The sequence below is a fragment of the Mesorhizobium sp. M0227 genome, from assembly GCF_040321855.1.
Lineage (GTDB): Bacteria > Pseudomonadota > Alphaproteobacteria > Rhizobiales > Rhizobiaceae > Mesorhizobium.
This window is the reverse complement of sequence record NZ_JAMYSJ010000015.1, coordinates 1-55,552: the sequence shown is the minus strand read 5'-3', so window position 1 is coordinate 55,552 and position 55,552 is coordinate 1. Positions and strand designations below refer to the sequence as shown.

The window sequence follows — 55,552 nt, the reverse complement described above, 5'->3', positions numbered from 1 at the left end:
CGAAGGGCGCGTCCTGGGATGCGGCACTCGAATACTGGAAGACGCTGCAGTCCGACGAGGGCGCGCATTTCGACAAGGTGATCGTGCTCGACGCGGCCAAGCTGCCGCCGATCGTCTCCTGGGGCTCCTCGCCCGAGGATGTGGTGTCGGTGCAAGGCATCGTGCCGAACCCGGACGACATCGCCGATGAAAACAAGCGCACCTCCAAGCAGCGCGCGCTCGACTATATGGGTCTGACGCCGGGCACCAAGATCACCGACATCACGCTCGATCGCGTCTTCATCGGTTCCTGCACCAATGGCCGCATCGAAGATCTGCGCGCCGTCGCCAAGGTGGTCGAAGGCAAGACGGTCAGCCCGCATGTCGACGCGATGATCGTGCCGGGCTCCGGACTGGTCAAGGAACAGGCGGAAGCCGAAGGCCTCGACAAGATCTTTGTCGCCGCCGGTTTCGACTGGCGCGAGCCGGGCTGTTCGATGTGCCTGGCCATGAACGACGACCGGCTGAAGCCGCATGAACGCTGCGCCTCGACCTCGAACCGCAATTTCGAGGGCCGGCAAGGGTTCAAGGGCCGCACCCATCTGGTGTCGCCGGCGATGGCGGCCGCGGCGGCGATCGCCGGCCACTTCGTCGACATCCGGGAGTGGAAGTAACCCGGATTTGAACAGAACCCGAGCCGCGCCCGGCTCGGGTCAGCTCTTTCCGTCGCGGCGGACGAGTTCGTGGAACTCCTCGCGGCGTCCCGGCTGTTCGGCGGCGACCACAAGCGCAAGCTGTTGTTCCTCGAAGAGCTTGAACCATTCGTCCCATTCGACGAGTTCATAGCCTCCCGCATTGAGCGGCCGTTCAGGCTGGTCCTGATCCTGATAGGCGTGCTGGCCGAAGACCAGCCTCAACATGGGCTGCGTCCCCGCCTCCGGCGATATGTCGACGATTGCGGGAAAGCCGGCGCGCCCGGCAGCCCATGAGCGGATCGCGTCGTGGTCGGTCAGTGTGATTGTGTCGGCCATGGGTCGCTCCAGATTGTGAACGGAGGAACGCTGGCTGGGGTCTGCGGTTCCCTGACATTATTTTGAGGCGGCGGTCCTGCTTGCCGCATGGCTTAACCGCTTGTTTGGGCTTGCCCTCTAAGCTCTTCCCTGACGTAAGCTAGGGGAAGTCACAGTCGGTTGGACACGGGTCTGCTCATTGCGCTGCTCAACCCGACGATCGCGCTGGCGCTCGGCGCGGCGTTCCTTGTGCTATGGTCCTATCAGCGCCACCGCCCCTATCTGGCCGTTCTGGCGATCAGCTACAGTCTCTCGGCGGCTGGCTTCCTGCTCCAGTATTTCACCTTGCCCATCGGGATGCCGCTGACCAAGCTTACGTCGAACATCTGCTTCACCATCGCTGCCTGCTGCCTGTCCAGCGCCGTCATCCACCGTTATGGCCGCAAGGTGCCCTCTGTGGGGATCGCCGTGTTGGCGGGCGGCGGCCTGGCGTCGTTATGCTGGTTCCTGTTCGTCGCGCCGGATCTCACCTGGCGCATCCTGGCGATGAATTTCGCATTCGGCGGTATCAGCCTTCTGGTTGCCGCCGAACTGCGCCCGGTACGCAACAACGGCCCGACCGAAAAAATCCTGTTCGTGCTGTCGCTGCTGTCGGGCGTCAATTTCTTCGTGCGCACCCTTGCCGTCGTCATCGCGCATGGGCCCTTCGCCAGCTATGACGGGTTCTATGGCTCGTCCTACTGGACGACGGCGCTGCTGTCGCACGCGCTGCTCTCGCTGCTCATCGCGCTGTGCCTGTTTTCCGCCGCGGCACTCGACGTGCTGAAGGCATTGAAGACCGAGACCTATACCGACCCCCTGTCGGGCCTGCTCAACCGGCGTGGCTTCGAGGAGCGAGGCATGCGGCTCTTGCAGCACTGCGCCTCGGCCCGGTTCCCGGTCGCGCTGGTGCTGGCCGACCTCGATCACTTCAAGGCGCTCAACGATGTGCATGGGCATGGGGCGGGCGATCGGGTGATCGCCGACTTCGCCGCCAAGCTTCGGTCGGCGGCCGGCGCGCGCGGTGTTGCCGGGCGTATCGGCGGCGAGGAATTCGCGGTGCTGCTGCCCCTCAGCGATCTTGCGGCGGCGCGGCTGTTCGCCGAAGCGGTGCGCACCGTCTATTCGGCCGGCCATGTCGACGGGCTTCCCCAGGGAACGAAGGTGACGGCAAGCTTCGGCGTGGCGGCCCGCAGCGGTGGCGAGGCGCTGGAGCCGCTGATGCGCCGTGCCGACGATGCGCTCTACAAAGCCAAGAAGAACGGCCGTGACAGTGTACGCCTGTCCTATGAGCGGCCGGAAACGGCGTTCCTGCCGGAGCCGCTCAAGACCGGCTGAATCTGTCCGGCCGGGACGGCGTTAACGTCTTCTTCGCCCGTCGATGATTAGCTGTCGGCGCGGGTGCGGGAGAACATGAGCGGCGCCAACTTCATCCTGTTGATCAATCTGTCGGTTGCCGGCCTGCTGGCGGCATCCTTCATGGCGGTCGCCTTCCACGATGTCGGCCGGGCGCCGGCGCGCTGGCTGGCATTTGGCTATCTGCTGGGCATGGCCTATTCGGCCATCGAATTCTCCATTCCCGCTTTTGCCGACGCGCGGCTCCCGGTCGTTGCCGCCTTCGCGGTCTTCCTTGGCGCCACCATTGCGTTCAATGGCGGGCTTGCCCGCAAATACGGCGTGGCGCCGCCCTGGAAGCCGATGCTGTTTTTCCTGTTGGCCACCACCATAGCCGTGTATTTCGTGCAGGACCTGCCTCGCCAGTCGCTCATCCGCATCATGGCTTACCAGCTTCCCTATGCGGTCATGCAGTTCGTCGGGCTGGCCATCGTCTGGTCATCGAGGCAAAAGCTTGACCGTCTCGATCGCATATTGATGGCCGTGCTGGCGGCGAGCGGCCTGCAGTTTGCCTCCAAGCCGTTCATCGCGCATGCGCTCGGCGGCTGGGGCGCCAATCCGCAGGCCTATCTGCAAAGCAACTACGCGCTGGTGTCGCAATCGCTCGGCACTGTCTTTGCGCTGGCGCTGGCGCTGCTGATGCTGGCCATCCTGGTTCGCGACGTGCTTGCCGAAGTGACGTCGAAGTCGGAGACGGACACGCTTTCGCGCCTGCTCAACCGCGGCGGCTTCACCCGCCATGCCGAGCTGGCGGTGCTTGGCGCGATGCGGCAAGGCGTGCCGGTCGCGCTGGTCATTGCCGACCTCGATCATTTCAAGAGCGTCAACGACAGTTTCGGCCATGCGTCAGGCGACCGGGTGATCGAGATTTTTGCAGGCTTCCTGCGCGAAGCCGCCGCCGCGCATCACGTTGCCGGCCGCATCGGCGGCGAGGAGTTCGCCATCATCCTGCCGGGAACCAACCTTGCCGCGGCGCGGCTGTTCGCCGAGGGCACGCGCAGCGCCTTTGGCGGGCTGCCCATCGACGGGCTGCCGGCTGACAACCGCTGCACCGCGAGCTTCGGCGTCGCCGAACTTCATCCGAGCGAAGACTTTGCCGATCTGATGCGGCGCGCCGACCAGGCGCTCTATCAGGCGAAGAATGCCGGGCGCGATTGCGTGCGCGTCTCCGCCGGGCCTGCCGGCAATTGGTCGTCAGCCGGAATGGAAGCCAGAGCAATTTCAGGAAAAGTGTGAAACGGTTTTCCCGGGAAAAGCGCATAGCGCTTTCCCTTGGAAATTGCGTCCAGACAAAGAGGCTAGCGGCAGGGGCTGAGCTCGGGCATCTCGCCGTCGGAGAGACCGTACATATAGGAGCGGCCCTTCACCAGCACCGGCGGCCGGTAGCAATCGCTGTATCCGCTGATCTCGTCGGCTTCGTTCTCGTAGATCACCTTGGGCTGGCCGGCGCTGGTGTAGTCGGATAGCTGCTTGGCCAGCCTGCCTTCGCCGACGATAATGCGCTTGTAGCCGGCGGCGCTGTCGACGACGAGGTTGCCGAAGGAATCAGCGTAGACACGATCCTGATGCCGGGCGCCGGCGAGCGCTGGCGCTGCAAGGCCAACGACCGAGGCCGCCACGATGAGCGCCGCAAAGCGCGATCTGCCCGAATTCGAACGCATGGCGTCCTCCGTGTCTTGAGGGAAAGCCTCCTCGAATCAGAAATTAACGTTTTCTTAACCTTTGTTAAGAGGCCGGTGCGTTTGGCGGCGATGTCTCGGTAAACATGGTTAATATCCGTTAATATCCGACTGGATGGAAAACCCGGTGGCCATCATTCGGCCATGCTCGGCCGCACCATCGCGGCGGCGTCCGCCCCGGCGTCGCGACGACGTTGATCTGGACAAAGCATCGCGGCTGGTTTGCCGCGCGGGAGGACAGCATATGGCGCTACGCCGGCCGATTTGGGTGTCCGTTTTCCCGTTGCTCGGTGTCGTCGCTGCCTGTGTGCCGCAGGACAGCGCGCCGAAGCCGGCCAATACCGTCGTCGTCTCACCTGCACCGGCTCAGCAGTCCGTCGAAGCCGCGGCGCCTCCGGCAGCTGCAATCAAGATCATCACCGACCTTACCGCGCCGCGATCCGGCATAGGCGCGGCCACCTACAGATGCGGCAACAACGGTATCATTTCCATCCAAAATCTTGGCACGTCGTTGCGTGTGGTCGGGTCCGACGGCGCGACCGAGGAGTTTGCGGCGTCGCCCGCCAACCAGACCAGCCGCTACCAGACGGCCACGCATGACGCAATCGTGATCGACGGACGCGAGGCGCTGGTGATGAAGAAGGGGTCGACGCCGCAGACCTGCAAACGCTAGCGCCAATCTCAACATCGCTGGGCCCTTGGGCCAGACATGTTGCACTGCAGCGATATCGAGCCGGCTTCAGGCCTCCCGGCCTAATCGATTGAAGCTCAAGCAGGCCTTTTAGTCAGACTAAATTACGTTTTCGAAACGGTTTTCTGGCTTTGACGCGGTGCAAAAAGAGCATTAGAAACCGGCTGTCCGAAGTCGCAACCGGAAGCGGCAATGCCGCATTTCCACCTGAGGCTCCAGAGAGACGCCGAACTGGGGGAGCCATGAGCAAATCACCAGCCACCCGCGAATTTGTCAGACGTGAACGGCCGATTTCGCCGCACCTCACCGTGTACCGGCCACCGATCACCATGACGATGTCGATCATTCACCGCATCACCGGTGGCGCGCTGTATTTCGGCACGCTGCTGGTCGCCCTGTGGCTGATGGCGGCGGCAAGCTCGCAGGCGACGTTCGATTGGGCCAATTGGGCCTTCGGCACCTGGCTCGGCCGGCTCATCCTGTTCGGCTACACCTGGGCGCTGATGCACCATATGCTGGGTGGCGTGCGCCATCTGGTCTGGGACACCGGCGCGGGTCTGGAGAAGCATACCGCCTCGAAGATCGCCTGGGCGACGCTGGCCGGCTCGATCCTGCTCACCCTGCTGATCTGGATCGCCGGCACTATGGCGCGGGGAGCCTGATCATGAGCGGCAAAAACACCGACATGCGCACGCCGCTGGCGAGGGTCCGCGGCCTCGGCTCCGCCCGCGAAGGCACCGGGCATTTCTGGCGCCAACGCCTCACCGCGATCGCCAACATCCCGCTGATCCTGTTCTTCGTCGGCTTCCTGATCGCGCTCAACGGCGCCGACTACGCACATGTGCGGGCAGCTCTTGCCAACCCGTTCGTGGCGCTGGTGATGGCCCTGGTGCTCATCTCCGGGCTCATCCATATGCGGATCGGCATGCAGGTGATCATCGAGGATTACGTGCATGGCGAAGGCATGAAGCTGGCGCTGATCGCGCTCAATACATTTTTTCCCATAGCGGTCGGCGTCGCCTCGATCTTCGCCCTGCTCAAGCTGACATTCGGAGGCTGAGTTGGCCAAGGACGCGACACAAGCCAACAGCGCTGGCTACACTTATGTCGACCACAAGTTTGACGTGGTGGTCGTTGGCGCCGGCGGCGCCGGCCTGCGCGCCACGCTCGGCATGGCCGAACAGGGCCTGCGCACCGCCTGCATCAGCAAGGTGTTCCCGACCCGCTCGCACACGGTGGCGGCGCAAGGCGGCATTGCCGCCTCGCTGTCCAACATGGGTCCCGATTCCTGGCAGTGGCACATGTACGACACCGTCAAGGGCTCGGACTGGTTGGGCGATGTCGACGCCATGGAATATCTGGTGCGCGAAGCGCCGGCCGCGGTCTACGAGCTCGAACATTACGGCGTGCCGTTTTCGCGCACCGAAGAGGGCAAGATCTACCAGCGGCCCTTCGGCGGCCACATGATGAATTACGGCGAAGGTCCCCCGGTGCAGCGCACCTGTGCCGCCGCCGACCGCACCGGCCATGCCATCCTGCACACGCTTTACGGCCAGTCGCTGAAGAACAATGCGCAGTTCTTCATCGAGTATTTCGCGCTCGACCTGATCATGGAGCCGGACGGCACCTGCACCGGCGTTCTTGCCTGGAACCTCGATGACGGCACCATCCACCGTTTCTCCGCCAAGATGGTGGTGCTGGCGACCGGCGGCTATGGCCGCACCTATTTCTCGGCCACCTCGGCACACACCTGCACCGGCGACGGCGGCGGCATGGCAGCGCGTGCCGGCTTTCCGCTGCAGGACATGGAGTTCGTGCAATTCCACCCGACCGGCATCTATGGCGCCGGCTGCCTGATCACCGAGGGTGCGCGCGGCGAGGGCGGCTATCTCGTCAATTCCGAGGGCGAGCGCTTCATGGAGCGCTATGCGCCGTCGGCCAAGGACCTTGCCTCGCGCGACGTCGTCTCGCGCTGCATGACGCTGGAAATCCGCGAGGGCCGCGGCGTCGGCAAGAACAAGGACCACATCTTCCTACATCTCGACCATCTCGATCCCGCCGTCCTGCATGAGCGGCTGCCGGGCATTTCGGAATCGGCCAAGATCTTTGCCGGTGTCGACCTGACCAAGGAGCCGATCCCGGTGCTGCCGACGGTGCATTACAATATGGGCGGCGTGCCGACCAATTACTGGGGCGAGGTGCTCAATCCGACGGCGCTCAATCCCGACCAGGTGTCGCCCGGGTTGATGGCTGTCGGCGAAGCCGGCTGTGCCTCCGTGCATGGCGCCAATCGGCTCGGTTCGAATTCGCTGATCGATCTTGTGGTGTTCGGCCGCGCGGCGGCTATCCGGGCCGGCCAGGTCATCGACCGCAAATCGGCCATCCCTTCGCCCAACGAAGCCTCGGTCGAAAAGATCATGGACCGCTTCGACCGGCTCCGCCACGCCAATGGCTCGACGCCGACGGCGGTGCTGCGCGAGAAGATGCAGAAGGCGATGCAGGAAGACGCGGCCGTATTCCGCACGCAGGAGTCCCTCGAAAGCGGCTGCAAGCGGGTTTCGCAGATCTGGGGCGAGTTGAAGGACATCAAAGTGTCCGACCGCTCGATGATCTGGAACTCCGATCTGGTCGAGACGCTGGAGCTGGAAAACCTGATGGCCAATGCCATCACCACGGTCTACAGCGCCGAGGCGCGCAAGGAGAGCCGTGGCGCGCACGCACGCGAGGACTTTTCGGCGCGCGACGACGCGGTCTGGCGCAAGCATACGCTGGCCAGGCTGAGCGAAGACGGCAAGGTGACGCTCTCCTACCGGCCGGTGCACACCGAGCCGCAGCTGGCTGAAAAGGACGGCGGCATCAGCCTCGCCAAGATCGCGCCCAAGGCCAGAGTGTATTGAGGATCGAACATGGTTGAACTCACGCTCCCGAAGAATTCGCAGATCAAGCCGGGGAAGACCTGGCCGAAGCCGGAGGGCGCCACCAATCTGCGGGAATACCGCATCTACCGCTGGTCGCCGGACGATGACGAGAACCCGCGCATCGACACCTATTTCGTCGACATGGACGATTGCGGGCCGATGGTGCTCGACGCGCTGCTGTGGATCAAGAACAAGATCGACCCGACACTGACCTTGCGGCGTTCCTGCCGCGAAGGCATTTGCGGCTCCTGCGCCATGAACATCGACGGCTCCAACACGCTCGCCTGCACCAAGGGCTGCGACGACATTTCCGGCGCGGTAAAAGTCTACCCGCTGCCGCATATGCAGGTGGTCAAGGATCTTGTGCCGGACCTCACCAATTTCTACGCCCAGCATGCCTCGATCCAGCCCTGGCTGAAGACGGTGTCGCCGGAGCCGGCCAAGGAGTGGCTGCAGAGCCACGAGGACCGCGAGAAGCTCGACGGGCTATACGAATGCATATTGTGCGCCTGCTGCTCGACCTCGTGCCCGAGCTATTGGTGGAACGGCGACCGCTATCTCGGCCCGGCAACGCTCTTGCAGGCCTATCGCTGGCTGATCGATAGCCGCGACGAGGCCACCGGCGAGCGGCTCGACAACCTCGAAGATCCGTTCCGGCTCTATCGCTGCCACACCATCATGAACTGCGCGCAGACCTGCCCCAAGGGCCTCAACCCGGCCAAGGCGATCGCCGAGATCAAGAAGATGATGGTTGAGAGAAGGGTTTAGGCTGGCGGTCGGTTGCTGGCGAAAGCAAATCCAATGAGCGATGATCTTCCCATCCTTTCCCTGGTAGAAGCCCGTGTGCTCGGCTGCCTGATCGAGAAGAAGGAGCTGACGCCGGATGTCTATCCGCTCACGCTGAATTCAGCACTGGCCGCCGCCAACCAGAAGACGGCGCGTGAGCCGGTAATGGCGCTGGAGCAGACCGAGGTGCACCGGGGCCTGAAGCTGCTCGAACAAAAGGGGCTGGTGAGGCAGATGTTCGGTTCGCGTGTCGAGCGCTACGAGCACCAGATGGCGCAGCGCTTCTCGCTGACCACGCCGCAGACCGCTTTGATCGGCTTGCTGTTGCTGCGTGGGCCGCAGACCGCCCATGAATTGTCGGCGCGGGGCGAGCGCATGGCGCGGTTCTCATCGATCGAAGATCTGCGCGCCGAACTCGACATGCTGATCGGACGTCGGCCGCCACTCATCCAGGAAATCCCGCGAGGACCGGGCCAGCGCGAGGACCGCTACGTGCATCTGCTGAGCGGCCCGATGGACGTTGCAGCCCTTTCGGCGCAGCGGAGTGCATCGGCCCTGCCTGCTTCCGACCTGGAAGCCCGGCTAGACGCACTGGAGCAGGAAGTCGCCGCACTTCGCGCCCGGCTGGACGCGCTGGGAGCATAGGTCCCGGCGCGCGCCTGGGCGTTCGCGCCGGGTCTTCACACTGGATGCAGCGTTTTCAGCCGAGCCTGGCGTCGAGCGATACGTTTATGGCGCCGAGCGCCTTCGAGACCGGGCATCCGGCCTTGGCCTTCTCGGCCAACTCCCCAAATTTCGCCGCATCGACGCCCGGCACCTTGCCGACCACGGTGAGGGCGCTGCCGGTGATCCCCGTGCCGGGAACCAGCGTCACCACGGCTTTGGCGTCGAGTTCGGCGGCGGGGGTGCCGTTCTCGGCCAGGAAATGCGAAAACTGCATGGCAAAGCAGCCGGCGTGCGCGGCGGCGATAAGTTCTTCCGGATTGGTGCCGGATTTGCCGCTTTCGTCCTCGAAGCGTGCCTTGAACGAATAGGGCGTGCCTTTCAGGGTCCCGCTCTGGGTGTCGAGCGTGCCTGTGCCCCCTTTCAGATCGCCTTTCCAGATGGCGTTTGCGGTGCGGTCCATGAATTCCTCCTTGTTACAGCGGTGGCGCCGGCCAGGCGGCGTTCCTCCCAACTATAGCGCGGGCGCGAGGGAAGGCCACCGCGCTGTTTGCGCGCGCATGCAGCGCCGGCGGACCGCGCCGAATCTTTTTTTGAAAAAATGTGCGTGCAAAAATGTCGACTTGCATCGGCCCCGACCGTCCTGCGGGGACCACGGATTCTCGTGGCGGATGGAGGTTCGGATGAACAATCTGTTTTCTGCCCATTGGACAAGCACCGGCCGAAGGGCTGATCTAGGGGAAAGCGACCCGCTGCATGTGCCGCCCTCCGGCTTCGGCCGGCTGCTTGCGGCAGTTGCCATTATCGGCATTGCGGTCAGCCTTCTCGATCATGTTGCTGCCGGCAAGGACTCAACCGATATCGTGATCGCCTATGGTTCGTCACAGCAAAGGAGCTGGAAATGAGATATGTCTGTCTGGTCTATGGCGAGGAAAACGACCTCCATGCCATGACGCCGGAGCGTCTGGCCAAGCTCGATGCCGATTCCATGGCTCATGACCGGTCATTGGATCAGCGTGGGATGCTGATCGTCGCACAGGCGCTCCAATCGGTGAAGACGTCGAAGACGCTACGGCGACGCCAGGGCAAGCGGCTGATCACCGACGGCCCGTTCGCCGAAACCAAGGAGCAGTTGCTCGGCTTCGTCATGATCGAGGCCGACAATCTCGACCAGGCGCTGGAGATCGCCGGCGAGATCCCGCTGGCCGAAATAGGCACCATCGAGGTGCGGGCGATCTACGATGTGCCGGGGTCATAGCCCGCCATGTGCTACAGCCACGCGGAAACCAAGACATTCGACTGAACGATCGTCCTGGTTCATTTCGTGCGCAACTTTTGCGTGTTGAAGCAAGGCGAGAGTTCTCCTATCGTCGCCGGGGTTCTTGGGGATTTCGACATGCCTTTCCTGATTGCTCTCCTTGGCGTGATGGGCGCGGCGGCGTTCTGGTGGTATCGGATGAAGGCAATGAACGACGCGGCTCGTGAGGTTGCGGACGTTGTCGGGCGCGTACAGGGCAACATCCGCCGCAAGAAGCTGCGCAAGCAGGCGGCGCTGTCGCCGCTGACGGCGATCGATGATCCGGTCGTAGCGGCGGCTACGCTGATCACGTCAATCGTCTCCGAGGATGGGCCCATCCTGCCGCAGCGCGAGGCCGTCATCCGCGCGGTGATTTCCGAGATCGCCGACAAGAAGAAAACGGACGAAGCGGTGGTCTACGCCAAATGGGCGGCGTCACAGATCGACGACACCACAATCGTCATCGACAAGCTGGCGCCGTTCCTGCGCGAGCGTCTGGATGTCGCCGAGCGAAACGATCTGCTGCAGATGGTCAACCGCGCCGCCCAGGGCGGCGAGAAACGCCTCGAAATATCCGACCAGAGGATATTGCGGCTGCGGCAAAAGCTGGGTTTTGAGGTCAATTGATCGCATACCTTGGCGATTGGCGGAAACGCCCATCGCTTTCGTCATCCTGGGGCGGAGCAAGGAGCGAAGCGACGCGGCGCAGACCCCGGGATCCATGCCGCGACTCAAACGCGTCACCACGGTGCAGAATTCTGCTCCGCTGCATTCTTCAGCCAAGGTCGCGGGATGGATCCTTGGGTCTTCGCTCCGCTTCGCGTCGCTACGCTCAAGGATGACGACGTTGGGGATGCTGGCGGCGGGTCAAATCGCCTCGCCCTTCAACAGTCTTGGCGTGCCGGCGGACAGTCCCGACGCCTGGCGGATGAAGAATTCCTTCAGGCGCGGCATGCGTTCGACGAGGCCGAGGCCGATGTCGCGGACGGTGCGCAGCGGGCCGATATCGTTGGAAAACAGCCGGTTCAGCGCGTCGGTGGTGACACCCATCTGCACCGTGTCGAAGCGGCGCCACTGCTGGTAGCGCTCGAGCACGTCGAGCGCTCCGATATCCTGGCCGAGCCGGTCGGCCTCGACGATCACCTCGGCAAGGGCTGCGACATCCTTGAAGCCGAGATTGAGGCCCTGGCCGGCGATCGGGTGGATGCCGTGGGCGGCATCGCCGGCGAGCGCGATGCGGGGTGCGACGAAGGCACGCGCAATGGTCAAGCCGAGCGGCCAGGCGCGCGGCTTGTCGGCGGCGCGGATCTCGCCAAGCTTCAGGCCAAAGCGCTGTTCGAGTTCGTGTTCGAAGAGGAGATCGTCACCGGCCACCAGCTTCTCGGCGTCGGGCGTACGTTCGACCCAGACGATCGACGAGCGGTTGGTGCCGTCCTCGCCGGGCTTGAGCGGCAATGTGGCGAAGGGGCCAGCCGGCAGGAAATGCTCTTCGGCGCGACCATTGTGCGGGCGTTCATGCGCCACCGTGCAGACGATGCCGGACTGGCCATATTCCCACTTCACCGTCTTGATGCCGGCCATGTCGCGCAGCTTCGAGTTGACGCCGTCGGCGGCGACCAGCAGCCGGGCCTTCAGCGTCGCGCCGTCGGCGAGATGCACGGTGATACCGGCGCCGTTGGTCTCGAACCCCTGCACGGCGACGCCTTCGATGATGTCGATGCCGAGTTTTTCGGCACGGGCCCGCAAGGCGCCGTTCAGCACCCTGTTGGCGACCATATGCGCAAAAGGCTCGCCCGGCGCCACTTCGCCGTCGAAGGTCAGGAAGGCCGGACGCACCGGATCGGCGGTGCGCGAATCGGTGATGATCATCTCGGTGATCGCCTGCGCCTGGGGCACGATCTCGGCCCACACGCCGAGCTGGTCGAGCATGCGGCAGGCGGCGGCGGCAATGGCCGAGGCGCGGCCATCCCTTTGCCAGGCGCCAGCAGGTGCGGCATCGACGAGAGCGATGGCGAGACCCGGTCGCGCCTGCTTCAGCGATACGGCGGCGGCCAGGCCGACATAGCCGGCGCCGGCGACCAGGACATCGAGCCCAGATCTTGTTTTCGCGTTTGCCCCGGTTTTCGTGTCCGCCTTGCGTTCCATCATCTTCGCTCCTGCGCGCCGCCGGGTCCTGCACCCTTGACTGCCTGTCCGTCCTGTCGGAAACCGCCATAACACTTCTGCGGTGAGGGCGCGAAATATGACGGCAGCTATGGACGAGCTTCTCGGCATTCTCGACCTCGAGAAGCTGGAACACAATCTGTATCGTGGTCGCAGCCCGCTGCTCGACTGGCAGCGCGTGTTCGGCGGCCAGACCATCGCCCAGGCGCTCGTGGCGGCGCAGCGGACAGTGGATCCCGATCGGTACGTGCATTCGCTGCACGGCTATTTCATGCGGCCCGGCGACACCAAGGTGCCGATCGTCTACGAGGTCGACCGTATTCGCGACGGCGGCTCCTTCACCACGCGGCGCGTGGTGGCGGTCCAGCACGGCCAGGCGATCTTTTCGCTCGAAGCCTCGTTCCAGCAGGACGAGGTCGGTCTCGAGCACCAGGTGCCGATGCCGCAGGACGTTCCGGGGCCGGACACATTGCTGTCGCAACGCGAATTGCTGGGCAAATTCGGCGAGGCGGTGCCCGATGGCATCAAACGCTACTGGGAGCGCGACCGGCCGATCGAGATGAAACCGGTGATGCTGAAGCATTACACCAGCCGCGAAAAGCTGGAGCCGAAGCAGAATATCTGGATCCGCACCACCGGTCCGGTGCCGGCGGACCGCGCCATCCAGGCGGCGGTGCTCGCCTATCTCTCCGACATGACGCTGCTCGACACATCGACCTTCGCGCATGGCCGCGCCATTTTCGATCGCGATATCCAGGCGGCGAGCCTCGACCACGCCATGTGGTTTCATCGCAGCCATGCGCTCGACGACTGGATGCTCTATACGCAGGACAGCCCGTCGACACAGGGGTCGCGCGGCTTTACACGCGGGTCGCTATTTGCCCGCGACGGCACGCTGATCGCCTCGGTTGCGCAGGAAGGGCTGATCCGGCTTAAGCGACCGCCTGCAGAGTAGGCATTTTCCAAAAATTGCCTAACTTTTAAGCAGATGCACCGCCGCAGCTGTGGGCAGGTTGCGTCGGTGCGCTCCCGAAACTGTTTGCTTACAATGGGTTAACACCCTGCTTCGGCACTTGGCACGGAGCTTGAATCCTTGTGGGCACTCTCCGGCTCTTTGGGATCGGTGAAGGTGTGCAAACGCGGGGGACCGCAACAGCAAAGGGTGAAACCTTATGAAAATCGTGATGGCAATCATCAAGCCGTTCAAGCTCGACGAGGTACGCGAAGCGCTTACCGCCGTCGGCATCCAGGGCCTGACCGTCACCGAAGTCAAAGGCTACGGGCGTCAGAAAGGGCATACGGAGATCTATCGCGGGGCGGAATACGCGGTCAGCTTCCTGCCGAAGATCAAGATCGAAGTCGCGGTCAGCGCCGACATGGTCGACAAGGCCGTCGAAGCCATCACCGCCGCCGCCAAGACCGGCCAGATCGGCGACGGCAAGATCTTCGTTTTCGGCATCGATCAGGCGGTGCGCATCCGCACCGGCGAAACAGACACCGACGCGCTCTGAGCGGCGATCACGTATTCCAATGGAGAGTTCAATGAATATTCCTTCCACCTTGAAGTCAGTGGCGCGCTCCGCGCTGCTGGGCTCGTTCGCACTCGGAGCATTGGGCACGGTCGCCGCATTCGCGCAGGAAGCGGCTCCCGCCGCGGCTGCAGCAGCGCCAGCTTTCACCGTCGACAAGGGCGACACCACGTGGATGATGATTTCCACCGTTCTGGTGCTGTTGATGACGGTTCCCGGCCTTGCGCTTTTCTACGGCGGCCTGGTTCGCAGCAAGAACATGCTGTCGGTGCTGATGCAGGTCTTCACCATCACCAGCGTGGTCATGATCATCTGGGTTTTCTACGGCTACAGCCTCGCCTTCACCCCGGGCAACGCCTTCGTCGGCGGCCTTTCCAAGATGTTTCTCTCCGGCGTCGATGTGACGACCCTGTCGGAAACCTTTACCAAGGGTGTCGCCATTCCTGAACTGGTGTTCGTCGTCTTCCAGATGACCTTCGCCTGCATCACGCCGGCCCTGATCGTCGGCGCCTTCGCCGAACGCGTCAAATTCTCCGCTTTGATCCTTTTCGTGATCCTGTGGGTCACTTTCATCTACTTCCCGATCGCTCATATGGTCTGGTTCTGGGGCGGCCCGAGCGCTTATAGCGATCCGACCGGCCTCATCTTCAGCTTCGGCGCCATCGACTTCGCCGGCGGCACGGTCGTTCACATCAATGCGGGCATTGCCGGCCTCGTCGGCGCGCTCATGATCGGCAAGCGCAGCGGCTACAAGAAGGATCTCATGGCGCCGCACTCGATGACGCTGACCATGGTCGGTGCTTCGCTGCTGTGGGTCGGCTGGTTTGGCTTCAACGCCGGTTCGAACCTTGAAGCGAACGCCTATGCGGTGCTGGCCATGATCAATACCTTCGTCGCCACGGCGGCGGCGGCGGTGACCTGGATCGTGCTTGAATCGCTGCTGCGCGGCAAAGCCTCCATGCTTGGTGCTGTTTCGGGTGCGGTGACCGGCCTCGTCGCCGTCACGCCTGCTGCCGGCTTTGCCGGCCCGATGGGCGCCATCGTGCTCGGCATCGTCGCCACCTTCGTCTGCTACTTCTTCGTCTCGGTGGTGAAGAACGCGTTCGACTACGACGACAGCCTTGATGTCTTCGGCGTCCACTGCATCGGCGGCATCATCGGCGCGCTCGGCACAGGCATCCTGGTCAATCCTGCCCTCGGTGGCGCCGGCATTGTCGACTATTCGACGGCCAACTTTGCTGCCGGCTATGCCGGCACGGCCACACAACTCCTGGCGCAGGCCAAGGGTGTCCTGGTGACCTTGCTGTGGTCGGGTATCGGCAGCGCCATCCTCTACAAGATCGTCGACCTGATCATCGGCCTGCGTCCGACAGCCGACGCAGAGCGCGAAGGCCTCGACCTCACCTCGCATGGCGAAGCGGCCTATCACTCGTAAGCCCTGTGCGAGGCGGCCTCGGCCGCCCCGCATTCTCCCATCCCGTCGTGACGCTCCCGAAAGGAGTTCACGCATTGAGGCCCGGATCATGTCCGGGCCTCTTTTTTTGGCAAGCCGTTCCGGCAATGCCCGGCTTCACGCAATCACGTTCGGGTGATCAGGTTTTTTGAGGAAACAACGACCGCTCTGGTTCCGAACAGTGGAGGCGATCGTCGTTCTGACGCTCGTGCCAACAACAGGGAAGGAAACCATCTCATGAACCTCAAGAACATCTGCCTCGGAGCGCTTGCTCTTTCCATGATCGGCGGCGTGGCTTTTGCCGGTGCTCTGGATGAGCCCGACAACATGGCGCCGTTCTTCACGGACTCCGGCATGAAAACCATGAAGCCGATGGCGGATTTCAAGACAGCCTTCATGGCCATGCCGATGGAAAAGCAGGAAGCGATGAAGAAGGAATGCCAGGATGCGGCGATGAGCAAGCCGCATGCGGAATTCTGCGCCAATGTGCAGGCGCTCGGCGGCGCCAACTGATTTGCCGCGATCGGGCCGAGACCCGATCTTTGTTCCAGACGACCAATGGCGGGCTGCCAGCCCGCCATTGTGTCGTTCGATGGAAGCTCCATCGGCCCGTCGTCCATCATTGCCTCATACGGCTCAACCGGCGGTAACGAGGTTTGATCATCTCAACCTCTTATAGTTAATGCGCTCTTAACCTTCCCACCGATAGTCTGAGACCCGAATCTGCCGGAATGCGCCACGCACCCGGCGAGTCCACGACAGACGGGGAAGAGCATGCGTTCAGGGGCTTCAGCACCGCTCGCGCTGGCCGATACGGGGCACGGCATCCAGGCGTTCGCACGGCGTCAGGTCGGGCGGCTGGTCGGCGTCGGCCTGTTCGCGCTGGCCGCCTTTGGCGTTGCCAGCCTTGCCACCTGGAATGTCGCCGATCCGAGTTTTTCCCACGCGACGAACAACACCGTCACCAATGCCATGGGCTATGCGGGTGCCGTGTTCTCCGACCTGGCCATGCAGTTCTTCGGCCTCGCCGCCGTCGCCGCCTTGGTTCCGACGGTCATCTGGGGATTCCTGCTGTTTTCCGCACGCGGCGTCGACAGGCTGCCCAAGCGCGGGTTGTCCTGGTTCGGCTTCGCGCTGCTGGCCGCTGCGATGGTCGGCTGCGTCGTGCCGCCCAAGACCTGGCCGCTGCCCACCGGCCTCGGCGGCGTGTTCGGCGACATGGTGCTGAAGATCCCCGGCGTCGTCATCGGCGGCTATCCGACCGGGCTGATCGCCAGCATCATCGCCATCCTGCTGTCGGCGCCCGCACTGTGGCTCTTCGCCCATGGCTCGGCGCTGATCGGACGCAAGAACGGCTTCGCCGTGATGGAGGACGAGCCCGCCGTTGATCCGCGCGAGGACGACCTTTTGTTCGACAATGACGAGGACGAAGGCGACGAGGGCATCCTGGCGCTCGGCGCCATCACCCATTGGTGGCTGTCGCTGCGCGCGTGGATGCACCGCCGTGCCTTGCGCCGCAGGCAGGAGCGGGACGAGTACGAGCCGGAGATGGAGCAGCGCTCCACAGCCTGGCGGCGCGCCGCCGAACGGGTCGAATCGGCGGAGTTTGCCGAGCAGCGGATGAGCCAGGATGGCCGCGCCCGCGTCGAACCCGAATTCTTCGCCGCCATGGTCAATGACCGCAGCGCCTCGCTCGACCCCGACGATGCCGATATCTTCGAGGACCGCTTCGACAATGCGGACGAGGATGCCGATTTCGACGATGAACCTGTCGTGCAACGCCGCGGCGCGTCGACCGCCAAGGTGCAGCCGTTCCGCTCCGACGCAGCCACCCGCGTCGAGGCGCCGGCGGCGCGCCCCGTGCCCGGCGCCCGTGTGCAGCGCGAGGCGCAGACATCGCTGATCGGCTCGGAAAAGTTCGAAATGCCGTCGCTGCACTTCCTCTCCGAACCGAAGAACGTGGTGCGCGACGCCAGCCTGTCCAAGGACGCGTTGGAGCAGAACGCCCGCTTGCTCGAAGGCGTGCTGGAGGATTTCGGCGTCAAGGGCGAGATCATCGCCGTGCGTCCGGGTCCGGTGGTCACGCTCTATGAACTCGAACCGGCGCCCGGCATCAAATCGTCGCGGGTCATCGGCCTGTCCGACGACATCGCCCGCTCGATGAGCGCCATCGCCTGCCGCGTCGCGGTGGTGCCAGGCCGCAACGCCATCGGCATCGAACTGCCGAACGCCAAGCGCGAAACCGTCTATCTCAGAGAGATCCTGGCCAGCCGTGACTTCGAGACGACGAAGGCCAAGCTGGCGCTGGCGCTGGGCAAGACCATCAATGGCGAGGCGGTCATCGTCGACATTGCCAAGATGCCGCACGTGCTTGTCGCCGGCACCACCGGCTCGGGCAAGTCGGTCGCCATCAACACCATGATCCTGTCGCTGCTCTACCGGCTGACGCCGCAGGACTGCCGGCTGATCATGATCGATCCGAAAATGCTGGAACTCTCGGTCTATGACGGCATCCCGCATCTGCTCACGCCCGTCGTCACCGATCCGAAAAAGGCCGTGGTGGCGCTGAAATGGACCGTGCGCGAGATGGAGGACCGCTACCGCAAGATGTCCAAGGTCGGCGTGCGCAACATCGACGGCTTCAACGCCCGCGTCAGCCAGGCGGACAAGAAGGGCGAGAAGATCTCACGCACCGTGCAGACCGGCTTCGACCGCCAGACCGGCGAGGCGATCTACGAGACCGAGAACCTCGATCTCGAGCCGATGCCGTATATCGTCGTCATCATCGATGAGATGGCCGACCTGATGATGGTCGCCGGCAAGGACATCGAAGGTGCCGTGCAGCGCCTGGCGCAGATGGCGCGCGCCGCCGGCATCCATGTCATCATGGCGACGCAGCGGCCGTCGGTCGACGTCATCACCGGCACCATCAAGGCCAATTTCCCGACCCGCATCTCCTTCCAGGTGACGTCCAAGATCGACAGCCGCACCATTCTGGGTGAGCAGGGCGCCGAGCAGCTGCTCGGCATGGGCGACATGCTCTACATGGCCGGCGGCGGTCGTATCCAGCGCGTGCACGGCCCGTTCGTCGCCGATGAAGAGGTCGAGAAGATCGTCGCGCACCTGAAGCTGCAGGGCGTGCCGGAATATCTCGACGCCATCACCGAGGATGATGGCGAGGACGACGACGAGCCGTCGGGCAAGGGTGGGTCCGGTGGCGGCAACAGCAATTTCGAGGATTCCGACGATCCTTACGATCAGGCGGTCTCCGTGGTGCTGCGCGACGGCAAGGCCTCGACCAGCTATATCCAGCGCCGGCTGGGCATCGGCTACAACCGCGCCGCCTCGATCATCGAGAAGATGGAGAAGGAAGGTATCGTCGGCCCGGCCAACCATGCCGGCAAGCGAGAGATCCTGGTGCCGACCGAAGACGACAAGTTCTGACTGGAAAGCCTGACCCTTGTGACATCCCGGTCCGGCAACCTTGAACCTTTCAAGGCGTTGAAGCGACCAAGGGACGCCCGACCCGCCAAATTTCAGCCTAACTGGGGGTCCAAGCACAGAACAACTCAGGAATCAGATGAGAGTGACCGACATGAAAAACGATCTTTCAGCGCTCAGCACATTTGCTCCCTCCCGGCGTCAGTTGCTGGGCCTCGGCCTGGCGTTTGCGGGGGCGGCAGCCTTCAACGCGGTGCCCGGCTTCCAGGTGCTGGCTTCGGCGCAGGCGGCTGTGCCGGCCGCTGCGCAGAAGATCGCCGACCACTTTTCCTCGGTCAAATCGATGAGCGGCGAATTCGTGCAGTTCGGCCCCAAGGGCGAGCAGACCGGCGGCAAGTTCTTCCTTGAACGGCCAGGCAAGATCCGCTTCAACTATGACGGCTCTTCGAATTTCCGGGTGATTTCAGACGGCAAGTCGGTGGTCATCCTGAACAAGAAGCTCAACACGTCCGATCTCTATCCGTTGTCGAAGACGCCTCTGAAGCTGCTGCTCGACACCAGGATCGATCTCTCCGGCGACCGCGTCAAAAGCGTCAAGCAGGAGGATGACCTCACCACCATCCAGCTCGCCGACAAATCGGTGTTCGGCAATTCGAAGATCACCATGATGTTCGATCCGAAAACCTTCGACTTGCGGCAGTGGACGATCACCGACGCGCAGGGCAAGGATACGACGGTGATGATCTTCAACACCAAGGAAGGCGTCAGCTTCGCGCCTGATACTTTCGCCATCGACTACACGGCGAACCGCGAGCTCAACACCAACAAGGCGCGCTAACCCAGTTGTTATAGCTGTGGAAAGCACCGGGCCGCGCCTCGTCGGGCGTTGGCCGGCTTGTCTTTGCGGCCCGCGGCTGGCAATTTCCCGGACTGACTCCGTCAAAAGGCGTCTTCCCCGCCGGAACCCATCGGTTCTGGCCGGTCGCACGCTGTCCTGGATTGCCAATGCCCTTCTCCATCGCCACCTGGAACATCAACTCCGTTCGCCTGCGCATGCCGATCGTCGAGCGCCTGCTCGTCGAGCATGCGCCCGACGTGCTGTGCCTGCAGGAAACCAAGGTTCCCGACGAACTCTTTCCCGAAAAGGCTTTCCGCAAGCTCGGCTACGAGCACATCGCCTTCCATGGCCAGAAGGGCTACCACGGCGTAGCAACCGTGGCGCGGCGGCCGATCGAATTGGTCGAAAAGCGGCGCTTTTGCGAGATCGAGGATAGCCGGCACCTCTCGGTGACGTTGCGGGCCGGCGGCAAGGCGATCCTGCTGCACAATTTCTACGTCCCGGCGGGTGGCGATGAACCGGATCCCGTCATCAACAGGAAGTTCAAGCACAAGCTCGATTTCGTTGCCGAGATGAATGCCATTCGGGCAGAACATGACGAGGTGTCCGGCTCGGTGCTGGTCGGCGACCTCAACATCGCCCCGCTCGAACATGATGTCTGGTCGCACAAGCAATTGCTCAACGTGGTCAGCCACACGCCGATCGAGACGGAAAATTTCGAGGCGATGCGCCGCGCCGGCGACTGGGTCGACCTGATGCGGCTCAACGTGCCGCATGAGCAGAAGCTCTACACCTGGTGGAGCTATCGCGCGCAGGATTGGGAGCTGTCCAACCGCGGCCGCCGTCTCGACCACGTCTGGTCGTCGCCGAACCTGGTGCCCAGCTTTTCCGGCTACGAAATCCTGCGTCCGGCGCGCGGCTGGGAGCGCCCGTCGGACCATGTGCCTGTGATCGCGCGGTTCGATCTGGACTAGCCTGCTTGAAGATGCGGGGCCTGCGGCAGTCAGTCGGTAGAAGTGGAGTCGGCTGGATCCACCCACGGACGGCCCAATCGTGTCACCATCGCCGCGTACCCAACGGCACCTGCCGCCCAAAGGAAGATGCCAAGCTCTTTGACGACGTCTTCGGCGATGGCGGCCGCAGAACCAGGGGTAGGAAACAGCTCTCCGAGCTGGTCGATGGATGCTGACATCGCGAGCAGGAAGCCTGCGGCCACAAAGACGATCGTGCCGTCGAATGTCTTTCGTCGCAGCCGAAAGAACCAGAACAACCCGGCGGCGGCGTAGACAATCATCGGAACGATCTCCGGTATCCCTACAATGGGCAGCACGTCCTCATGGATCAACAACAGGTCGTCGAGGCCCAAGAACAGGGTAAGGCCGCCGAGAAACGTGCAATCCCATCGATGCGTGAGCAGGCCAGCAAACAGGGTCGCAGCGCCGGTGCCGATCCATAGCGAAGCACCCAGGGACGAAATCCACCCCGTATAGAAGCCGACTTCGGCGGCTGCAGATGGATCTCGATAAAAGATCCAGGCGTCCAGGCCACGAATTTGCGCGATGAACAGCGCGGCTAAGAGCATCGCAACATTAATCGCCGTCGCCGCCAGTACGACCAAGCGCCAGGCTATCGTCCATTCGCCGCCATGCTTGGTGCGCGACGCGTTGTTCTCTGGCATTTGTCTATTCTCATTGAGGCCTGAGAGGAACTCCATTCGAAAAGATTACGAGTGCTGACCTATGCCGAAGCCAGTGACCCGAGTACGATGGCCATTGTACCATGGCGTCGGTGTTCAGGTGAGGCCGGCCTGCAAGTGGCCGACCTGAATCCCAGTACACTTCGAAGCGCGATGAACTCAAATTCAAACGGCGCGCTTCAAGTCGTCATGCATGTCGTTGTCGCGAAATTGCTGCGCTGACAGGCCTGCGAGATACGGCAGATGGGGATGGTCGCGGTGGCGCGTCGCCAGCATCCGTTGCGCCGCTTCGATGATTGTCGACGCAGGCACATTGGCGACCAGGCCGGTCGGGCTTGCAAGACGGGATTCGATCACGTCCACGCAGTTCGAAAGCGGCCTCCAACGGGCCATGTTGGCGCCGCCACTGAGGATAACCATCGGCGTCATCACGGTTGCCATGAGATGTGCGGTACCGCCTTCGGCGCCGATGTAAAGATCGGCAAACTCGCCGAGCGCCAGCAAGATGTCGCCGATATCGACACCCTCGATCGCGGCGGAATCAACAAGCCGCAGCTTCGGTACGCGCTGAGCCAGTTCAGCCATATCGGGACCATCGCCGGGGGTTTTCACATAGAGAAGGTCCGCCCCGTCGGCGATCAGGCCGTCGGCGATCGCGGCAACCTGATCCGCCGACATGCGCTTGCTGGCGCTGCCGTGCGCCGCGATAATGATCAACGGAGCATGCTTGCCATGCGCAAGGCCCCTGGCCGCCGCTCGTGCGGCCGGGCCAGGCTCCAGCCGATGATCGAAAGGCAGCCGCTTGCCGGCAAGGCGTTCGATGAGACGGTGGTAGCGCCAGGCATTGTGCCCGGGTCGTGCTTCAGGCCTTTGGCCCAGGCGCCAGGAAAGGGCGAAAGCCGGAAAGTTTGCCTCATAGGCGATGCCGCGGCCGAGCAGTGATGCCGAGGCTTGAAGCAGCCAACGCGCCGAGATGCGGAAATCGACCACGGCCAATCGCCCCTTGCCGTTGCGGTGACCGGCGATCAGGCGCGCCAGGGGCGTCCGCACATTGATCGCATCGACCAAATGGCCGGCATGGCGATTGAGGCTATGTTCAAGGGACGACGACCGGGTGGTTCCGTAGACGATGAAACTATCGGGGAATGCCGTTCTGGCGGCGCGCAAAGCCGGAATCCGGATTAATCCGTCGCCGAACGCGTCATTGCGGGAATACAAGATAATCGTCTCGTACCGCCCTGATGGCATGGCTCGCTCCCCCCAGGAGCCTGGTGGTGATGGCGCCTGCTGTGCTGGCCGCCTTCGAGGTGCTTTAGGATTTCACCTCATGCCTGTCAACGGACCCTTGCCCCTGGATCCGGGCGTCCGGATGAACGAACCTTGGCGATTCCCGCTCCGGCCGCAGTGCGCCACGATCAGGTCATCGCGGCCAATGTCGTTGAAAAGCGCTGCCGCGCTTCCGCCTTTGGCCGCGACACAACAGCTTCGCAGGCGGGCAGCCTTCAGCCAGAGAAGCGCGGCGCCAGTTCCTCGATGCGGCGGATCATCGCCTGAAATTCCTCCGAGATGCGCTGGTGGAGCTTGACCGCGATCTCGGGATATTCCTCCAGGATGCGGCGGAACATCTTGCGGCTGAGCCGCATCACTTCGGAATCGATCTCGGCCGAGGCGCTGGTCAACCGGTTGGTGTCGGCGATCAACGCCAGTTCGCTCAGGATTGTGCCGGGGCCTGCCGTGCCAATTGGGATGCGTTCACCACCTTGCTCCCGGTACAGCACGATGCGCCCACTGACGACGATATAGGCGGAATCGGCCTCGTCGTCCTCCCGATAAAGCTTGTGGTTGGCAATCAGCCTGGTGTTCTCGGCGCCAAAGGCGAGCAGGCGCAATTGTTCCTGCGTGAAGCCCTCGAAGAGCCTCACGGCGGACAGGACGCGGATGTCGTCATCCAGCGCCATCTAGCTATGTCCCCGAACCGACAGTCCGACTCCTCCTCTGCGAGTTCGATCCAAACCACCCTCCAACTGGATCGTACCCGAAAGCGGCCCCGCCCGACCGCTCGTTGGATAATGAAATGTTTAAGGAACCAGCTTGTAGCCGCCGCTTTCTGTCACAAGAATTTCCGCATTGGAAGGATCGCGCTCGATCTTCTGGCGCAGCCGGTAGACATGGGTTTCCAGCGTGTGCGTGGTGACGCCGGAATTGTAACCCCACACCTCCTCGAGCAGCACGTCGCGCGTCACCACCTTCTGGTCGGCGCGATAGAGATATTTGATTATCGAGGCCTCCTTCTCCGTCAGCCGCACCTTCCCGCCGCGCGGGTCGAGCAGCAGTTTCTGGCTGGGCTTGAAAGTATAGGGCCCGACCGAGAAGGTGGCGTCCTCGCTCTGCTCATGCTGGCGCAGCTGCGCCCGAATGCGCGCCAGCAGCACGGCGAAGCGGAACGGCTTCGTCACATAGTCGTTGGCGCCGGCCTCGAGACCAAGAATCGTATCCGAATCGGTGTCGTGACCGGTCAGCATGATGATGGGCGCCTTGTAACCGCCCTTGCGCAGGATCTTCACCGCTTCGCGGCCATCCATGTCGGGCAGCCCGACATCCATGATGAGCAGATCGATGAGGCCGCCGCGCGCTGCGGCGACACCTTTTGCCGCAGTCGATTCCTGCAGCACGTCGAATTCCTCGTAAAGGGATAATTGCTCGACCAGTGTGCCGCGCAGGTCATCATCATCGTCGACGATCAGTATGGTGCGTGAAGTCATGGATCAATCCGTTGTTTTGAAAAGAAAATTCAGTTGACCGCTGCCTGTTTATGCGGAAGCTGACCGGCGCAACAGCCGTTCACAGTGATTTGTTCCGTGGCACGATCATACAAGAAAAAACACGATCGCAATGCAGCCGGCGCAATTTTGCGAAAAGGGCTGCGTGTGCTGACCGTGCGGGCCAGGCCTGGGCATCCAAGCCAGGGCCTGCTGCAGGCCGGGAAAACGGTGTTTGCCTGTGCGTTGGGGCGCGGTGGCATCTCGGCCGGCAAGCGCGAAGGTGATGGCGCCACGCCGCTGGCCGCGATGCGGATACTGTCGGGGTATTTCCGGGGAGATCAGTTCTCCAGCGGCCGCAGGACCCGTCTGGCGATGACGCCGATCGGGCCCGATCTGGGCTGGTGCGAAGTGCCTGACGACCGCAACTACAACAGGCCCGTCAAGATACCCTATGGCGCCAGCCACGAACGCATGCGGCGCGACGACCGGCTCTACGACGCCTGTCTTGTGCTCGACTGGAACCTGTCGCCGCGCCGGCGCGGGCGCGGCAGCGCCATCTTCTTCCATCTGGCGCGCCCCGGCTTCACGCCGACGCAAGGCTGTGTGGCTGTCACGGCTCGTACGATGGCGCGACTGCTGCCACTGCTGTCGGATCGGACGGTGGTGAGGGTGGTAAGATAGTAGGGGAGTAGGGGAGTAGGGGAGTAGGGGAGTAGGGGAGTAGGGGAGTAGGGGAGTAGGGGAGTAGGGGAGTAGGGACAGTCCCGGCGCAGCCTTAATTTTCCTATTCCCCTATTCCCCTATTCCCCTACGACCAGGTTTCTGCCAACCGATGTCGAGCAGGCCCAGCCGGCCAAGTTCTCTGTCCATTGCGCGAGCGACGTCACGGCGCTCGCCGCCGATATCGCGCAGTTGGCGATCGGAGAGATCCTCGACGTCCTGGTAGGCAATGTCGCGGCGGGCGAGGCGTATCGCGACCCGGGCGTGGCGCAGCCAGTCGAGGGTTTCGGCCAGCCAGGCCGGGCGGGGTGTCGATGAATTCAAAACGATGATGGACATGGTTATGATCCGTTGTCTCCGGATATCAAATCCGGCTTGATGATGTGTCGATGATGGGATCATGCCAGATTGAAATCCCTGCGAGAAACGAGTAGTTTTCTCTGGATCATCAAGTTTTATTTGAGGATAGGATGGCTCGTCTTCTGCCCGGGACTCGTGCCTTGAGGACGCTGGAAGCAGCGGCCCGGCACCTCAATTTCACCCGCGCCGCCGACGAGCTCGGCCTGACACCGGCCGCCGTCAGCCATCAGATCAAGGAAATCGAGGATCAACTCGGGCTGGTGCTGTTCACACGCACCAGCCGCACCATCCGGCTCACCGAGGCGGGGACGGTGCTGTTCGACGCCTCGGCCGACGCGCTCGACCTGCTTGGCCGGGCCGTTTCGCGGGCGCAAAAGCTGGCGCGCGGCACCGCCCTTTTGAAGGTAACGCTCGACGCGCAGTTCGCGTCAAAATGGCTGATGCGACGCGTCGACGATTTTCGCAAGCATCACCCCGATATCGAATTGCGATTCGACATTGCCTATGAAGTGCGGGATTTCGAACTCGATGACATCGACGTCGGCATCCGTTTCGGCGCCGGCAAATATCCGGGTCTTCGCACCCACCGGCTGTTCGACAACATCCTCATTCCGGTGTGCAGCCCGAGCCTCTTGACGTCCGGTCCGCCGCTGCGTGAGCCGCGCGACCTCTTCAATCACACGCTTGCGCATATCGAATGGTCGCGGCAAGGCGTGACATGGCCCAACTGGCGGATGTGGATGGCGGCGGCCGGCATCAATGATTTCGACGACAGCCGGACCGTCGTCTTCGGAAACTCCACGGATGCCGTCCAGGCAGCGCTCGACGGCAATGCCGTTGCGCTCGCCGATTTCGCCATGGTGGCGAACGACCTTTCCCTGGGCAGGCTGGTGCAGCCTTTCGAACTCGGCCTGCGGGTGGCGCCCGAGTTCGCCTACTTCCTGGTCTATCCCGAAAATACCGGCGACGATCCGCGCATCGTCGCCTTTCGCGAATGGATGCTCGAGGAAGTCGCCAAGACGCGGACCACGGACAAAGGGCAGTAGGGCAGTAGGGCAGTAGGGCAGTAGGGCAGTAGGGCAGTAGGGCAGTAGGGCAGTAGGGATTGCAGCAGTCGGTGCCGTTTGCCCCTATTCCCCTACTGCCTTACTGCCCTACTCCCTTCTTGATCAGCTTGCCGCCGCGCCGAACCAGCCGATCACGGCGCCGATGATCAGCAGCACGCCGAGCCAGTGGCCGCCGTCGATGAGGGTCAGGTCCCAGCCGAAATTCTCGTAGCGATGGTTGACCGAGAGCGTCGTGGCGACGAAACCCAGCCAGAGCACAAAGCCAAAGACTAGTCCGGCGATCCATGTCGGCTCGCCGCCGGTCATCGCGCCGACGACCAGGGCCAATATGGTGGCCATGACCAGTTCGGCGATGAAGCTGATGACGAAGGGCAGCGGCGATTTTTTCATCGTCGCCGGATCGAGCTTGGCGGCCTTCAGCCACGCCTTGCTCAGGCCCATGTACCAGGCGGCGCCGAACAGCCACGCGGCGATCGCGGCAGCGACCACCGCCAGCCAGTTCACTGCTGAAAAATCCATGAGCTTCCCCCTCCAGATGCGAACTTGATGGAACGCCTGTTCGGCGTTGGCGTCAAGCAAACCGCCAGACAGTAGTATGCTTGACGAGCGCATCCTCCAGTGCCCGCGTGACGGCCACCTCATACACAGAAAGCGGCTCCAGCCCTGCCTTCGGCAGATACGACCGTCCGGGATCGCCGACGAGGATCTCGGCGCCGCGGGCCTTCAGCGTTGCGAACCATGGCATCAGCCGGTCCGCGAAAGATTTGTCGTAGAAAACATCACCGGCCAGGATCACGTCCCAACCTGCATCGGTGCCGATGCAATCCGTGCCGAGGAATTCGGTCCCGACACCGTTGATCTCGCTGTTGAGCCGGATCGCGGTGGCACAGAACGGATCGATGTCGGTTGCGATCACCTTGGCGGCACCTGCCTTGGCGGCAGCGATGGCGACAAGGCCGGAGCCGGAAGCGAAGTCGAGCACGCGCTTGCCCCGCACCGTGCCGGGATTGTCCAGGACATGGCGGGCAAGGCCCTGGCCGCCGGCCCAGGCAAAGGCCCAGAAAGGCGGTGGCAGGCCGATCTCGACCAGCTCATCCTCGGTCCGCTGCCACAAATCATGCGCTTCGTCGGCAAGATGAAGCAGGATCTCCGGCACGTGCGGCGGCGCCATCAGCGCCGTGTTGTCGAGAATGAATTGCCTCGCGCTGTTGGGCGTCAGCGCCGTCACGGAGCCGGCGTCAAGCCGCCCATGCGGCAGACTTCCTTCCACTCGGCCGGCGTCACCGGCTGCACGGAAAGCCGGCCGAGCCGCACCAGCGCCATGTCGGCAAGCTTCGGATTGGCCTTGACCTGTTCCAGCGTCGGCGGGTTCGGCACATCCCTTACGGCGCGGAGGTCGACGCATTCCCAGCGCGGATCGTCCGAGGTGGTGTCGGGATGGGCAAGCGCGCAGACTTCAGCGATGCCGACGACGTTCAGCCCTTCGTTGGAATGGTAGAAGAAGCCGAGATCGCCGATCTGCATAGCCTTCATGTTGTTGCGCGCGGCGTAGTTGCGCACGCCGTCCCATTGCGTGCCGGCCTTGCCCTTGGCCTTCAGCATCTCGAAGGAGAACTTGAATGGCTCGGATTTGAACAGCCAGTAGTTCATGTCTTTCTCCTCCTTGGAGTCGCGCGGCGACCGGGATTAACTAGCCGCCGGCTTGTTGAACGTCCAGTTCCACGGGCGGATTTCGACGCTTTCGAACAGCCCGGCCTTGGCGTAGGGGTCGGCCGCCGACAGAGCCTGCGCACCTGCCAGGTCGGACGCTTCAACGACCACGAGGCTGCCATTGGGCTTGCCCTCGGCATCAAGGAACGGGCCGGCGAAGGCCAGCTTCTTGTCGCCGTTCAACCCTTCGAGAAAGGCAATATGCTCGGGCCGCGTGTCGAGGCGCACCTGCAGGCTTCCGGGCTTGTCCTTGCAAATCACAGCAAACAGCATCTTTTTTCTCCTGATCGTTCAGTCGTGGGGATCAATCGTTGGTTTCGGTCTTCAGCGGCCGAGTCATCAAGGCCGTCACAGCCTGCCGGACGGTGATGGCACCGTCCAGTATGGCGGCGACGGCGGCAATGATCGGCGCGTCGATGTTGCGCTCGGTGGCGATGCGGGCAGCGATCGCCGCCGTCGGCACGCCTTCGGCGAGCGGCAATCCGGCAAGCGGCTTGCCTTGGCCGAGCGCCAGGCCATAGGCGAAATTGCGCGACTGGGTGGACGAGCAGGTCAGCAGCAGGTCGCCGAGGCCGGAAAGCCCCATCAGCGTTTCGGGCCTGGCGCCGAAGGCAGCGCCGATGCGGCGCAATTCGACAAAGCCGCGCGTCACCATTGCGGCCTGGGCGCTGGCCCCGAGACCTGCGCCAGCGACAGCACCTGCGGCAATGGCGAAGACGTTCTTCAAGGCGCCGCCGATCTCGACGCCGATCAGGTCGTCGTTCGAATAGCAGCGCAGGTTTTCGGCGGAAAAGCGGGCGGCGAGATCGGCGGCCAATGCCTCGTCGCGGGCAGCGACCACAACGGCCGTCGGCAGGCCGCGGGCGACGTCGGTGGCGAAGCTCGGACCCGACAGAGCGGCAACCGGATTTAGCGGCAGGATTTCTTCGACGATCGCCGACAGCAAGGCGCCGGTCTCGCTTTCGATGCCCTTGGCACACAGAACCAGCGGGACACCGGCCGGCATCTGGTCCTTCGCTGCCGCCAGCGTAGTCCGCAGCGACTGGGCCGGCGTCACCGCCAGCACGCAGTCGGCACCGTCGAGCGCGGCCTGGATGTTGCTCGTCGCCACGATGCCGGGCTGGAGCGCAATGCCCGGCAGATAGCGTGGATTTTCGCCGCGGTCGATCGCGGCGACGGTCTCCGGGTCGCGCGCGTAAAGGCGGACGAAATGGCCGGCGCGCAGCATGGCCAAGGCCAAGGCAGTGCCCCAGGCCCCGCCGCCGAGCACGGCAACGCGCCAGCCGGTTGGCGCGGTGTCGTTGCCGCTTGCCAGCTCGTTCATGCCTTGGCTCCGCGCCGGCCGGAGCCGACCATCGGCGCCGAGATGCTGTCCAGCGGCCAGCGCGAGCGCGGCACGAAATCGAAGCCGTTCTCCTGCGCCATGCCGGCGCGCAGCCGCTCGATGCCGGCCCAGGCGATCATCGCCGCATTGTCGGTGCAAAGCTTCAGCGGTGGCGCAATGAAGGTGAAGCCGGTCTCGGCACAGAGCCGCTCCAGCATGATCTTGATCGTGCGGTTGGCGGCGACACCACCGGCAACGACGAGGGCCGGGTTTTTCGTGTCGGGAAATGTCTCGCGAAAGCGCGTCAGCGCGCGGGAGACACGGTCGGCCAGCGCATCGGCCACCGCTGCCTGGAACGAAGCGCAGATGTCGGCGACGTCCTGGTCGCTCAGCGGCGCAATGGCGCTCGCCGCCTGGCGCACGGCGGTCTTGAGGCCGGAGAAGGAGAAGTCGGGCTGGGCCGAGCCCTTCATCGGGCGCGGAAAGGCAAAGCGCGAGGCATTGCCGGCCTGTGCCGCCTTCTCGACATTCGGTCCGCCGGGATAGGGCAGGCCGAGCATCTTGGCCGTCTTGTCGAAGGCTTCGCCGAGCGCGTCGTCGATGGTCGTTGCCCAGCGCTGGTAGTCGCCGACGCCGCGCACGGCGACGATTTGCGTATGGCCGCCGGAGACCAGCAGCAAGAGATAGGGAAAGTCGAGCCCGTCGGTCAGCCTTGCGGTCAGCGCATGGCCTTCGAGGTGGTTGATGGCGATCAGCGGCTTGTTCGCCGCCGCGGCGATTGCCTTGGCGGTCATCAGCCCGACGATCAGCCCGCCGACCAGGCCGGGACCGGCTGTGGCGGCAATCGCGTCGATATCGGCGAGCGCCGTGCCCGAATCGGCAAGCGCCGCCTCGATGATGCCGTCCAGCGCCTCGACATGGGCACGCGCGGCGATTTCCGGCACGACGCCGCCGAACGCGGCATGCTCCTCGATCTGGCTGAGCACGATGTTGGACAGGATTTTTGGCGCGGCGTCGCCGTCGATGGCCACCACGCTGGCGGCGGTCTCGTCACAACTCGTCTCTATGCCCAGCACGCGGATCAATTCGTCGCTGTCCCTAAAGATTGTATCATGGGGCTTTCCCCGTTAGGAGAACCCCGGAAAAGCCTCGCTTGCCGGGGGGTTATCACGGACTGCGCGCCATGCAAACAATCTTGAGAATCGGAACACGCGGCAGCCCGCTGGCGCTGGCACAGGCGCAGGAAGCACAGGCGCGGCTGATGGCCGCGCATGGCATGCCGGCGGAGGCGTTCGAGGTGGTCGTCATCTCGACCAGCGGCGACCGCATCCAGGACCGGCCGCTGTCGGAAGCCGGCGGCAAAGGCCTGTTCACCAAGGAGATCGAGGAGGCGCTGCTGGCGGGCCGGATCGATATCGCCGTGCATTCGTCGAAGGACATGCCGACGCAACTGCCCGACGGTCTCGAACTCTCGGCCTTCCTGCCGCGCGAGGACGCACGCGACGCCTTTGTCGGCAAGGCGGCGAAGACGATCGCCGAACTGCCGCGCGGGGCGAAAGTCGGGTCGTCGTCGCTGCGGCGGCAAGCGCTGATCCGCCGGATGCGGCCGGATCTCGACGTGGTGATGTTCCGCGGCAATGTGCAGACGCGGCTGCGCAAGCTCGAAGAAGGCGTCGCCGCGGGCACGATCCTGGCCTATGCCGGGCTGAAGCGGCTTGGGCTCGAGCATGTCGTCACCGACCTGATACCGCTCGATGTCTTCCCGCCGGCGCCGGGGCAAGGCGCGATCGGCATCGAAACCCGTATCGGCGACCGCGATGTCGAAAAGATGCTGGCAGCCGTCCATGATGTGCCGACCGGCCAGGCGCTGGCCTGCGAGCGTGCCTTCCTGGCGGCGCTGGATGGCTCCTGCCGCACGCCGATCGCCGGCTATGCGGCGATAGCGGCCGGAAAGCTGTCGTTCGCAGGGCTGATCATCTCGCCCGACGGCATGCAGTCGCACACGGTCGAGCTGCAGGGGCCAGCGCAAGACGCCGCCCGCATCGGCGGTGAAGCGGCCCGGAGCGTGCGCGCCAAGGCCGGCGAAAAGTTCTTCGACGGCTGGCTCTGAAATGCTTCGCGTCCTGGTCACCAGGCCGGAACCGGGTGCTTCGCGCACAGCGCATCGGCTTGAGGAGACGGGCTTTCAGCCGGTTCTTTTGCCCCTGACCGAAACAAAGGCGTTGCCCGCCGCCGCCGGACTGACCCTGGACGATGCCGTCACGGTGGCCGTCACCAGCGCCAATGCCGTGCGCCATGCGCCGGAAGAAATCATCGCGACGCTCGCCGCCTTGCCTTGCCATGCGGTCGGCAAAAGGACGGCGCAAGCGGCGCGTCGAGCGGGGTTTTTGTCGGTCAGTGAAGGCCCGGGCGATGCGGAGGCGCTGGCCGACAGGCTCGCCGCCGATTTTTCTGGAAAGACGATTGTCTACCTCTGCGGGCGCGTGCGTTTTCCGGCGTTCGAACAGAGGCTCGGAACGGCGGGCGTTCGGGTCCACGCCGTCGAGACCTATGACACGCTGACAGTGGGCTATCCGGACGAAGTCATCCTCGAATGCCTGTCCGGGCAACCTGCCGACGCGGTATTGCTCTATTCAGCCAAGGCGGCGGCGGCGATGCAGACCTTGGCAAGACGGCCCGCTCTGCGCGGTCTCTTCGAAAAAACATGGGTTTTTGCGCTTTCCACGCGCATCGCCGCAGCCTTCGACGGTGTCGCCAGCGAAAGGATCCGCATTGCCGCGCAACCCGACGAGGATGTGCTGCTGGCGCTTTTGCAGGCGCCGCGCTGAGCCGCGTCATCACACCGCCCCTTTTCACCGCTTGGTGATGTGCTAGACCCTTTCTGAACCATCATGCGCCGCCAGGCGTTGAGACGAAGCGAATTGTGCGGAGCCCAGGCATGGTCAAGACGCCGAAGATGCGACACTCGAAAAGCCGCCGCGAGCCGGTGACCATCGATCTCGAACCGGGCGCCGTCTCACGCATCGCCGACGAGGACGCCGCCAGGCAGGGGGCTCAGACAGACGAGGCGAAGGCCGAGGAAGCAGCGAACGCTTCGCAGCCCGAGGTTCCCGAAGAGCCGGTTCATGCCGACCAGACCGATCTCGAGCCCTGGGAGCATACCGACGCCCGGGCCGAACCGGGGCAGCCGCCGGCAGCGGCGACAAAGCCCGCTAGCGAGGCCGAGATCCCTTATCCCGGATCGTCCGACGAGCCCGGATCGTCCGATGCGCCGGCCGGCAAGACCAAAGCCTATGACTACAGTTTCGAGGACGCATCGGCGAAGCGCACGCAGACCGACGGCAACAAGGCAAAACCCGAGACACGGGACGAGAAAATGGCGCCACCACCTGAAAAGCGCGGCGGCCTCAACGGCGTCGCCGCCGGCATCATCGGCGGCGTCATCGCGCTGGTCGGCGCCGGCGGGCTGCAATTTGCCGGCCTGCTCGGCGCGCCGGGTTCCGGTGCCGGCGTCTCGCTCGATGGCGTCAATCGCGACATCGCCTCGCTGAAGACCGAAATCGCCGGTTTGAAGGACGCCGGCGGCAACGGCGATGGAGCGGCCAAGATGGTCGGCCTGTCCTCGGGCCTTGAACAGGTCAAGGCCGATGTGGCGGCGCTGAAATCGGCTGTCGAGAAAGGTGGAGCAGGCGACGCAGCCGGGGTCGCCGCACTGGGCGACAAGGTCGCGCAGATCGAGACGGCGGTCGCCGCCCTCGGCAAGGCCGGCAGCTCGGCGCCGGTCGATCTCGGTCCGCTCAACGAGAAACTGGCAGGCCTCGACGCGCTGGTGAAGTCGGCCGGCGAGGCGGCGACGGCGCAGGAGGGCCGGCTGACAGCGCTGGAGCAGTCCGTGTCGCAGCTGTCCGGGAAGGTCGAAGCGGCGGCGGGACAGCCGAAGATCGCGCTTGCCATCGCGGCGTCCGCCTTGAAGGCGGCGCTGGAGCGTGGCGGGCCGTTTTCGGCCGAACTCGAAACCCTTGCCGCGATTTCGCCCGATGCGCCGCAGCTTGCGGCCCTGCGCCCCTATGCTGAAAAGGGCGTTCCGACCCGCGCCGAGATCGCATCGCAGGCCGATGCCGCCGCCAATGCCATGGTCATAGCCGCGACGCCCGTCGATGAGAATGCCGGCTTCGTTCAGAGCCTTCTGTCGAGCGCCGAATCGCTGGTCAAGGTCAGGCCGATCGGTGCCGTCGAAGGCGCCGGCGCACCGGAAACCGTCGCGCGCATGGAGGCGGCGGTCAACCAGGGCGACTACGCCAAGGCACTCAGCGAGTATGAAACGCTGCCCGAGGCCGCCAAGGCCGCTGGCGCGGACTTTGCCGGCAAGCTGAAGGCACGCATCGAGGTCGAAACCCAGGTCGATGCGCTGATCTCGGGCGCGATGAAGGCATGAGGGCAACACAATGATCCGCCTGCTCGCCTTCCTCATCGTCGTTTTCGCGCTCGGGCTGGGCTTTGCCTGGCTGGCCGATCGGCCGGGCGACATGGTCGTCACTTTCAACGGCTATCAATACCAGGTCAGCCTGATGGTGGCGGCGGTGGCCGTCGTTGCCGTGGTCGCCGCGGTGATGATCCTGTGGTGGCTGCTCAAGTCGCTGTGGAACAGTCCCTACACCATCTCGCGCTATTTCCGTGTCCGCCGCCGCGACCGTGGCTATCAGGCGCTGTCGACCGGCATGATTGCCGCCGGCGCCGGTGATGGCGCGCTGGCCCGCAAGAAGACCAAGGAAGCCGCTAAGCTGATCCGTTCCGACCAGGAGCCGCTGATCCACCTGCTGGAAGCACAGGCGTCGCTGCTCGAAGGTGATCATGAAGGCGCGCGGCAGAAGTTCGAAAGCATGCTCGACGATCCCGAGATGCGGCTGCTGGGCTTGCGCGGGCTTTATCTGGAAGCCGAACGGCTCGGCGACCGCAACGCCGCCCGACATTATGCCGGCCGTGCCGCGGTGATGGCGCCGCAGCTGGCCTGGGCGGCGGAATCGACGCTGGAAGAGCTGACCGCGCGCAGCGACTGGGACGGCGCCCTGAAACTGGTCGACGCGCAGAAATCGACACGGCAGATCGAACGCGATGCCGCCAACCGCCGCCGCGCCGTGCTGCTGACCGCCAAGGCGCAGGCGCTTGCCGACAGCGATCCCGCCGCCGCCAGGACGGCGGCGATCGAGGCCAACAAGCTCAGGCCGGACTTCGCGCCCGCCGCCGTTGCCGCCGCGGCCGCATTGTTCAAGCAGAACGATGTGCGCAAGGGCTCGAAGATACTCGAGGCGGCGTGGAAGGCCGAGCCGCATCCGGAGGTCGCCGAGCTCTATACCCATGCAAGGCTGGGCGACGCCGTGCTCGACCGCCTCAACCGGGCGAAGAAGCTGCAGGAAATGAAGAAGAACCACGCCGAGTCCTCGATGACGGTGGCGCGCGCCGCGCTCGACGCGCAGGATTATTCGACCGCCCGCCGCGAGGCCGAGGCGGCGATCCGGATGGACCGCCGCGAGGGCGCCTATCTGCTGCTCGCAGACATCGAGGAGGCCGAGACCGGCGATCAGGGCAAGGTGCGGCAGCTGCTGTCCAGGGCGGTGCGGGCGCCGCGCGATCCGGCCTGGGTCGCAGACGGCGTGGTATCGGAACGCTGGGCGCCGGTATCGCCGATCACCGGCCGGCTCGATGCCTTCGAGTGGCGCGCGCCGATGGAGCGTCTTGGCCAGTTGATCGACAGCCATGATGACATGCCAGCCGGTGCGGCGCCGGTCATCGAAGCATTGGCAAAGCCGACGAGCGAAAAAAGGCCGATCGAGGTGATCGATGATGCCGGTCCTGACACGTTTGCGGGCAAGGATGCCGAGCGCCACGAGGATCATGTCAGGCCGATCACGGCAGCGGCCTTCGCCGCGGTGCCGAGTGATGCGGAGGGCGTCGAGCCGGCCGAGGAGCTTGCGCGGCTGCCGGACGATCCCGGCGTCGATCCGGACGAGGAAGCGGAGAAATCGCCGCGCCGGTTTCGGTTGTTTTGAGTTGGGCAGGCCGTCAGGCCGTTGGGGTATGGATCTATGTTTGAACGCGTTCTGTCGTTTCTCAGGGATTTGCCGGCCGGTGCCGGCACGCATGCCAGCACGGACGATCCGCGCATCGCTGCCTCGGCGCTGCTCTACCATGTGATGAACGCCGATGGCGTGCGCCAGGATGTCGAGTGGGAGCGGTTCAAAGCGGTGCTGGCGGAGAGCTATTCGATCAGCGGCACGGAACTCGAAGCGCTTGCCGCCGCCGGCGAGCGGGCCGACAATGAGGCGATCGATCTCTATGCCTTCACCAGCGTCCTGAAGCGCCATCTCGATGCCGATGCGCGCAAGGCCTTCATCGGCCTGATGTGGGAAATCGTCTATGCCGACGGCGAGTTGCACGAGCTCGAGGACAACACCGTCTGGCGCGTCGCCGAGCTGATCGGCGTCGAACGCCATGATCGCGTCGAGGCGCGCCGCAAGGCGGCGGCGCACGCGCCGGGCGCCACCGGAACATCGAGCGACGAATAGGATCTTCGCCTTCCCATGCCGCGCCAAACGAGTTCGAAGCCAAAGATCCTGATCGTGCTGCATCAGGAGAGTTCGAGCCCGGGGCGTGTCGGCCACATGTTGCTGGAAGAAGGGTTCGACCTCGATATTCGCCGGCCGCCGCTTGGCGACGCCTTGCCCGAAACACTGGACGACCACGCCGGCACGGTGGTGTTCGGCGGCCCGATGAGCGCCAATGACGAGGACGAGTTCGTTCGCCGCGAGACCAGCTGGCTGGAAATACCGCTGAGGGAGAACCGGCCATGTCTCGGCATCTGTCTCGGCGCACAGATGCTGGTCAACTGTCTCGGCGGCAAGGTCGAAGGACACGGTGAAGGGCTGGTCGAGGTTGGCTGGTATCCCCTGAAGGCGACCGAAGCCGGCAAGCAACTGATGCACTGGCCGGAGATGGTCTACCAGTTCCACCGCGAGGGTTTTTCGCTGCCCAGGGACGCGACGCTGCTGGCGACCGCCGAAACCTATCCCAACCAGGCCTTCCGTTACGGCGACAATGCCTGGGGCATCCAGTTCCATGGCGAACTGACCAGGGTGATGATGCAGCGCTGGGTGGTGCGCGGCGCGCATCGCTTCGAATTGCCCGGTGCCCAGCCCGGCCGCGATCATCTCGGCGGCCGGCTGATCTGGGACATGCATCTCAAGCGCTGGCTGGACGAGTTTTTGCGGATGATTTTCGGCAAGCCGAGCAATGGCTAAAGCGCGTCGCGTTTGAACGGATTCAGGCGCCGCGCTTTAGGTCTTTGTCTTTATGCATGTAGGTCTCCCAAAACCGGGGCCACTTTGCGACATGCATCAAGGTTCGAGCACCGGCCGCAGGAAGCTGCGCTCGTAGCTGAGAATGCTGCGATTGCGTTTTTCCATTTCAAACACTTCCTGGCATTCCGGGTCGGCAGCCATACGCTTGCGATAGTCCTCGTAGGCGGCGAGGCTCGGGAAGCTGAACATGGCAAAAGCGACATTGTTAGCCCCCTCGCTCGGAAGGAAATAGCCGTGATGGTTTCCGCCGAGGCGGTTGACCAGGCCTATCCAGCGACGGCCATAGTCTTCGAACTCGGCAAGCTTGTAGGGGTCGATGACATATTTCAGGTAGCAAGTGATCATGGGAGCTCCTGTGTATAGGCGAGGCATGTCGGCTGTCAGCCGTAAGAGATCAGTTGCGTCCGTTGAGGTGGCGCACCTTGCGCAGTTGCGGGAACAGCACCATCCACAGGCCCGCGACGGCGATGGCGCCGATGCCGCCGATCACCACGGCCGGCACCGTGCCGATCAGTGCGGCCATCGTGCCGGCGCGGAATTCGCCGACCTCGTTGGAGGCTCCGACAAAGACCTGGTTGACGGCGTTGACGCGGCCGCGCACCTCGTCGGGCGTCCACAGCTGGATCAGGGTCTCCCTGATGTAGACGCTGAACATATCGGTGGCGCCGAGGCCGGCAAGGGCTACGATCGACAGCCAGGTGATGGTCGAAAGGCCGAACAGCACGGTGAAGGCGCCGAAAGCGGCGACGAAGCCGAGCATGATCTTGCCGGCATTGTCTCGCAGCGGGTGACCGGCAAGCCAGACGGCGACGCAGATGGCGCCGATGCCCGGCGCCGAGCGCAGCAGGCCGAGGCCCCAGGGGCCGAGTTCCAGAATATCGCGGGCATAGACCGGCAGCAGCGCCGAGGCGCCAGACAAAAGCACGGCGAAGAGATCGAGCGAGATGGCGCCGAGCACGATCTTCTCGCTCCAGATATAGCGAAAACCGGCAAACAGCGTTTCCATCGTCGGCTTGTCGGTGACGCCCTGCTGCGCGGGCTTGGGAATGGTGAAGATCAGCAGGCCCGCCACGAGCATCAACACAGAGGCCACTCCGTATGCGATCTCGGGCGAGACTCCATAGAGAAGGCCGCCGGCAACCGGGCCTACGATAGTCGCCGTCTGCCAGGCGGATGAATTCCAGGCAATCGCATTGCCGAAATCCTCCGGCGGCACCAAATTGGCGAATAGCGACGACGAGGCCGGTCCGTAAAAGGCGCGCGCCAGGCCAAACAGCGCCAGCACGATGAAGATCGGCAGCGGGCTGACGAGGCCCCGCAGCGTGAAATACAGGAGAACAAGCGCACAGCATGCCTCGACCACAGTCGCCAACGCCATGATCAACCGGCGGCCGAAGCGATCGGCGACGACGCCGGTGACCAGCACCAGCAGCAGTGAAGGCAGGAACTGAACGATGCCGACAATGCCGAGATCGAAGGGATCGCGCGTCAAATCATAGACCTGCCAGCCGACCGCGACAGACACGATCATGGTGGCGAATGTGGTGAGGAAACGTGCCGCCCAATAGCTCAGGAAGGAGCGATGGCGGAACGCGGCATAGCGCTGATCCGGCGATATCTGTTCTGCTGTCATGATTTAAGAGGCCCCGTTGCAGTGACGTCAGCTGGCGGGGCACTTCCACGATGGGCGCTGGTCCGGCTGGCGGAACTTTTAGCTCAGTTCGCAGCGGATATGCGTTAAAATCAGTGCTGGATCAAGGAATTTTCAGCCTGCTCCGTCACCGGCACGCGTAAGTTACTGCCGCAGCGCGGCGGAGATGGCATCAAGGCCGCCGCGCAATTCGGCTTCCGTCGGCCAGCCAAAGCCGACGCGGAAGAAGCGCTTCTCCATCTCGAACCAGTGGCCGGGCCCGACATAGGTGCCATGGTTTTCCAGCAGATTCACATAGAACCGGTCGAGGTCGAAGCCAGGTTCGACATTGAGGCGCGGGAAGCCTACGACACCGCCTTCGGGCCGCACCCAGTCGACCAGCGGTTCGCGATCGATCCAGGCCTGGACGATGTCGCGGCGCTTGGCCATTTCGGGCAGCAGCGTCGCCAGGAAAGCGTCCCGGCGCTCGAGCATGCCCCGTGCAATGCCTTCATCGATAACGCTGCCGCAAATGCCGATCTGCTCCTTGGCGGCGAGGAATTTTTCCTGGAGCGCCGCGTCCCGGGTGATCAGCCAGCCGATGCGGATGCCGGGAATGCCGAAGGCCTTGGACAATGACGAGACGCTGATCGCCTTCGGGCTCAGCGAGGCAGCGGTCGGCAGCCGCCGGCCGTAGGAGAGGTCGCGATAGGTCTCGTCGACCAGCAGATGGCAGTTGCTGCTTTCGGCAAGCGCCACCAGGGCATCGAGTTCGGTTCGGCTCATCATCGTGCCGGTCGGGTTGTGCGGGCAGGTGACGCTGATCAGCTTCGTGTCCGGCCGCATCGCCGCCTTGACGCGTTCGACATCGATGGCAAAGCCTTCCTCGAAGGCCAGGTCGACAAAGCCGATCGCGCAGCCGATCGCCCTTGGGGTTTCGATGTTGGTGGCGTAGTTGGGCCTGATGACGACGAGATGGTCATTGGCCGACAAAAGCGAGGTCGAGATGATGAACAGCGCGCCCGCGGCACCGGCGGTGACCAGGACATCATCCGGTGAAATGCCGGCATCCTGCGCCGAGATCAGGGCACGCAACTGCTTGTCGCCGCGATGCTCGCCATAGAAAAGCGTGAGATCAGGCAGCGACAGGCCGATGTCGGAGAGCTTGTGGTCGGCGATCGAACTTTCCGAAAGATTGTAGCGGATACGGTCGTAGCCGTATTCTTCCGGCGCTTCTTTCTCGATCACCATCCTGGTGTAGTTCATGGCTCGCTCCCCAAGGCCCCGTCCGTCCATCCAAGCCATAAAAACATCAAGCCTGCCAAGGCGGATTCGCCGGCAGGCTTCTGTTCCAGTCGTCCTAACTGTTGGCTCAGGACTGAACTAGATCTCTGCTTTAGGCAGGTCGTCGTCCCAAAACCGCTGCGCACTTTTGGGCGACATGCCTCAGGCCGAGGCCTTGGCCTTCCTGCCCTTGGCGGGTGCCTTCACGGGGGCCGCCTTGCGGCCGAGGCCGATCGATTTCGCCAGCAGCGAACGCGAGGCCGCATAGTTGGGAGCGACCATCGGATAGTCCGACGGCAAGCCCCATTTGGCGCGATAGGCGTCCGGCGTCAGGCCGAAATGCACGCCCAGGTGACGCTTCAGCGATTTGAACTTCTTGCCGTCTTCGAGGCAGATGATAAAATCGGGCGTCACCGACTTCTTGGGGTTGACCGCCGGGACCAAGGGGGCAGCCACCGGGACCGCAGGCTTGCCGAGCCCGTTTATCGAGGCGCTGACGCTGGCGATGAGGTCGGCCAGGCCGGAGGCGGGCAAGCGGTTCTTCTCGACGTAAGCGGACACGATGTGAGCGGTCAGCTCGAGCAGATCGATGTCTTTACGGGCACTGTTGCTATCGTCGGTCACTCTATTTCTCCGTCTACAGCGAATGACCTGAAAATCGGATTCGACTTCCGGAAAGGATCATGCGCGAAATCAAAATGCTATGGCGTCCTTCGTGCGTCCACGGGACGAATGGCGTTGGTGTAGCGCGGAATTCCTAGTCGGCAAATCTGCGTATTGCAACGACTTGATGGCATATCACACGTTATTTTGAACAACTATATTAAACAATAACAGTATCAGACTATCAGCGCCTTGTCGCGCCACAAACGAAACCCGCCTTCAAAGGCGCGTGTGTTGTCGCCGCGCCTGGAGTCGGCGGGCAATTCATCGAGCTTGTCGACGTTGCCGCCGCCAATCACGACATAGTCCGGCTGCATGGCGGCACGGAGCCGGTCGACGACGTCGAAGACGTATTTGCGCCATTTCTTCTTGCCGCGCTTTTCCAGGCCGCGTTCGCCGACATAATCCTCGAAACTCCTGCCCTTCTTGTAGGGCAAATGCGCGAGTTCCATCGGTTGGGCGACGTTGTCGGCAATCATCGCCGCACCGAGACCGGTGCCGAGCCCGAGGAACAGCATACGCCCGCCCTCGTAGCTGCCGATGGCCTGCATCAGCGCGTCATTGACCACTTTCACCGGTTTGCCGAACGCGCCCGCAAAGTCGAATCCAGCCCAGCCCGTGCCGAGATTGGCGGGGTCGGCGAGCGGCCTGTTGTGATTGACCGGGCCGGGATAGCCCATCGAGACGACGTCGTAGGACAGGCCTTCGGCGAGCTTGTTGACCGTATCGATCATCTGCCGCGGCGTCAGGCCCGGCCCCGAATCGGCGCGGCGCTCCTCGCCCCCGGCGCTGGTGAGGATCTTGACGTGCGAGCCGCCGATGTCGATCGTGAGCACGATTTTTTCAGTGTCCGGCTTCTCGGTGCCCGATGCTGGTTGCTTCACTTTCTTGGCCATCGTGTGATCCTCTCACTTCACCGGATCGATCCAGCCATTGGGCGGTCCGAACCCGGCCATGACGTCCGCGGGTCCCCATGTGAGCGGCTCGTAGAGGTGCGGCGGCGTGGTGTCGCCAAGCACCGGGCCGACGATGCGCCAGGCCAGTTCGCTGGCGTCCTGGCGGGTGAACAGCTGGCCGTTGCCGTTCATGGCATCACCGATCAGCCGCTCGTAGGGCGGCATGTCGCTTTTGCTGTCGTCGAGCGCCGTCAATTCCACCTGCTCGCCGATCATGTCGTCGCCCGGCGCCTTGCGCTGTGCTCCGATGGCGATCACCACCTGCGGGTCGATGCGGAAGCGGACGTAGTTCTGGTCGGCGGGCTTGATCGGATCGAAGACATCGAGCGGCGGCCGCTTCAGCCGCACCACCACTTCGGTGACGTGCACCGGCATGTTCTTGCCGGCGCGGATGAAAAACGGCACGTCCTGCCAGCGCCAGGTGTCGACGAAGAAACGCACCGCCGCGAAGGTCTCGACCGGCGAGTTCGGCGCTACGCCGGGTTCGGCGAGATAGCCGGTGAACTGGCCACGCACGACATCGTCTTTGGTCAACGTGCGGATGGCGCGCAGCACCTGCACCTTCTCGTCGATCAGGTCATCGGCGGAACGGCCGACAGGCGGCTCCATGGCAAGCAGCAACAGGATGTTGAGCAGATGGTTCTCGATGACGTCCCTGATGCAGCCGACATCGTCATAGAAACGGCCACGTCCCTCGACGCCGAAATCCTCGGCCATGGTGATCTGCACGCTTTCGACGTAGTTGCGGTTCCAGATCGGCTCGAGGAAGGAATTGGCGAAGCGGAAATAGAGCAGGTTCTGGATCGCTTCCTTGCCCAGATAATGGTCGATACGGAAGATCGACTGTTCGTCGAACACCAGATGCAGGACGCGGTTCAGCCAGCGCGCCGATTGCAGATCGTGACCGAAGGGCTTTTCCACCATCAGCCGTGCGCCATGCGCGGTGCCTGATTGCTCCAGCCCCTGGACGACGGTCTCGAACATGGTCGGCGGCACCGCCATGTAGTGCAGCGGCCGCTGTGCGGTGCCGAGCGCGCTCTTCAGTTTCTCGAACGTCGCTCCATCGCGGTAGTCGCCGCTGACGTAGCGCAGCAACGAGGCGAATTTGGCGAACGCTTTCTCGTCGATCTTGCCGAGCGCATTGACGATGCCGTCGCGGGCGCGCGCCTGCAACTGCTTGAGATCCCAGGCGTCGAAGGCGACGCCGATCATCGGCTCGGTGAGCGTGCCCTTGGCGACCATCTGGTAAAGGGCTGGAAATATCTTCTTGTAGGCGAGGTCGCCGGTGGCCCCGAAGAGCACCAGCGTGTCGGACCGTTCCTGGCTCATGCGCGTGTCTTTCCCCGTGTCGTCACTTGCCGGCCTTCGGCTTCTCGACATGGCCGCCAAAGGCATAGCGCATGGCGGAGAGCAGCTTGTCGGCGAATTCGGATTCGCCCTGCGAGGAGAAGCGGTCGAACAGCGCCGAGGACAGCACCGGAGCCGGCACGCCGGTGTCGATAGCCGCCTTCAGCGTCCAGCGACCTTCGCCGGAATCCGAAACGCGGCCGCCGAAATTCACCAGGCCCGGATCGCTTTTCAACGCGCCGGCCGTCAGGTCGAGCAGCCAGGAGCCGATAACGCTGCCATGCCGCCAGACCTCGGCCACCTGGGGAAGGTCGATGTCGAACTGGTAGTATTGCGGGTTTTCCAGCGGACTGGTCTCGGCGTCCGCCGTCCGTTGCCGCTTGCCGGCATTGGCCGACTTCAGGATGTTCATGCCTTCGGCATAGGCGGCCATGACGCCATATTCGATGCCGTTGTGCACCATCTTGACGAAGTGGCCGGCGCCGCTCGGTCCGCAATGCAGATAGCCGAAGGGCGCGGTGCCGGCATCCGCAGGCGGATTGGAGCCGGCATCGGCGCCCGGCGCCAGCGTGGCGAAGACCGAATCGAGGTATTGCACCGCCACATCGGGACCGCCGATCATCAGGCAATAGCCGCGCTCCAGGCCCCAGACCCCGCCGCTGGTGCCGACATCGACAAGATGGATACCCTTGCCGGCCAGTTTCGCGGCCTGGTCGACGGCGTCGTGATAGTAGGAATTGCCGCCGTCGATAACGATGTCGCCGGGCTCCATCAGGGCCGCCACCTGGTCGATGATCCTGCCGGTGATGGCTGCCGGCAGCATCAGCCACACGCAGCGCGGCTTGGCGAGCTTGCCGACGAATTCTTCCATTGAAGCCGCCCCCAGCGCGCCGTCGGTCACCAGAGCCGCGACGCTGGCCGGGTTGATGTCGTAGACGACGCATTCGTGGCCGTCGCGCATCAGGCGGCGGACCATGTTGGCGCCCATCCGGCCCAGTCCCATCATTCCGATCTGCATGGTTTCGTCCCTGTTTGCTTGGAGATTTGCGGGGTTTATCGGGGGAAGGTCTACTGGCTATGATCTACTGGCCATCTTGGTCGCCCGATATGACGGAGAAGTCGACATTCTCCCAATCGCCGGTCCCGGGCCAGAGAAAAGTGAAGGTCAGCGTGCTTCCCTCGGGGAGGCTTGCCGCGGGCAGATCGGCAAGATGGATGCCGAAGGCGTTCTCTACCGTCTGGCTGTCATGGGCGGTCGCCCAGTTGTCGGTGCTCCAGTGGACTGTAGCCGGGTCCAACACTTCGACGCGCAACGTCTTGCCGGCTGGGACCGTGCGGATCTTGTTGTTGAACCGCCAGGTTCTGAACGGGGATACGGTCTTGTCCTCGATATAGCGCTTGACGCCTTGCGGCGGCATGTCGAAGACCGCGCCGTCGCGCAGCGAGCGCAGCAGCTTGATATGCTCCGAATGCGCCCAGACCAGCGGCATGGCGCTGCCCGAGGGGCGGCCATGCAGCAGTTCGCGTTCCGGCAGATCGGCGCCGTCCCAGACCTGCTCCGGCAACAGGCCGCCCGGTCCGGCCGAGCCTTCCAGCGCTGCCAGCAGGCTGGCTGCCTTTTCCTCGTGTCCAGCCGCCAGCTCATAGTGGGCGCGTTCGCCGGCCAGCAGCGGCCAGGGGCGACCCTGGCCGGTGCCATCGAAGGGTGCGCCGTCTTCGTGCTCGCCATAGCCATCGCCGTTGTAGCGGTACCAGAGCGGCCCTTGCGGCAGATCGCAGCGCAATTGCGCGTCGATGACCTTAACCGTGTCTGTCATGCGCGGATCGTCGGCCGCCGCAGACCGAAACGGACAAGTGCCAGTGCATCCGGGCTGACGATCTCCTTGGCGGGCCGATCCGTGTCGCCGGGCGGCCGGTTCTTGATCGGGACATAGCCGTCCTTCGGCGAACCGGCCTCGGCACTGTCGGGTGGTGCTATGCGGACATAGTAGCCTTCGACGCCGACTTGACTGCAGATCGCCGTGCCGGTGACGTAGGTCCAGCGCTCGACCTGGTCGTTCCAGACGTCTGATGTCTCGCGCAGATAGGTCGCGGCGTCTGTCTTGCCGCAGGCGTCGAGCAGGTCTGCCGCGGCAAGCAGTGCGGCGATTTCGACGGCGAGCGTGAACGGGCTGTAGCCGGCATCCTCTTCCCAGCGGTCCTCGCCGGTGACGGGTCCGTTGCGCACGACATAGCCGGCGGCGCGCTCGATCATTGGCAGGAAGGTCATGAGCCTGGCGCGCGGCAAATGGCCGGCGCGGCGCAAAGCATCGGCCAGCAGCAGCGGAAAGGCGCATTCGTCCATCTGGATGCCGGGCCAATAGGCCGATCCGTCGAGCCAGGCGTTCTGCGGCCAATGGCCGTCCGGCTGCTGGATGGAGCTGAGGTAATCGAGGATTTGCAGGGCCGAGGCAGCATCGCCGGCAGCAAGAAAGCCGCCCGCCGTCTCGACCAGATCGCGTGGCCAGACCAGATGGTAGCCGCCGAGGTCGTCGTCACCCTTGTTGAAGCCCCACGGGATCGACAGGCTGGCGACCGCGGCGCCCGGTGTCGCGATCGACCGGTGCATCGCCAGTACCGCGGTGCTGGTGCGATAGCTGTTGATACCCGATGATGCCGTGTGTCGATCTAGCGGCAGCAGGCCAGTCTGCCATTGGCGCCAGTTCTGGAGGTAGGATTTCGCCGCGGGTTCAAAACCCTGCTTCAGGCTGGCGAAAGCATGTTCCGCGGCCTCGTCTGATGTCGCGCCAAACCCAAGCGCCAGCAAGGCCTTGGTCTCTGTGGCGGAAAAGCCGATCTCGCCCGTCAGCGCGACATTGCCGTCCTCGGCCCGCTGGCAAGCCGGATCGAGTTCTCCGATGTTGTGGAGTTGCTGCCAGCCGTCGGAAAAGCCGACATAGCCGGCCGAACCGGTCTTCCAGGGCAGCGACGAGGCCAGCGCCAGGCAAGAGCCGCGCCCCGAGGCGAACAGCACGGGCTTTCCTTCGTGCTCGCCGACCCAGGCGGTGTTGCCCATGCCGGCATTGACCAGATGCGGCGCCAGAAGCGCGTAGACGCGGTAGTCACCGGGCATCCCTTTCAGCGCCGTGAAGGTGATTTCCTGCAGCAGCGCCGGGCGCTCCGGGTCGGCGAGGATGCGCTTTTCGATCCGCCAGGCGCCGTCATTCGCCGTGTTGACCAGCCGGTAGGCGGGCACGCCGTCCTCGAACGGTTCGATCGTATGCACGGCATCGCGTTTCTCTTCCGAAAAATAGCCGCCGGGGCCGGTGACGATCAAGCCGAGGTCGCGGGTGCAGGCGCTGTCGACGCGCGGATAGTAGACTTCGTTGAGGATGCCGTGGCTGATCGTGAACCAGATCCGGCCGGCCGGCGAAAGCGACGTTCCGACGCCACTCTTGGCGCTTGATGTCCAGCGCGCCGGGATTCCCGGGGCGCCCGGAGCAACGTTTTGCGTCACTGGCATTCTGTTTCGGTCTCCTGGCCTCCTCCCTAGACCAGGACGCGAACCCTTTACAATCATTGCACCGCAAGTTGATCGGGCGGGCCAACGGCAGGGCAACGAACTCGGGCTGACGGGTTTCTTCGGAGCCTTCGCCCGCGCGTAGCTGACGAAGCATCAAACGAAAAACCCGCCTGTGCGGCGGGTCACTGGCGCAAATCAGCACCATGGACAAAAATGTACCATAGCTGAGGGCACGCAGTCAAGAAAAAATTCCTATACCGCCACAAGGCTGCCGACACCGCCGAGCTGTCGTCAGCTCTTTTGTCAAGCTGAGTGCGGGGCCCTATGGCCAACGGCGCCGTCGTTGACAGCGGCGGCGGCATGCGTCCACTATTTCGCGGCACGGGAGGATCGTGAAAACAATGGCGGAAGTGTCCCTGGTCCTGATCGACCGGCTGCTGGCGATATCGCGGGCGCTTGCCGGCCATATCGATCCCGGCACGGCGTTCCGCGCGACCGCCATCGAGATCGGCTCGCTCATTCCGCACGACCACATGGATCTGGCGGTGCTGTCGCATGACGGGCGCCGGCACGCCTGTTACGAAGCCGGCTTCCACACCAGCTGGAGCGAGCTTGCCCAGCATCCGCTGCCGACCGAAGTCAGCCCGATCCGCTCGGTGCTGTGGGGCGAAGTCCCCTATCTGCTCGCCGACGACGCGTTGAGCGACGAGCGGTTCCATTTCGCCACCGCTATCGACGGCCCGATCTTCGCCGCCAGGCTGCGCAGCCGCATCGTCGTGCCGCTCAGGGCGCGGGGCGGCATCATCGGCGCGCTCAACATCAGCCGGCACGAGGTCGACTGCTACACGCTTGCCGATGTCGCGGTCGCCCAGCAATGCGCCGACCTGATCGCGCCCTACATCTTCGCGCTGATCCAGACTGAGGAGGCGCGCCGCGCCATGCTGGCCGAGAGCGAGGCGCGCAACCGCGTCGAGCTGCTGCGCGTCGGCGCCTCGCAATTGACCGAAGGCATGGAGCGCGAACGCCGGCGCATGGCCATGGACCTGCATGACCAGACGCTTGCCGATCTCGCCCGCATCGCGCGCCAGCTTTCGGCGCTTCGCGGCCAGGGCGTGGCGCGGGCGGCACAGCTTGCCGATCTCGAAAAGGAGGTCGCCGGCTGCCTGACGGAACTGCGCCACATCGTCGACGACATGCGGCCGAGTGTGCTCGAACTGTTCGGCCTGCGCGACGCGGTCGAGGCGCATCTCAACCGCAGCGTCGCCAGGGCCAAGCCGCCGATCGCCGTGCGCATCGCCGACACCAGCGACGGTGGCGCCGACAGCCTGTCCGAGCCAGTGCGGACCGCGCTCTACCGGATCGTGCAGGAAGCGATCAACAATGCCGTGCGCCATGCCGCGCCGCACCGCATCGACGTGCTGCTGGCGTCGACCGCGAGCGTGCTGCGGGTGATCGTGACGGATGACGGCCAGGGCTGCGGCGCTGTTGATCCGGCCGCGTATGGCGGCATCGGCCATATGCACACGCGGGCAGCCCTTATCGGGGCGCGGCTGCGTATCGGCCAGGCCGGCCGCAAGAACGGCGGCACCCGTGTCGTCGTCGAGATCGACCGCCAGCCGTCGCGAGACCTGGCGGCGGCTGCAGCGGTTCCTGGCGAGCTCGCCGTATCGGAGGCCATGTGATGCTTGTGATGATAGCCGAGAATGACGGGCTGCACCGTAGCTTCGCGCGGCGAACGGTGGAGCAGTTGTGGCCCGGCGACGTCGAGGTCATCGAAGCGAGTGACGGCGAGGACGCCATCAACCTGGCGGCCGAACGCGAGCCACTGCATGTCGTGCTCGATTTGCAGATGCCGAAGGCGACGGGAATCGAAGTTGCCAAGGCGATCTGGAACCGCCGCGCCGGCACGCACATCCTGTTCTGGTCGAATTTCGCCGACGAAGCCTATGTGCGCGGCGTGGCGCGCATCGTGCCGCCCGGCTCGGTCTACGGCTATGTGCTCAAATCGGCGACGGAGGAGGGCATGCGGTCCGCCCTGCGCGGGGTTTTCCGCGAAGGCCACTGCATCATCGACCGCGAGATCCGCGGCATCCAGCACCGCGTGCAGGACAAGTTCGAGGGCATCACCGACGGCGAATATGAGAGCCTTATCGACATCGCGCTCGGCCTGACCGACCGGGCGATCGCGGCGCGGCGCGGCCTGTCGATCCGTGGTGCGCAGAGCCGCATCAAGCACTGCTACGACAAGCTCGGCATCGTGCCGGCGGAGGACGGCGCCGGCGATGCTTCCGTGTTCAACTCGCGGACGCGGGCGATCTATCTCGCCATGGCGCGTGGCCTGATCAACATCGACGCACTGCGCCGCGAACAGGACCGGCTCGATGCCTGGCTGGCGGAGCACTGAAACAGCGGCGGCCACGCCCCGGAACTTCCGAAGGTCCGGCGCATTGCTAGTGAACGCCAACTCGATGCCTGCGGACCCGAAGTGCGACCCTCAATCACAGATTCATGGCACCTGGTGCGTGAAAGCATAGTCGGCTTCATCAACGATAATGCGCTTAGTCATGGTGCGGCGATGGCTTTCTATGCCACCACCTCGCTGGCGCCGATCTTGCTGATCGTGGTTGCGATCGCTGGTCTCGTCTTCGGTCACGATGCCGCACAATTGGCCTTGTCCGCGCAGATATCAGGGCTGATGGGACCGGAAAGCGCCGATCTCCTCAAGACTGCCTTGGAAAGTGCATCCGGCAGCCTATACGGCACCTGGGCCGCGATCATAGGGCTGGTCACCTTGCTGGTGGCCGCGTCTGGTGTCTTCGGCGAAATGCAGCAGTCGTTGAACACAATCTGGAAGATCGAACCGCAAGGCAATTCCCTGTCGCGTCTGGTGCGGGCACGGGCCGCCAGTCTGGGGTTGGTGGCCGCGCTCGGGTTCCTGTTGCTGGTCTCTCTCATCGCAAGCGCCGCGATTTCGGCACTGGGCGCTTTCATCAATGCCCATCTGCCGTTCGGAACGATCATACTCAGCGGGATCAATGGCGTCGTTTCGTTTGCGCTTATCTCCGTGATGTTTGCCGCCATTTACAAGGTTTTACCCGATCGAACCCTGGAATGGCGCGATGTGGCAATTGGCGCTGTCGGGACCGCGGCCCTGTTCACACTGGGGAAATCGCTTATCGGCTGGTATATCGGCACCAGCGCGATTGCGTCTTCGTATGGCGCCGCCGGCGGACTGCTCGTCATACTGCTCTGGGTTTACTACTCGTCGGAAATTTTCCTTCTGGGTGCCGAGTTCACGCGGGCCTATTCCGTTCGGCACGGCAGCCGGTCCGATCTGAACACGTTGGTTCACAGCCCCTTATCCGCGCAGCATGACCCAGCTCGAACACAACAGGAGTCCAACTCGGCTGGCGTGGTCGTGCTTGTGGCGGTGGCTTGCGCGAGCGCAACCCTTACCGCGCTTTTGTGGAGCGTCCGCCGGCCGTAGTCCAAAACCCGTTGTAGCTGCTATCATTCTGCCCCGATTGGCCATTGCGCGACTGTGCAAACGCACAGTCTGCCGTGCGCTTTGACCCGTATCGGCTCGTCGGTACCGCGCCTACGCTCTACTCCAACAAGAAGACTGTATCGGGAAGCGCTCATGCCATTCGTCACCATGCGGAGTAGCACGGCTGTTCGCGCCGGGAGCCGATGATGTCGGTGTCGGCGCGTGCGCGCCATTCCGGTTTCGACGACGTCGTCGGCGATGCGACCATTGAGACGCTGGCGAGCGGCTTCGGCTTCCTCGAAGGGCCGGTCTGGCACCCCTACGAGAAATGGCTGGTCTTCTCCGACATTCCGGAAAGCCGGATGTATCGCCGCAGTGCCGAAGGCGAGATCGAGCTGTTCCGCGCGCCGAGCCACAAGGCCAATGGCAACACGCTGGACCGCCAGGGGCGGCTGGTCACCTGCGAGCATGCGACGAGCCGCGTGATCCGCTCCGAGCCCAACGGCAGCGTGACCGTGCTTGCCACGCATCACCAGGGCAAGCAGCTCAACAGCCCGAACGACATCGTCGTTGCCACCGGCGGATCGATCTATTTCACCGATCCGGGCTATGGCCGGAGGGAGTTCTATGGCGTGCCGCGCTCTCAGGAGCTGCCGTTCCAGGGCGTCTACCGCATCGATGGCGACGGCGCCCGGCTGACATTGCTGGCCGACGATTTCGGGCAGCCGAACGGGCTTTGCTTTTCGCTCGACGAGTCGCGGCTGTTCATCAACGACACCGAACGCGGGCACATCAGGGTGTTCGGTGTGGAAGCCAATGGCGACCTCAATGGCGGCGCGGTGTGGGCAGTAACCGAGGGCGAGGGGCCGGGAGCGCCCGACGGCATGAAGATCGACAGCCGCGGCAATCTCTACTGCACCGGCCCGGGCGGCATCCACATTTTCGACGCGTCGGGCGCCATTCTTGGCGTCATCCGGGCGCCTGAAGATTGCGCGAATTTCACTTTCGGTGACGACGATTTGCAAAGCCTCTACATTACCGCGTCGACGTCGCTGTACCGGCTCAGGGTGCGCGTGCCGGGATTGAGACTGTTTTGAGCTCGCGACAATCCGTGCTCAAATCAGAGTTGAGGCCGGGGTCAAAGCCGGTGGGAATGCAGCAGTCAACACATCTGGGAGGATAACGACATGAAGAAACTGTTCGTTCTGGGCGCTCTGGCGGCAATGCTCGCCTCGGGCACGGCGCTGGCCGACACCAGTGGCAAGAAAATCGCTTTTTCCAACAATTATGCCGGCAATTCCTGGCGGCAGGCGATGCTCGACAGCTATGGCATCGTCACCAAGAAGGCGGTCGCCGACAAGATCGTCGGCGCGGCCGACATCTTCACCACCGCCGACAAGGAGGTGCCGACGCAGGCAGCACAGGTGCAGAACCTGATCCTGCAGGGCTATGACGCGATCGTCATCAACGCCGCCTCGCCGGATGCGCTCAACGGCGCCATCAAACAGGCTTGCGATGCCGGCATCGTCGTCGTCTCCTTCGACGGCACCGTGACCGAACCTTGCGCCTACCGCGTCGTCGTCGACTTCAAGGACATGGGCAAGCAGGAAATCGAGCAGATGGCCAAGTTCCAGCCCAAGGGCGGCAATCTTCTGGAAATCCGTGGGCTTGCCGGGACCTCGATCGACGATGCCATCCATGCCGGCATCCTCGAAGGCGTCGCCGCCCATCCCGAGTTCAAGATCGTGGGTTCGGTGACCGGCGACTGGGACCAGACGACGGCGCAAAAGGCGGTGGCGACCATCCTGCCGTCGCTGCCCGACATCGTCGGCGTCGTCGACCAGGGCGGTGACGGTTACGGTGCGGCCCAGGCCTTCGCCGCCGCCGGCAAGCCGCGTCCGACCATCATCATGGGCAACCGCCAGGACGAGCTGCAGTGGTGGAAGGAACAGAAGGACAAGGACGGCTACCAGACCTGGTCGGCCTCGATCGCGCCCGGCGTGTCGTCCCTGGCCTTCTGGGTGGCGCAGCAGGTGCTCGACGGCCGCACCGACATTCCGCACGATCTGCTGGTGCCGTACCTGGCCTTCACACAGGACGATTTCGAGGCCGAGCTGCCGAAGATCCCCAAGGGCGGCGTCGCCAGCCACGAATACACGCAGGAAGACGCGATCGCGGCCATCAAAGCCAACATCAAGTGAATGTCACGGCAGCGTTGCCGTCCGTATCGCCGAGCGGATATCGTTGAGCATGCCTGAAGGGAACGCTGACATCATCAGACTGAACGGCGCCGAAAAGCATTTCGGCGCCGTTCGCGCACTGGGCGGCGTCGATTTTCACGTCGGCCCCGGCGAGTGCGTCGGTCTCGTCGGCCATAATGGCGCCGGCAAATCGACGCTGATGCACATGGTGGCGGGCACGCTGGTGCCCGACAGCGGGCAGATCGGCGTGCATGGCGACACCGAGGACAACTACTCGGTGGCACGGGCGCAGCAACTCGGCATACGCTGCGTTTTCCAGGAATTGTCGCTGTGCCCCAATCTCAGTGTCGCCGAGAACACGCGCATCAACCATGCTTCGCTGCGCGGGTTTGGCTGGCGGCGCAAGGCCGCCGAGCTGATCGCCGCCAAGCTCGACGAGATCTTTCCGGGTCACAGCATTTCGGCGTCGGACATCGTCGGCGACCTGTCGATCGGCCGGCGCCAGATGGTCGAGGTGGCGCGCGCCTTCACCGCCACTCAGGACCGGCTCGACCTCGTCATCCTCGATGAGCCGACCTCGTCGCTCGACGCGCATACGGCGGGCCAATTGCTGGCCTTCGTGCGCCGCTTCGTTGCCGGCGGCAAAAGCTGCATCCTGATCTCGCATGTGCTGGGCGAGGTGCTGCGCAACGCCGACCGCATCGTGGTGATGCGCGACGGCAAGGTGGTTGTCGCCGACGCCGCCAGCGCCTTCGACCGCGACCGGCTGGTGACGGCGATGGGCGGCGCGGAAGCGCGCCAGAAGATTGCGGCGCAAATCGCGGCTGCCAAGCCCGCCGCCAGTCCGCTGCGGGTTCGGGCGCGGCCCGCTGCGCAGAAGGACGGCACCGACCTTGTCGCCTGTGCCGGGGAGATCATCGGCCTTGCCGGGCTGGCTGGCCACGGCCAGACTGACCTGCTGCTGGCGATCTTCGCTGCGGCGTCGCGGGCCCGAACCGGCATCGAGGTGACGGCACCTGTGGCGCTGGTCGCCGGCGACCGTCAGTCGGACGGCATTTTCCCGCAATGGTCGATTGCTGAGAATATCGGCATCCGCTCGCTGGCGCGGCTGCGCAGCGGGCTGTTGATCTCGCCGCAGCGCGAGGCGGAGCTTGCTGCATTCTGGCAAAAGAAGATCGGCATCCGCACGCCGGATATGAACAACAACATCTTTTCACTGTCGGGCGGCAACCAGCAGAAGGCGCTGTTTGCGCGTGCGCTCGGCTCGGACGCGCAGATCGTGCTGATGGACGACCCGATGCGCGGCGTCGACATCGGCACCAAGCTGGAGGTCTACGACCTCGTGCGCGAAGAGGCCGCCCGAGGCCGCACCTTCCTCTGGTACACCACGGAAACCGAAGAGCTCGACAATTGCGACCACATCTATGTCTTCAAGAACGGCCGCATCGTCGCCAATCTGCGCCGCGACGAGTTGACCGAAGAGAAGATCATCCAGTCCTCCTTCGGCGATGCGGCCTGAGATGACGGCCGCCAGCCTCGACACCGCCGCCAGGACATCCGCCGAACGTGGCGCGCTTGCCCGCGCGCGCCTGCTGCGCGGGCTGCTGCCCGCGCTGTCGCTGGCGCTGGTGCTGCTCGCCATCGCCTGGCTCAACCCGCGCGCCATCAGCTATTTCGGCTTCAGCCTGATGCTGAACCTGGCAATCCCGATCGCCCTGGCGACGATCGCGCAGATGTTCGTCATTGCCGGCAACGAGCTCGACCTGTCGATCGGCACCTTCGTCGGCTTCGTCGGCTGCGTCACGGCGACCTGGCTGAAGGACGCGCCGCTCATCGGTGCCGCCATCCTGCTCGGATCGATCGGTGTCTATGCGCTGCTCGGCGCGCTGATCCATCTGCGCAATTTGCCTTCCATCGTGGTGACGCTCGGCATGAGCTTCGTCTGGCAGGGCCTCGCCATTCTCGTTTTGCCCAAACCCGGCGGCAAGGCGCCGGACTGGCTGCTCGGGCTGATGGCGTTCAAGCCGCCTTTCGTGCCGTTCCCGATCATCGCCGCGCTGCTGATCGGCCTCATCGTTCATTTTGGCCTGATGCGCACCTCCTACGGCGTGATCCTGCGCGGGTCCGGCGGCAATCCGGCGGCACTCGGGCGCGCCGGCTGGTCGCTGCTCAAGACCAAGATCGTGCTGTTTGCGCTCGCGGGTCTGTTCGGCGTGCTGTCCGGCATGGCGCTGATCGGCATCACCACCTCGGCCGATGCCAATATCGGCAATGGCTACACGCTGCTGGCGATCGCCGGCGTCATCCTCGGCGGCGGCGAATTCGTCGGCGGCCGGGTATCGCCGATAGGTGCTGTGATCGGCGCGCTGACGCTGGCGCTGGCCGCATCGCCATTGCTCACCTTCATGCACATCCCGCCCGACTGGCAGGTGGCCGCCAACGGCGCCATCCTGATCATCGTGCTGGCGGCGCGGGTGCTGATCAGCCGCAAGGAGAGGTGAGCGATGACATCGGTGAAATCGCTGCTCACCAAACCCTGGATCTGGTCGTTCATTGGCGCGCTTCTGGTGTGGCTGGCGACGATCGCCTTCACCGGCGGTTATGGCGCCGGCGGCATGGTCACTGCGGCCCTGTCGCTTGCGGTGTTCACCGTCATTGTCGGCGTCGGCCAGATGTTCGTCATCACGCTGGGGCCGGGCAATGTCGACCTGTCGCTGCCGGCCAATATCGGCCTTGCCAGCGCCGTCGCGATGAAAGTGATGGACGGCAACGATTCCATGATCGCGGTCGGGCTGCTGGCGGCGCTTGCCTGCGGGGCGGCGATCGGCGCCGCCAACTATCTGCTGATCTGGGCGCTGCGCATCCCGCCGATCATCGCCACTTTGTCGGCCAGCTTCATCATCCAGTCGATCGACATCAGCTACGGACGCGGCTTGCAGATCAAGCCGCCGCCGGGCTTCGCCGATTTCGCCAACCGGCAGGTGCTGGGCATTCCGGTGCTGGCGATCCTCACCGTGCTGTTCACCATCGGTGCGGCCGTCGCCCTGCAGCGTATGATCTATGGCCGCTCGGTGCTGGCGATCGGCCAGAACATTCGGGCGGCGTGGCTCGCCGGCGTCAATGTCGGCCGCATCCGCTTCCTCACCTACACGCTGTCGGGCGCGCTCGGCGGCATCGACGGTGCGCTGCTCGCCGGTTATTTCCGCGGCGCCAATGTCGACATCGGCAATGAATATCTGCTGGCCTCGATCGCCGTCGTCGTCATCGGCGGCACGTCGGTAGCCGGCGGCAAGGCCAATGTGCCTGGCGTGTGGGGCGCGGCGCTGTTCCTGGTGCTGCTTTTGACCATGCTCAACACGTTTGGGGTGAGTGCCGGGGTGCGATTGCTGCTCACGGGGCTGATCATTGTCGGGGTGATCACGGCGGCGGGCGGGCAGAAAGCGCCGCGGTAGCGGGAGCAGGACGCCGACGCTGGCGGGACAGCACCCCCCTCTGGCCTGCCGGCCATCTCCCCCGCAAGGAGGTGTTTGGACCGGAGACATCGCGAACAGGTGTGCGAGGACATCGCGAACAGTTTTGTCACTTATCGTCTGCAGAGGTTGAGGTC

General features: G+C 64.0%; 57 protein-coding genes and 1 pseudogene (1 of these 58 cut by a window edge). 35 read left to right on the top strand and 23 right to left on the bottom strand.

Annotated features, from left to right (window positions below):
- On the top strand, positions 1-653 hold the end of the coding sequence (gene leuC / locus NKJ00_RS20565) for a 3-isopropylmalate dehydratase large subunit (protein WP_127297674.1). Its footprint begins 757 nt before the window's first position; the window shows 653 of its 1,410 coding nt (coding positions 758-1,410); the start codon falls outside the window, past its left edge; it ends in the stop codon at positions 651-653.
- 39 nt (positions 654-692) lie between these two features.
- On the opposite strand, the gene NKJ00_RS20560 is transcribed toward leuC, so the two are convergent.
- Positions 693-1,010: a hypothetical protein gene (locus NKJ00_RS20560; RefSeq protein WP_127267369.1), complete on the bottom strand. Its 318-nt coding sequence runs from the start codon at positions 1,008-1,010 to the stop codon at positions 693-695.
- Between the two features lie 159 nt (positions 1,011-1,169).
- Here NKJ00_RS20560 and NKJ00_RS20555 point away from each other — a divergent pair, with 159 nt between their 5' ends.
- Together NKJ00_RS20555 and NKJ00_RS20550 are read left to right on the top strand one after the other, a co-directional pair.
- The gene (locus tag NKJ00_RS20555) at positions 1,170-2,366 is read left to right on the top strand and encodes a GGDEF domain-containing protein (RefSeq protein ID WP_352613014.1); all 1,197 of its coding nucleotides are present in this window, start codon (positions 1,170-1,172) and stop codon (positions 2,364-2,366) included.
- A 75-nt stretch (positions 2,367-2,441) separates the two neighbouring features.
- Complete coding sequence (locus NKJ00_RS20550) at positions 2,442-3,659, top strand: GGDEF domain-containing protein (protein WP_352613012.1); 1,218 nt, start codon at positions 2,442-2,444, stop codon at positions 3,657-3,659.
- A gap of 62 nt (positions 3,660-3,721) precedes the next feature.
- On the opposite strand, the gene NKJ00_RS20545 is transcribed toward NKJ00_RS20550, so the two are convergent.
- On the bottom strand, positions 3,722-4,084 hold the full coding sequence (locus NKJ00_RS20545) for a hypothetical protein (RefSeq protein ID WP_352613011.1): 363 nt from the start codon (positions 4,082-4,084) through the stop codon (positions 3,722-3,724).
- 262 nt (positions 4,085-4,346) lie between these two features.
- On the opposite strand from NKJ00_RS20545, the gene NKJ00_RS20540 reads away from it, so the two are divergent.
- From NKJ00_RS20540 to NKJ00_RS20515, 6 genes are all read left to right on the top strand, one after another.
- Positions 4,347-4,775 (top strand): hypothetical protein, encoded by a 429-nt coding sequence (locus NKJ00_RS20540; protein WP_352613009.1) that lies wholly within the window; start codon positions 4,347-4,349, stop codon positions 4,773-4,775.
- 260 nt (positions 4,776-5,035) lie between these two features.
- On the top strand, positions 5,036-5,455 hold the full coding sequence (gene sdhC, locus NKJ00_RS20535) for a succinate dehydrogenase, cytochrome b556 subunit (protein ID WP_128304249.1): 420 nt from the start codon (positions 5,036-5,038) through the stop codon (positions 5,453-5,455).
- A gap of 2 nt (positions 5,456-5,457) precedes the next feature.
- Positions 5,458-5,853 (top strand): succinate dehydrogenase, hydrophobic membrane anchor protein, encoded by a 396-nt coding sequence (sdhD, locus tag NKJ00_RS20530; RefSeq protein ID WP_352613007.1) that lies wholly within the window; start codon positions 5,458-5,460, stop codon positions 5,851-5,853.
- Between the two features lies 1 nt (position 5,854).
- Positions 5,855-7,690 (top strand): succinate dehydrogenase flavoprotein subunit, encoded by a 1,836-nt coding sequence (sdhA, locus tag NKJ00_RS20525; protein WP_352630947.1) that lies wholly within the window; start codon positions 5,855-5,857, stop codon positions 7,688-7,690.
- 9 nt (positions 7,691-7,699) lie between these two features.
- On the top strand, positions 7,700-8,479 hold the full coding sequence (locus NKJ00_RS20520) for a succinate dehydrogenase iron-sulfur subunit (protein ID WP_013528877.1): 780 nt from the start codon (positions 7,700-7,702) through the stop codon (positions 8,477-8,479).
- Between the two features lie 33 nt (positions 8,480-8,512).
- Positions 8,513-9,142, top strand: a complete 630-nt coding sequence (locus NKJ00_RS20515) for a YceH family protein (protein WP_352613003.1) — start codon at positions 8,513-8,515, stop codon at positions 9,140-9,142.
- Positions 9,143-9,197: 55 nt separating this feature from the next.
- On the opposite strand, the gene NKJ00_RS20510 is transcribed toward NKJ00_RS20515, so the two are convergent.
- A complete protein-coding gene (locus tag NKJ00_RS20510; RefSeq protein WP_352613001.1) occupies positions 9,198-9,623 on the bottom strand; it encodes an OsmC family protein in 426 nt (141 codons plus the stop codon).
- Positions 9,624-9,843: 220 nt separating this feature from the next.
- Here NKJ00_RS20510 and NKJ00_RS20505 point away from each other — a divergent pair, with 220 nt between their 5' ends.
- The 3 genes from NKJ00_RS20505 (at position 9,844) to NKJ00_RS20495 (ending at position 11,084) form a co-directional block, all read left to right on the top strand.
- Positions 9,844-10,065 (top strand): hypothetical protein, encoded by a 222-nt coding sequence (locus NKJ00_RS20505; RefSeq protein ID WP_352555132.1) that lies wholly within the window; start codon positions 9,844-9,846, stop codon positions 10,063-10,065.
- Complete coding sequence (locus NKJ00_RS20500) at positions 10,062-10,418, top strand: YciI family protein (RefSeq protein ID WP_352555134.1); 357 nt, start codon at positions 10,062-10,064, stop codon at positions 10,416-10,418. The genes NKJ00_RS20505 and NKJ00_RS20500 overlap by 4 nt, the downstream gene beginning before the upstream one ends.
- 138 nt (positions 10,419-10,556) lie before the next feature.
- Entirely contained in the window at positions 10,557-11,084 is a 528-nt protein-coding gene (locus NKJ00_RS20495) for a hypothetical protein (protein WP_127297690.1), read from the top strand.
- A 240-nt stretch (positions 11,085-11,324) separates the two neighbouring features.
- On the opposite strand, the gene NKJ00_RS20490 is transcribed toward NKJ00_RS20495, so the two are convergent.
- Positions 11,325-12,602: a ubiquinone biosynthesis hydroxylase gene (locus NKJ00_RS20490; protein WP_352630945.1), complete on the bottom strand. Its 1,278-nt coding sequence runs from the start codon at positions 12,600-12,602 to the stop codon at positions 11,325-11,327.
- 97 nt (positions 12,603-12,699) lie between these two features.
- On the opposite strand from NKJ00_RS20490, the gene tesB reads away from it, so the two are divergent.
- The 7 genes from tesB (at position 12,700) to NKJ00_RS20455 (ending at position 20,855) form a co-directional block, all read left to right on the top strand.
- The gene (gene tesB / locus NKJ00_RS20485) at positions 12,700-13,575 is read left to right on the top strand and encodes an acyl-CoA thioesterase II (protein ID WP_352442082.1); all 876 of its coding nucleotides are present in this window, start codon (positions 12,700-12,702) and stop codon (positions 13,573-13,575) included.
- 217 nt (positions 13,576-13,792) lie between these two features.
- Positions 13,793-14,131 carry a P-II family nitrogen regulator gene (locus NKJ00_RS20480; protein ID WP_013528889.1) on the top strand — a complete coding sequence of 113 codons (339 nt, stop codon included), beginning with the start codon at positions 13,793-13,795 and terminating at the stop codon, positions 14,129-14,131.
- 31 nt (positions 14,132-14,162) lie between these two features.
- Positions 14,163-15,584 (top strand): ammonium transporter, encoded by a 1,422-nt coding sequence (locus NKJ00_RS20475; RefSeq protein ID WP_352630943.1) that lies wholly within the window; start codon positions 14,163-14,165, stop codon positions 15,582-15,584.
- 255 nt (positions 15,585-15,839) lie between these two features.
- Complete coding sequence (locus tag NKJ00_RS20470) at positions 15,840-16,115, top strand: hypothetical protein (RefSeq protein ID WP_013528891.1); 276 nt, start codon at positions 15,840-15,842, stop codon at positions 16,113-16,115.
- Positions 16,116-16,376: 261 nt separating this feature from the next.
- Positions 16,377-19,046 carry a DNA translocase FtsK gene (locus NKJ00_RS20465; RefSeq protein ID WP_352630941.1) on the top strand — a complete coding sequence of 890 codons (2,670 nt, stop codon included), beginning with the start codon at positions 16,377-16,379 and terminating at the stop codon, positions 19,044-19,046.
- A 151-nt stretch (positions 19,047-19,197) separates the two neighbouring features.
- The gene (locus NKJ00_RS20460) at positions 19,198-19,881 is read left to right on the top strand and encodes an outer-membrane lipoprotein carrier protein LolA (RefSeq protein WP_292337420.1); all 684 of its coding nucleotides are present in this window, start codon (positions 19,198-19,200) and stop codon (positions 19,879-19,881) included.
- 167 nt (positions 19,882-20,048) lie between these two features.
- Positions 20,049-20,855 (top strand): exodeoxyribonuclease III, encoded by an 807-nt coding sequence (locus tag NKJ00_RS20455; RefSeq protein ID WP_352630938.1) that lies wholly within the window; start codon positions 20,049-20,051, stop codon positions 20,853-20,855.
- Positions 20,856-20,884: 29 nt separating this feature from the next.
- Here NKJ00_RS20455 and NKJ00_RS20450 read toward each other — a convergent pair whose 3' ends face one another.
- From NKJ00_RS20450 to NKJ00_RS20435, 4 genes are all read right to left on the bottom strand, one after another.
- Positions 20,885-21,559 carry a DUF8692 domain-containing protein gene (locus NKJ00_RS20450; protein ID WP_352630935.1) on the bottom strand — a complete coding sequence of 225 codons (675 nt, stop codon included), beginning with the start codon at positions 21,557-21,559 and terminating at the stop codon, positions 20,885-20,887.
- 183 nt (positions 21,560-21,742) lie between these two features.
- Positions 21,743-22,825, bottom strand: coding sequence for a glycosyltransferase family 9 protein (locus NKJ00_RS20445; protein WP_352630932.1), 1,083 nt, complete (start codon positions 22,823-22,825; stop codon positions 21,743-21,745).
- A 254-nt stretch (positions 22,826-23,079) separates the two neighbouring features.
- Complete coding sequence (locus NKJ00_RS20440; RefSeq protein ID WP_023811239.1) at positions 23,080-23,535, bottom strand: cyclic nucleotide-binding domain-containing protein; 456 nt, start codon at positions 23,533-23,535, stop codon at positions 23,080-23,082.
- A gap of 120 nt (positions 23,536-23,655) precedes the next feature.
- Positions 23,656-24,339 (bottom strand): response regulator transcription factor, encoded by a 684-nt coding sequence (locus NKJ00_RS20435; RefSeq protein WP_013528898.1) that lies wholly within the window; start codon positions 24,337-24,339, stop codon positions 23,656-23,658.
- Positions 24,340-24,483: 144 nt separating this feature from the next.
- On the opposite strand from NKJ00_RS20435, the gene NKJ00_RS20430 reads away from it, so the two are divergent.
- Positions 24,484-25,020 (top strand): L,D-transpeptidase family protein, encoded by a 537-nt coding sequence (locus tag NKJ00_RS20430; protein ID WP_196815328.1) that lies wholly within the window; start codon positions 24,484-24,486, stop codon positions 25,018-25,020.
- Positions 25,021-25,131: 111 nt separating this feature from the next.
- Here the strand turns inward: NKJ00_RS20430 and NKJ00_RS20425 are convergent, their stop codons facing one another.
- Positions 25,132-25,398 carry a hypothetical protein gene (locus NKJ00_RS20425; protein WP_023811237.1) on the bottom strand — a complete coding sequence of 89 codons (267 nt, stop codon included), beginning with the start codon at positions 25,396-25,398 and terminating at the stop codon, positions 25,132-25,134.
- Positions 25,399-25,529: 131 nt separating this feature from the next.
- Between NKJ00_RS20425 and gcvA the strand changes: the two genes are divergently transcribed.
- Complete coding sequence (gene gcvA / locus NKJ00_RS20420; RefSeq protein WP_023811236.1) at positions 25,530-26,465, top strand: transcriptional regulator GcvA; 936 nt, start codon at positions 25,530-25,532, stop codon at positions 26,463-26,465.
- A 123-nt stretch (positions 26,466-26,588) separates the two neighbouring features.
- On the opposite strand, the gene NKJ00_RS20415 is transcribed toward gcvA, so the two are convergent.
- Genes NKJ00_RS20415 through tsaD form a run of 6 tightly spaced genes read right to left on the bottom strand, consistent with a single transcriptional unit; the run spans position 26,589 to position 30,602 of the window.
- A complete protein-coding gene (locus NKJ00_RS20415; protein WP_352630929.1) occupies positions 26,589-27,005 on the bottom strand; it encodes a DUF1761 domain-containing protein in 417 nt (138 codons plus the stop codon).
- Positions 27,006-27,057: 52 nt separating this feature from the next.
- A complete protein-coding gene (locus tag NKJ00_RS20410; protein WP_352555167.1) occupies positions 27,058-27,714 on the bottom strand; it encodes a class I SAM-dependent methyltransferase in 657 nt (218 codons plus the stop codon).
- A complete protein-coding gene (locus NKJ00_RS20405; protein ID WP_352555149.1) occupies positions 27,711-28,136 on the bottom strand; it encodes an EVE domain-containing protein in 426 nt (141 codons plus the stop codon). Before NKJ00_RS20405 ends, NKJ00_RS20410 begins: the two co-directional genes overlap by 4 nt.
- Positions 28,137-28,172: 36 nt before the next feature.
- Positions 28,173-28,469: a YciI-like protein gene (locus tag NKJ00_RS20400; RefSeq protein ID WP_127269714.1), complete on the bottom strand. Its 297-nt coding sequence runs from the start codon at positions 28,467-28,469 to the stop codon at positions 28,173-28,175.
- Between the two features lie 31 nt (positions 28,470-28,500).
- The gene (locus tag NKJ00_RS20395) at positions 28,501-29,520 is read right to left on the bottom strand and encodes an NAD(P)H-dependent glycerol-3-phosphate dehydrogenase (protein ID WP_352555151.1); all 1,020 of its coding nucleotides are present in this window, start codon (positions 29,518-29,520) and stop codon (positions 28,501-28,503) included.
- The gene (gene tsaD / locus NKJ00_RS20390; protein WP_352630985.1) at positions 29,517-30,602 is read right to left on the bottom strand and encodes a tRNA (adenosine(37)-N6)-threonylcarbamoyltransferase complex transferase subunit TsaD; all 1,086 of its coding nucleotides are present in this window, start codon (positions 30,600-30,602) and stop codon (positions 29,517-29,519) included. Before tsaD ends, NKJ00_RS20395 begins: the two co-directional genes overlap by 4 nt.
- A gap of 101 nt (positions 30,603-30,703) precedes the next feature.
- On the opposite strand from tsaD, the gene hemC reads away from it, so the two are divergent.
- The 6 genes from hemC (at position 30,704) to NKJ00_RS20360 (ending at position 36,815) form a co-directional block, all read left to right on the top strand.
- Positions 30,704-31,630, top strand: coding sequence for a hydroxymethylbilane synthase (gene hemC / locus NKJ00_RS20385; protein WP_352630924.1), 927 nt, complete (start codon positions 30,704-30,706; stop codon positions 31,628-31,630).
- 1 nt (position 31,631) lies between these two features.
- A complete protein-coding gene (locus NKJ00_RS20380; RefSeq protein ID WP_352630921.1) occupies positions 31,632-32,348 on the top strand; it encodes a uroporphyrinogen-III synthase in 717 nt (238 codons plus the stop codon).
- A 110-nt stretch (positions 32,349-32,458) separates the two neighbouring features.
- Positions 32,459-33,955: a COG4223 family protein gene (locus tag NKJ00_RS20375; RefSeq protein WP_352630919.1), complete on the top strand. Its 1,497-nt coding sequence runs from the start codon at positions 32,459-32,461 to the stop codon at positions 33,953-33,955.
- Positions 33,956-33,965: 10 nt separating this feature from the next.
- Complete coding sequence (locus NKJ00_RS20370) at positions 33,966-35,567, top strand: heme biosynthesis protein HemY (RefSeq protein WP_352630916.1); 1,602 nt, start codon at positions 33,966-33,968, stop codon at positions 35,565-35,567.
- Positions 35,568-35,603: 36 nt separating this feature from the next.
- Entirely contained in the window at positions 35,604-36,083 is a 480-nt protein-coding gene (locus NKJ00_RS20365) for a tellurite resistance TerB family protein (RefSeq protein WP_352612978.1), read from the top strand.
- Between the two features lie 15 nt (positions 36,084-36,098).
- A complete protein-coding gene (locus NKJ00_RS20360) occupies positions 36,099-36,815 on the top strand; it encodes a glutamine amidotransferase (protein ID WP_352612976.1) in 717 nt (238 codons plus the stop codon).
- Positions 36,816-36,911: 96 nt separating this feature from the next.
- Here NKJ00_RS20360 and NKJ00_RS20355 read toward each other — a convergent pair whose 3' ends face one another.
- The 8 genes and pseudogenes from NKJ00_RS20355 to NKJ00_RS20320 all read right to left on the bottom strand — a co-directional run bounded on the left by NKJ00_RS20355 (position 36,912) and on the right by NKJ00_RS20320 (position 46,257).
- A complete protein-coding gene (locus tag NKJ00_RS20355) occupies positions 36,912-37,220 on the bottom strand; it encodes an NIPSNAP family protein (protein WP_023811223.1) in 309 nt (102 codons plus the stop codon).
- Positions 37,221-37,269: 49 nt separating this feature from the next.
- Positions 37,270-38,508 carry an MFS transporter gene (locus NKJ00_RS20350; RefSeq protein WP_352555159.1) on the bottom strand — a complete coding sequence of 413 codons (1,239 nt, stop codon included), beginning with the start codon at positions 38,506-38,508 and terminating at the stop codon, positions 37,270-37,272.
- A gap of 162 nt (positions 38,509-38,670) precedes the next feature.
- Positions 38,671-39,771 (bottom strand): aminotransferase class I/II-fold pyridoxal phosphate-dependent enzyme, encoded by a 1,101-nt coding sequence (locus NKJ00_RS20345; protein ID WP_352612974.1) that lies wholly within the window; start codon positions 39,769-39,771, stop codon positions 38,671-38,673.
- 180 nt (positions 39,772-39,951) lie between these two features.
- A complete protein-coding gene (locus tag NKJ00_RS20340; protein ID WP_023811220.1) occupies positions 39,952-40,413 on the bottom strand; it encodes a Ros/MucR family transcriptional regulator in 462 nt (153 codons plus the stop codon).
- A 215-nt stretch (positions 40,414-40,628) separates the two neighbouring features.
- Positions 40,629-41,348 (bottom strand): ROK family protein, encoded by a 720-nt coding sequence (locus NKJ00_RS20335; RefSeq protein WP_352612972.1) that lies wholly within the window; start codon positions 41,346-41,348, stop codon positions 40,629-40,631.
- A gap of 12 nt (positions 41,349-41,360) precedes the next feature.
- Complete coding sequence (gene zwf, locus NKJ00_RS20330) at positions 41,361-42,737, bottom strand: glucose-6-phosphate dehydrogenase (protein ID WP_352612970.1); 1,377 nt, start codon at positions 42,735-42,737, stop codon at positions 41,361-41,363.
- 22 nt (positions 42,738-42,759) lie between these two features.
- The gene (gene gnd, locus NKJ00_RS20325) at positions 42,760-43,773 is read right to left on the bottom strand and encodes a phosphogluconate dehydrogenase (NAD(+)-dependent, decarboxylating) (RefSeq protein WP_352612968.1); all 1,014 of its coding nucleotides are present in this window, start codon (positions 43,771-43,773) and stop codon (positions 42,760-42,762) included.
- Between the two features lie 64 nt (positions 43,774-43,837).
- Positions 43,838-46,257 (bottom strand): annotated as a pseudogene (locus NKJ00_RS20320) (glucan 1,4-alpha-glucosidase).
- A gap of 401 nt (positions 46,258-46,658) precedes the next feature.
- On the opposite strand from NKJ00_RS20320, the gene NKJ00_RS20315 reads away from it, so the two are divergent.
- From NKJ00_RS20315 to NKJ00_RS20280, 8 genes are all read left to right on the top strand, one after another.
- Positions 46,659-47,939, top strand: coding sequence for a sensor histidine kinase (locus NKJ00_RS20315; protein WP_352612966.1), 1,281 nt, complete (start codon positions 46,659-46,661; stop codon positions 47,937-47,939).
- Entirely contained in the window at positions 47,939-48,661 is a 723-nt protein-coding gene (locus tag NKJ00_RS20310; protein WP_127318792.1) for a response regulator transcription factor, read from the top strand. The genes NKJ00_RS20315 and NKJ00_RS20310 overlap by 1 nt, the downstream gene beginning before the upstream one ends.
- 114 nt (positions 48,662-48,775) lie before the next feature.
- Positions 48,776-49,744: a YihY/virulence factor BrkB family protein gene (locus NKJ00_RS20305; protein WP_352612965.1), complete on the top strand. Its 969-nt coding sequence runs from the start codon at positions 48,776-48,778 to the stop codon at positions 49,742-49,744.
- Between the two features lie 206 nt (positions 49,745-49,950).
- Positions 49,951-50,841 (top strand): SMP-30/gluconolactonase/LRE family protein, encoded by an 891-nt coding sequence (locus NKJ00_RS20300; protein ID WP_352612964.1) that lies wholly within the window; start codon positions 49,951-49,953, stop codon positions 50,839-50,841.
- Positions 50,842-50,931: 90 nt separating this feature from the next.
- Positions 50,932-51,945, top strand: a complete 1,014-nt coding sequence (locus tag NKJ00_RS20295) for an ABC transporter substrate-binding protein (RefSeq protein ID WP_023811211.1) — start codon at positions 50,932-50,934, stop codon at positions 51,943-51,945.
- A gap of 49 nt (positions 51,946-51,994) precedes the next feature.
- The gene (locus NKJ00_RS20290) at positions 51,995-53,464 is read left to right on the top strand and encodes a sugar ABC transporter ATP-binding protein (protein ID WP_352612962.1); all 1,470 of its coding nucleotides are present in this window, start codon (positions 51,995-51,997) and stop codon (positions 53,462-53,464) included.
- A 1-nt stretch (position 53,465) separates the two neighbouring features.
- Entirely contained in the window at positions 53,466-54,446 is a 981-nt protein-coding gene (locus NKJ00_RS20285) for an ABC transporter permease (protein WP_023811209.1), read from the top strand.
- 3 nt (positions 54,447-54,449) lie between these two features.
- Complete coding sequence (locus NKJ00_RS20280; RefSeq protein WP_023811208.1) at positions 54,450-55,397, top strand: ABC transporter permease; 948 nt, start codon at positions 54,450-54,452, stop codon at positions 55,395-55,397.
- The last annotated feature ends 155 nt before the right edge of the window (positions 55,398-55,552 follow it).

Coding starts and splice junctions, on each gene's coding strand:
- NKJ00_RS20285 (WP_023811209.1), top strand. CDS start 53,466: ATGACGGCCGCCAGCCTCGACACCGCCGCCAGGACATCCGCCGAACGT.
- sdhD (WP_352613007.1), top strand. CDS start 5,458: ATGAGCGGCAAAAACACCGACATGCGCACGCCGCTGGCGAGGGTCCGC.
- NKJ00_RS20490 (WP_352630945.1), bottom strand. CDS start 12,602: ATGGAACGCAAGGCGGACACGAAAACCGGGGCAAACGCGAAAACAAGA.
- NKJ00_RS20550 (WP_352613012.1), top strand. CDS start 2,442: ATGAGCGGCGCCAACTTCATCCTGTTGATCAATCTGTCGGTTGCCGGC.
- NKJ00_RS20310 (WP_127318792.1), top strand. CDS start 47,939: ATGCTTGTGATGATAGCCGAGAATGACGGGCTGCACCGTAGCTTCGCG.
- NKJ00_RS20460 (WP_292337420.1), top strand. CDS start 19,198: ATGAAAAACGATCTTTCAGCGCTCAGCACATTTGCTCCCTCCCGGCGT.
- NKJ00_RS20470 (WP_013528891.1), top strand. CDS start 15,840: ATGAACCTCAAGAACATCTGCCTCGGAGCGCTTGCTCTTTCCATGATC.
- NKJ00_RS20345 (WP_352612974.1), bottom strand. CDS start 39,771: ATGAACTACACCAGGATGGTGATCGAGAAAGAAGCGCCGGAAGAATAC.
- NKJ00_RS20540 (WP_352613009.1), top strand. CDS start 4,347: ATGGCGCTACGCCGGCCGATTTGGGTGTCCGTTTTCCCGTTGCTCGGT.
- NKJ00_RS20280 (WP_023811208.1), top strand. CDS start 54,450: ATGACATCGGTGAAATCGCTGCTCACCAAACCCTGGATCTGGTCGTTC.
- NKJ00_RS20405 (WP_352555149.1), bottom strand. CDS start 28,136: ATGAACTACTGGCTGTTCAAATCCGAGCCATTCAAGTTCTCCTTCGAG.
- NKJ00_RS20315 (WP_352612966.1), top strand. CDS start 46,659: ATGGCGGAAGTGTCCCTGGTCCTGATCGACCGGCTGCTGGCGATATCG.
- NKJ00_RS20515 (WP_352613003.1), top strand. CDS start 8,513: ATGAGCGATGATCTTCCCATCCTTTCCCTGGTAGAAGCCCGTGTGCTC.
- NKJ00_RS20475 (WP_352630943.1), top strand. CDS start 14,163: ATGAATATTCCTTCCACCTTGAAGTCAGTGGCGCGCTCCGCGCTGCTG.
- hemC (WP_352630924.1), top strand. CDS start 30,704: ATGCAAACAATCTTGAGAATCGGAACACGCGGCAGCCCGCTGGCGCTG.
- NKJ00_RS20465 (WP_352630941.1), top strand. CDS start 16,377: ATGCGTTCAGGGGCTTCAGCACCGCTCGCGCTGGCCGATACGGGGCAC.
- NKJ00_RS20455 (WP_352630938.1), top strand. CDS start 20,049: ATGCCCTTCTCCATCGCCACCTGGAACATCAACTCCGTTCGCCTGCGC.
- NKJ00_RS20425 (WP_023811237.1), bottom strand. CDS start 25,398: ATGTCCATCATCGTTTTGAATTCATCGACACCCCGCCCGGCCTGGCTG.
- NKJ00_RS20480 (WP_013528889.1), top strand. CDS start 13,793: ATGAAAATCGTGATGGCAATCATCAAGCCGTTCAAGCTCGACGAGGTA.
- gnd (WP_352612968.1), bottom strand. CDS start 43,773: ATGCAGATCGGAATGATGGGACTGGGCCGGATGGGCGCCAACATGGTC.
- NKJ00_RS20500 (WP_352555134.1), top strand. CDS start 10,062: ATGAGATATGTCTGTCTGGTCTATGGCGAGGAAAACGACCTCCATGCC.
- NKJ00_RS20295 (WP_023811211.1), top strand. CDS start 50,932: ATGAAGAAACTGTTCGTTCTGGGCGCTCTGGCGGCAATGCTCGCCTCG.
- NKJ00_RS20350 (WP_352555159.1), bottom strand. CDS start 38,508: ATGACAGCAGAACAGATATCGCCGGATCAGCGCTATGCCGCGTTCCGC.
- NKJ00_RS20445 (WP_352630932.1), bottom strand. CDS start 22,825: ATGCCATCAGGGCGGTACGAGACGATTATCTTGTATTCCCGCAATGAC.
- NKJ00_RS20355 (WP_023811223.1), bottom strand. CDS start 37,220: ATGATCACTTGCTACCTGAAATATGTCATCGACCCCTACAAGCTTGCC.
- zwf (WP_352612970.1), bottom strand. CDS start 42,737: ATGAGCCAGGAACGGTCCGACACGCTGGTGCTCTTCGGGGCCACCGGC.
- NKJ00_RS20380 (WP_352630921.1), top strand. CDS start 31,632: ATGCTTCGCGTCCTGGTCACCAGGCCGGAACCGGGTGCTTCGCGCACA.
- sdhC (WP_128304249.1), top strand. CDS start 5,036: ATGAGCAAATCACCAGCCACCCGCGAATTTGTCAGACGTGAACGGCCG.
- NKJ00_RS20360 (WP_352612976.1), top strand. CDS start 36,099: ATGCCGCGCCAAACGAGTTCGAAGCCAAAGATCCTGATCGTGCTGCAT.
- NKJ00_RS20415 (WP_352630929.1), bottom strand. CDS start 27,005: ATGGATTTTTCAGCAGTGAACTGGCTGGCGGTGGTCGCTGCCGCGATC.
- NKJ00_RS20300 (WP_352612964.1), top strand. CDS start 49,951: ATGTCGGTGTCGGCGCGTGCGCGCCATTCCGGTTTCGACGACGTCGTC.
- NKJ00_RS20560 (WP_127267369.1), bottom strand. CDS start 1,010: ATGGCCGACACAATCACACTGACCGACCACGACGCGATCCGCTCATGG.
- NKJ00_RS20495 (WP_127297690.1), top strand. CDS start 10,557: ATGCCTTTCCTGATTGCTCTCCTTGGCGTGATGGGCGCGGCGGCGTTC.
- gcvA (WP_023811236.1), top strand. CDS start 25,530: ATGGCTCGTCTTCTGCCCGGGACTCGTGCCTTGAGGACGCTGGAAGCA.
- NKJ00_RS20375 (WP_352630919.1), top strand. CDS start 32,459: ATGGTCAAGACGCCGAAGATGCGACACTCGAAAAGCCGCCGCGAGCCG.
- NKJ00_RS20335 (WP_352612972.1), bottom strand. CDS start 41,348: ATGGCCAAGAAAGTGAAGCAACCAGCATCGGGCACCGAGAAGCCGGAC.
- NKJ00_RS20505 (WP_352555132.1), top strand. CDS start 9,844: ATGAACAATCTGTTTTCTGCCCATTGGACAAGCACCGGCCGAAGGGCT.
- tesB (WP_352442082.1), top strand. CDS start 12,700: ATGACGGCAGCTATGGACGAGCTTCTCGGCATTCTCGACCTCGAGAAG.
- NKJ00_RS20545 (WP_352613011.1), bottom strand. CDS start 4,084: ATGCGTTCGAATTCGGGCAGATCGCGCTTTGCGGCGCTCATCGTGGCG.
- NKJ00_RS20290 (WP_352612962.1), top strand. CDS start 51,995: ATGCCTGAAGGGAACGCTGACATCATCAGACTGAACGGCGCCGAAAAG.
- NKJ00_RS20520 (WP_013528877.1), top strand. CDS start 7,700: ATGGTTGAACTCACGCTCCCGAAGAATTCGCAGATCAAGCCGGGGAAG.
- NKJ00_RS20435 (WP_013528898.1), bottom strand. CDS start 24,339: ATGACTTCACGCACCATACTGATCGTCGACGATGATGATGACCTGCGC.
- NKJ00_RS20370 (WP_352630916.1), top strand. CDS start 33,966: ATGATCCGCCTGCTCGCCTTCCTCATCGTCGTTTTCGCGCTCGGGCTG.
- NKJ00_RS20395 (WP_352555151.1), bottom strand. CDS start 29,520: ATGAACGAGCTGGCAAGCGGCAACGACACCGCGCCAACCGGCTGGCGC.
- NKJ00_RS20510 (WP_352613001.1), bottom strand. CDS start 9,623: ATGGACCGCACCGCAAACGCCATCTGGAAAGGCGATCTGAAAGGGGGC.
- NKJ00_RS20440 (WP_023811239.1), bottom strand. CDS start 23,535: ATGGCGCTGGATGACGACATCCGCGTCCTGTCCGCCGTGAGGCTCTTC.
- NKJ00_RS20450 (WP_352630935.1), bottom strand. CDS start 21,559: ATGCCAGAGAACAACGCGTCGCGCACCAAGCATGGCGGCGAATGGACG.
- NKJ00_RS20400 (WP_127269714.1), bottom strand. CDS start 28,469: ATGCTGTTTGCTGTGATTTGCAAGGACAAGCCCGGAAGCCTGCAGGTG.
- NKJ00_RS20365 (WP_352612978.1), top strand. CDS start 35,604: ATGTTTGAACGCGTTCTGTCGTTTCTCAGGGATTTGCCGGCCGGTGCC.